The following is a 56,593-nucleotide window of genomic DNA, read 5'->3' on the forward strand; positions in this document are numbered from 1 at the left end:
ACTCGGTCGTTGCCGGCCTCGCCGACGACGGCATCCGAGCCTTCTCCGGCACTCACGGTGTCGCTGCCGGGGCCAGCCTTGATGGTGTCATTGCCGTCCCCGGCGTCGATGCGGTCTGCGGATCCGACGGTGGGGCTGTAGTAGTTCTCGTCGCCGTAGATCTCGTCAACACCGGCCTTGCCGAAGATCGAGTCGCTGCCAGCGCCGCCCGTCAGATAGTCGCGCCCGGTGCCGCCCTCGATGAGGTCGTTTCCGGATCCACCGTTGATGTGGTTGGTCTCAGCGGCGCCGTAGATCTTGTCGTCGCCGGCATCGCCATCGGCGCCAAGCGATGTGGAGCCTCCGTAGATCGTGTCATTGCCGTTCCCACCGGAGACGGTGCCACCGATGGCGCCGACTCGGAACGTGTCCTGCCCGTCCTCGCCGTACGCGTCCGAGGACGAGCTGCCGTCGAGAGTGATCGTGTCGTCCCCAGTTCCGCCGAAGACTCGCGCTGCGCCGACTCCGTTGTCGAGGGTGTCGTTCCCCGCGCCGCCGACGATCACGTCGAGGGCGTTGTGGATGCCGCCGGAGATGCGGTCGTTGCCGGCATCGCCGTAGAGCGAGTCGAAGTCCTCACCGTCGGAGCGGCGGTTCCCCAGGATCGTGTCGTCACCGTCGCCGCCATGAACGACATCCTTGCCCGGACCGTCGCTGAGCGTGTCGTTGCCGCCGGAGGCGTCGATCGTGTCGTCACCCTCGGTGCCGGTAATCACGTCGGCGTGGCTGGTGCCGACCACCGACTCGAAGCCGACCATGGTGGCGCCCCAGTTGGATACACCGGAGGCCATGTCGAGCTCGATGCCTGTCCCCGATGGGGTGACGCTGGGGTCAAGGTAGAGCTTGTCCACCGATGTTCCGCTCGAACCGGCATCGATGACATCCCCGGAGGCATCGACGTCGGTCACTGCGATCTGGTCTGCCCCGCCTCCTCCGAGCACAGTGTCGGCGCCCTCGCCACCCCTCAGGATGTCGTCTCCGTCCGCACCGAAGATCCGATCGTCTCCGGCACCACCGTAGGCCTTGTCGTAGCCTGGACCACCGTAGAAGGTGTCAGCACCGCTCTGTCCGTCGAAGGCACCGGCGGTGGATCCCGCGTGGAACGTGTCGTCGCCATCGCCGCCCTTGGCGGTGAAGAACAGAGACTGCATCCCGCCGAAGATGACGTCATGTCCGGCGCCCGCGTCGAGCGTAATGAAGTCGCCGTCGATCGTGTCGTCGCCCTCTCCGGCGTTCACTCGGTTGCTGAACCGGGGGTAGATGGTGTCGTCACCCAGTCCACCGACGATGTCCGCACTGCCCTCCCCCTGGACGCAGATCCAGTCGTTCCCGCCCAGCGCGTCCACGGAGACACCCGCCGGGACGGCGATCACATCGTCGCCCTCGGTCGGGACCTGGCCCTCGACGCTGAGGTCGACGGTGATGGGCTTGCTACCACACTCACCGTCGGCCGCAGCGGCGGAGCCGGCGAGGAGGCCACCGACACTCAGGGCGACGGCGGGGACGGACAGGAGCCCGAGAAGGGCGTACGCGGACGCGCGAGAGCGCATGAGAGACCTCACAACGACGAGGGACCGAGGGGTGCCGGCGCCGACCCGAATCATGCGCGGAAAGCGGACGATAGCGCTTTCCTCCGGCCACTGCCTCGGCTTTTGTCCAGCCCGTTCATTCACTGTGTGGAAGACGTATCGCGCATACTGACTCACCGTGCTTGACCTTTCGCGCCGTGCCCTGCTGCTCTGGGCGGCTTCGCTGTTCGCTCTGTGCGCTCTGATCGGGATCGCGGGGATCAACGGGTGGCCGCCGGTCTCGACGATCGACGAGCTCGGCCGGGACGCGACGGCGGTGACTGCGGAGCACGGCTGGATGCTCGACTTCTGGCACATCGTCGAGGTGGCCACCGAGTGGTATCTCGCTGTCGGCGTCGCGCTCCTGGTCGCCGCGGGACTGTTCCGGACGTATCTGCGCGCCGCGGTCTACGTGTTCGGCGTCGTGGTGATCACGCTGGTCGTACGCCGCGCGGTGGTGCTGCTCGTCGACCGGGACCGGCCCGCGTGGCAGTTGGCGTCGTGGTTCCACGAGTCACCGGCGTACCCCTCCGGTCATGCGACCGGGATCGCGGTGCTCGCAGGCGTGATCGCGGTGGTCGTGACGATGTTCGTACGCCGTCGCGGCATCCGCCGCCTGGCCTACACCGGCCTCATCGTGCTGGTGGTGCTCGTCGCCGCCGACCGGGTCTTCCTCGGACGCCACTACCCCTCCGACGTGCTCGGCGGGATCCTCTTCGCCGCAGGTGCCGTCTTCCTGGGCATGGCGCTCTACACGCCGCTGCCCGCCTCGCACGCGCTCGGACGTCGGCCGCTGGTCGACTCGGTGCGTGGCAACCGGAGGATCGCGGTCGTCCTCAACCCGATCAAGGTCGAGTCGGTCGAGCACTTCAAGACGATGGTCACCACGATGGCCAAGGAGTCCGGCTGGAAGACGCCGACCTGGCACCTGACCACGGTCGACGACCCGGGCAAGGGGATGGCGCTGGCGGCCCAGGCAGAAGGCGCCGACCTGGTCCTCGTCTGTGGTGGCGACGGCACCGTACGCGAGGTCTGCTCCGCCCTGGCCGGCACCGGCATCGCCGTCGGGATCGTCCCCGGCGGCACCGGCAACCTGCTGGCCCGCAACCTGTCGATCCCGCTCTACATCCGCGCCGCGATCGACGTCGCGCTGACCGGGCAGGACCAGGCGATCGACCTGGTCGAGGTCTCGGGCGACAACCTCGAGGACACCAACTTCCTGGTCATGGCCGGGATGGGCTTCGACGCCGCGATCATGAGCGGCGTCAACGAGGACATCAAGAAGCGGATCGGCTGGATGGCGTACGTCCTCTCCGCCTTCAAGAGCCTGATGTTCCCGGCGATGCGGCTGGAGATCTCCGTCGACGACGGCGAGTTCACCAGGCACCGCGCGCGCACGGTCGTGGTCGGCAACGTCGGCTACCTCCAGGCGAACATGCCGCTGCTGCCGGCTGCCGCGCTCGACGACGGGCTCATCGATGTGGTGCTGCTCTATCCGCAGCGATTCTGGTCCTGGCTCCCGCTCGCGGTCCGGGTGCTGAGCAAGCGGCCGCGCACCGACAATCTGGTCAACCGGATGACCGGTGCCAGCGTCGTGATCCGGACCAACCACGACCAGCCGCGCCAGCTCGACGGCGACACGATCTCCGAGGGTCGCGAGCTCCGCATGCAGTGTCTTCCCGGACGCCTGCTCGTCCGCGTGCCACGCTGACAGCCAGTCCCGATTCGGTCCCGAATCTCACCGACACGCGGCGGGCCCGAAGTCCCGGCAATCAGGGCCTAAAGTCCCTCTTTCTGCGTGTTTTCAGCGCGTTTGGCGTCGATTCTCATGGCAAAACCGGGCCGACGCGCCGACACAGATGTCTTGTTGACAAGTAAATGTTCATAAGGTGTCTGACACGACTCGGCGTGAGCCGAGTCGTCGTCTTCGACCGGGCTCAAGCCTGACTCCGGCCGGCGACGTGGCAAGACCCACACACTGGTCGGAAATCCCCCGCGACCAGTGGTCGACTCCCGGGCCGTCCCACCCGCAGCCCGGGTTTGAAACCGGCACGCTCGGAACGGTTCCCCCGCCACGCCCGAGCGTGCCGGCGTCGTTTTTGGGCCCGGATCAGCCCGGATCAGCTCTTGGGCTTGGCCTGCTGGACGGCCTCGGTCTCCTCGGGCGACATCAGCTGGGACGACTTCCAGGCGCTGATGCTCTTCGCGTACGACCTCGCCTCGGTGCGGCCGTGGATCGAGGTGAGCACGACCCCGTCGCCGTTGTCGTCGAGCAGCGCCAGGCACCAGCTCAGGTGGCCGCCGGCGTCTCCGAAGGCATCGAAGCGCACCACCGCGAGGTGGCGCAGGTTCATCGCCGACTCGGCGCGCAGGGCCGCGACCTCGGCGCGCAGACCGGCGACGTCGGTCGGCAGCGACTCGACGGCAGCAGGGTCGGGGCGACGTACGTCCTTCGTCTTCTGCCAGGCCGCTCCGGCGAGGACCAGGGCGGCGATTGCTGTCAGCAGACTGAGAATTGCAAGAGCGAGCACATCGGGCGAATCTAGACTGTCGCTGTGTCCGAGCCACATCGCATCGCCTATCAGGGCGAACCAGGGTCCAACTCACACATGGTGTGCCAGCGGCACTACCCCGAGCTGGAGTCGGTGCCGTGCGCCTCGTTCGAGGACGTGTTTGCGACCGTCGAGGCGGGTGAGGCGTCGCTGGCGATGATCCCGATCGACAACTCCCTGGCCGGACGGGTGGCCGACATCCACCACTTCCTTCCCGAGTCCAACCTCCACATCATCGCCGAGCACTACCTGCGGATCCGGTTCCACCTGCTCGGCCTTCCGGGCGCCCACCTGGACGACATCCGTACGGTCCACTCCCACGTCCATGCCCTGGGTCAGTGCCGCAACATCATCCGGGAGCACGGCTTCACACCGGTCGTCTCCGGTGACACCGCCGGTGCCGCGCGGGAGGTGATCGAGGCCGGTGACCCGACGATGGCCGCGATCTCCCCGCCGCTGGCCGCCTCGATCTACGGACTGGACGTGCTCGCCACCGACATCGAGGACGCCGACCACAACACCACCCGCTTCGTGGTGCTCTCGCCCGACTTCATCCAGGCTCCCGCCGACGCGGGTCCGGTGGTGACCTCGTTCATCTTCAACGTACGCAACCTCCCGGCGGCCCTCTACAAGGCGCTCGGCGGCTTCGCGACCAACGGCGTCAACATGACCAAGCTGGAGTCCTACATGGTGGATGGGAAGTTCACCGCGACCCAGTTCCTCGCCGAGGTCGACGGTCACCCGGACCAGCCGGGGCTGAAGCGGGCCCTGGAGGAGCTGGCCTTCTTCACGACCGACGTGAAGCTGCTGGGGGTCTACCCCGCCGACCCGGCGCGGTTCTGAGTCATGTCGGACGACGAGCCGACCGCCGACCTCGGGTTCGCCCGCGTCGACCTCGACCGGGAGCGCCGCACCGGTGACCCCGAGGTCGTGTACGCCGACGGCAAGACTCCCGAACAGGTCGTCGCGATCCTTCGCCGACTGCACGAGGCTCATCCCTCGCGCGCCGTCCTGGCCACCCGGGTCTCCGCCGAGGCGGCCGCCCGGGTCGCGGCCGAGCTGCCGACGGCGGTCCACGACGCCGAGGCCCGTGCAGTCACGCTCGGGCCACTGCCGGCCCCGCAGGGCCGGGTGTGCGTCGTCGCGGCCGGGACCTCCGACGGGCCCGTCGCGGCCGAGGCCGCCCTCACCTGCCGGGTCCACGGCGCCGGTGTCGAGCGGATCACCGACGTCGGCGTCGCCGGGATCCACCGCCTGATGGCCGTACGCGACCGGCTCGACGACGCCGACTGCCTGATCGTCGTCGCGGGCATGGAAGGTGCCCTGCCCTCCGTGGTCGGCGGGCTGGTGGGGGTGCCGATGATCGGGGTGCCGACGTCCGTGGGCTACGGCGCCTCCTTCGGCGGGCTGGCCGCGCTGCTGGCGATGCTCAACTCGTGTGCTCCCGGCGTGACCGTGGTCAACATCGACAACGGCTACGGCGCCGGGGTCGCGGCGGCCCGGATCGCGCGGCGGGCTCGGTGAGCGTCGTCTGGGTCGACGCGTCCTCCGGAGCCTCGGGGGACATGCTGCTCGGGGCGCTCGTCGACGCCGGCGTGCCCCTCTCGGCGATCGCCTCGGCCGTGGATGCGGTCGCCCCCGAGCCGGTGGATCTCGCCGCTTCGCCGGTGACCCGTGGCGCGCTGGCCGCGACCCGGTGTCATGTCTCGATCGCCGACTCGGTCCACCATCGGACCTGGACCGACGTCCGGGCGCTGCTGACCGGCGCCGCTCTGGACGACGCGGTGCGTGACCTGGCGCTGCGGGTTTTCGAGCGGCTGGCCGAGGCCGAAGGCGCCGTGCACGGGATCTCTCCCGAGTCGGTCCACTTCCACGAGGTCGGAGCGCTGGACGCGATCGCCGACGTCGTCGGGGTCTGCGCGGGCTTCGTGCACCTCCGGCCCGACGAGGTCGTGGTCTCCCCGGTCGCGGTCGGATCGGGATCGGTCCGGGCCGCCCACGGCACCCTCCCGGTGCCGCCGCCGGCCGTGGCGCGGCTGCTCACCGGCGTACCTTCTTACGCGGGGTCGCCCGGACATCCGGCGATGGAGATGTGCACGCCGACCGGCGCCGCGCTCCTCACCACCCTCGCGACGAAGTGGGGGGCTCAGCCGCCGATGACGACCACGGCGATCGGTGTCGGCGCGGGCGGCAGGGATCCGGAGGGCTGGTCGAACACACTCCGCATACTGGTCGGCGAGGTTGTCGGCGCGGGGGCAGAATCCCGCCATGGCGGGGAAGTGCGGGCGGATCCTGCGGCAGAGGCAGGCATTTCCCCACCAAGGCGGGAAAATGCTCCCGCCCCGGAGACCGAGCTCGTCATCGAAGCGAACATCGACGATCTCGAGCCGCGACTGATCCCCGGGGCTCTCGACGCGCTTCTGGCGGCCGGAGCGCAGGACGCCTGGGTCACGCCGATCCTGATGAAGAAGGGCCGACCGGCCTATACGCTCCATGCTCTCACCCGTCCCGACGCCGCCGAGGCGGTCCGGCGGGCGTTCTTCCGGGAGACCTCGACCATCGGCGTACGCGAGCACGAGGTCGCCAAGCACGCCCTGCCCCGCGAGATGCTGACCGTGAGCGTCGACGGGCACCCGATCGCGGTCAAGGCCGCCCGCCTCGACGACGAGGTCGTCAACCTGCAGCCGGAGTGGGACGACGTCGCCCGCGTCGCCGCAGCACTCGATCGCCCGGCGATCGAGGTACTCGCCGAGGCCAAGGCCGCCGCCCTCGCCCGACCGCTGGTCGAGCCGGGGTGCGACGATGAGGGCCGGACGTAAAGAACTGGAACGGAAACCCTGATGGACATCACCGTCGTCGCGCTGGCCTTCGCCGCGATCTTCGTCGTCGAGCTCCCGGACAAGACGTTCCTGGCGACGCTGGTGCTGTCGACGAAGTACCGGCCGATCTTCGTGTGGCTCGGCGTGGGTGCGGCGTTCGCGGTCCAGACGCTCATCGCGGTGGCGATCGGCGGGGTGGCGACACTCCTCCCGACCGACCTGATCCACATCGTCGCGGCGCTGCTCTTCCTGGGTGGCGCGGTGTTCCTGTTCATCGAGGGGCGCCGTCACCACGGCACCGCGTCCGAGGACGACGGCAGCGAGTTCGCCGAGAAGGCCAAGGACGTACGCGGGTTCCGCCAGGTCCTGGCCAGCTTCATGGTCCTCTTCGCGGCCGAGTGGGGAGACCTCTCCCAGCTGCTGAGCGTCTCGCTGGTGGCCCGCTACCACGACCCGGTCTCGGTCTTCATCGGCTCCTGGGCCGCGTTGCTGGCGGTCTCGGGGCTCGCGGTGCTGCTGGGACGTACGTTGCTCCGGTTCATCAAGCTGCACGTCCTGCACTACGTCGGAGCCGTCGTCTGCCTCGTCCTGGGCATCCTGACGCTGGTCGAGGTGTTCGCCTGACCGGCTTGATCTAGGCTCTGCGCCATGGTGAGACTTGGCGCCGACAGCGAGGTCGGACGACTGCGTACGGTTATGCTCCATCGGCCCGGCCGGGAGCTCACCCGGCTGACGCCGCGCAACAACGACAAGCTGCTCTTCGACGGCATCCCGTGGGTGAAGCGGGCACAGGACGAGCACGACGCCTTTGCGGCCGCGCTGCGGGATCGCGACGTCGAGGTGCTCTACCTGACCGACCTGCTCACCGAGACCCTCGAGGTGCCCGAGGCGCGGAAGCTCGCGCTCGAGAACGTGCTGGGCTCGCTCACCCTCGGCGACACCCTGCGCGACTACCTGAGCGGTGCCCTCGCCGACGCCGGACCGGCCGAGCTGACCGACCACCTGACCGCCGGCGTCCGCAACGACGAGGTACGCGGCGGCCACGGCCTGGTCACCAGCCTCCTCGCCCACGACGACTTCCTGATCGACCCGCTCCCCAACTTGCTCTTCACCCGCGACTCGTCGGTGTGGATCCGCGACCGGGCCACGGTCACCTCGCTGGCGATGCCGGCTCGCAAGCGCGAGACCGCGCTCACCGAGCTGATCTACCAGTTCCACCCGCGCTTCCGGGCCAGCCCGCGGCTGCACGGAGCCCACCTGGAGCACGTCGAGGGCGGGGACGTACTCCTCCTCGCTCCCGGTGTCGTCGCGGTCGGGGTCGGCGAGCGCACCACCCCCGCCGGGGCCGAGCGGCTCGCCCGCCAGGTCTTCGCCGAGGAGCTCGCCCACACCGTGCTCGCGGTGCCGATCGCGCAGGAGCGCGCGACGATGCACCTGGACACCATCGCCACGCTGGTGAACACCGACAAGATGGTGATCTACCCGAACGCGGTCGACTCGCTGGTCGCGTACGCCGTGACCCCCGTGGGCGACGACGGCCAGCTGAACATCGCGGCCCCGCGCCCGTTCCTCGAGGTCGCGGCCGAGGCGATGGGGATCGACAAGCTCCACCACGTCGACACCGGGCTCGACCCGGTCGCCGCCGAGCGCGAGCAGTGGGACGACGGCAACAACACCCTGGCACTGGCGCCGGGCGTGGTCGTGGCGTACGAGCGCAACACACAGACCAATGGAGCCCTGGAGACTGCCGGTATCGAGGTCATCGCGATCGCGGGCTCCGAGCTGGGCTCCGGCCGCGGCGGACCGCGATGCATGAGCTGCCCGATCGCCCGCGACCCGCTGCCCGCATAGCCAACTTCACTCGCGGGTAACCCCTGTAGACGAACATCGTTGATCTCTGTAACTGCCGTCACATAGCGGCAGCCACCCCACAGCCGACCCCGAAGGAAACCCTCGTGACCGAGTCGTTCTTCTCCATGTTCACGCCCAAGGAGATCGCGCACATCAGCGCCACCGGCACCCGCGTGCACCTGCCGGAGGGCTGGTCGCCGATCTGGGAGGACACCCCGCCGGACAAGGCCTACATCATCCTCGACGGCACCGTCTCGGTCCGCCGGGACAAGGAGGAGATCGCCCAGTGCGGTCCCGGTGACATCATCGGCGAGGCGGCGATCATGAGGGGCTCGCTGCGCACGGCCTCCATCGTCGCCCTCACCCCGCTCGACCTGATCCACCTCAGCGCCGACAAGCTGCAGCAGCTGTCCGTCGAGATGCCGACGTTCGCGAGGGCGTTGGAGAAGGTCGCCAAGGACAGGTTCGGCTCCTGACGCTCGACGAACAGGCTGACGAGGGCCTCGGTCAGGGCCGTGGCCGTGAGGCAGACATCGAGCTGGCCGAGGCTCTCGCCGTGGTCGAGTCCTTCGTCCTCGGCCAGACGCCCACGCTGACCCGCGCCGAGGTCGCGGGTGCGGTCGGCGTGCCCATGGAGGTCGCCGAGGACCTGTGGCACCACCTCGGCTTCCCGCACGCGGGCGAGGACGAGATCGCCTTCACCGAGGCCGATGTCGAGGCGTTGCGGATGACGCAGGAGCTCGTACGCCTCGGGGTGCTCAGCGAGGACCGCCAGGCCGCGCTCGTGCGGACCTGGGGACGGTCCTACGCGCGCCTGGCCGAGTGGCAGACGTCGCTGCTGGCCGAGGTCGCCCGGGAGCGGGGTGGCGACGAGGTCGAGGACCTGGTCGCCCTGACCGGGCAGGTGCTGCCGCTGGTCGAGTCGCTGCAGGACTATGTCTGGCGCCGCCATCTGGTCAGCGCGGCGCGGCGGATGCTCACCGTCGCGGACGCCTCCGCGGTGCCCCTGGCGGTCGGCTTCCTCGACATCGTCGGCTACACCGCGCGGTCCAAACGGCTCAGCGACAAGGAGCTGGTCGACTGGGTCGAGGAGTTCGAGGACACCTGCTCCGACGTCGTCGTCGAGCACGGCGGACGGGTGATCAAGTATCTCGGCGACGGGGTGTTCTTCACGTTCGAGGACGTCGCCGCCGCGGCCCGGACCGCCCTGGACCTGGCCGCCCTCGGGGAGGATCGCGACAGCGCGTTTCCGCACGTCAGAGCCGGGATATCCTACGGCGACGTGGTGCTCCGGCTCGGCGACGTCTTCGGCCCGACGGTCAACATCGCCGCCCGTCTCACGACCGTCGCCCGGCCCTCGTCGGTGGTCGTCGACGAGAACGCCGCCGCCGCGCTCGAGGACGTCGACGGCTTCCAGGTCGAGAAGATGCGGCGTACGAGCGTGAAGGGCTACTCCCGCCTGCAGGCGTTCCGGCTGCGTTCGCGGTCCGACTGAACCTGATCGAACCGGGCCAGGATAGTCGGGCGCCGGAGGTTGCTCCCAGGCGAGGCTTGCTGGCGAAAGGAGGACCACATGATCGGAACGCTCAACACCCTGGTCGACCTGGTCGAGGCAGATCTCACCGGCGAGGTGGACGTGGCTCGGGTCGCTCGCGACCACGGCACCACCGAGTACCACCTGCGCCGGATGTTCTCGGCGCTGGCCGGGATGCCCCTGTCCGACTACGTACGCCGCCGCCGGATGACCCTGGCTGCGGCCGACCTGGTGGCCGGCGCCCCTGACCTCCTGGAGGTCGCGGTCCGCTACGGCTACGGCTCGACCGAGGCATTCGGGCGCGCGTTCCGTGCCGTGCACGGAACGGCTCCGGCCGACGTGCGCCGATCCGGTGGTCCGCTACGCACGCAACCCACGCTCAGGTTCCGCCTGAGCGTCGAAGGGAGCACCCCGATGGACGTCACCATCAACGACATGCCCGAGCTCCGGCTCGTCGGCCACGCCACCAAAGTCCCGCTGATCTATGAGGGCGTGAACCCGCACATCCAGGCACACATCGCCTCGCTCGCACCCGAGGAGCATGTCCGCCTCAAGGAGCTCAACGACACCGACCCGCGCGGCATCCTCGCCGTCACCGAGTCCGCGTCGCCCGATGCACCGGAGGGATCGATGATCACCTACCTGCACGGGGTCGCGGTCACGCCGTCGGCCGAGGTTCCGGACGGGCTCGACAGCATCACCGTGCCGGCCGGCTCCTGGGCGGTCTTCGCCTCCAGCGGCCCGCACCCGGAGACGCTGCAGCGGCTCTGGGCGGCGACCGCCACCGACTGGTTCCCGTCGAACCCGTGGCGGCTCCGCCCCGGCCCGTCGATCCTGCGCTACCTCGAGCTCACCGAGACGTACGCCTCGTGCGAGCTCTGGTTGCCGGTGGAGCAGTAACGACGCCGGTCGAGCCGGATTCGTGAGGTACGAACGAATCCGTGTCGAGACCAACACGGTCCTCATCGAGCGCCGAGGGGACTGTGTTGGTCTCGACACGCCTCCGCCTAGCGGCTCCGAGGTCTGAACGAAGTGGCCTTCGACCAGCGAGGGTCAGCGGATGGTGACCTGTCGGTTGGCGAGCCCGGCGCGAGCCGAGCGGACCTCAGGGGTGATCTCGGAGTCGTCGGCGAGGGCCTCGTCGAGCAGCTTCTTGAACGCCACCGCCGGCTCCTCGAGCGCCTCGGCGCCGGTGCCGACCGGCAGGTCCCAGACGGGAGCGAGCAGACCGTGGGCACGGAACATGCCGACGAAACGAGCGTCGGGGATGATCACGTCCTCGCCGGTCACGTGCAGGCGCGCGAGCGCGGTCAGCAGGGCGTCCTCGGGCTCGGGCATCACCCAGCGCAGGTGCTCCTTGGAGCCGACCGAGGTCCAGTACGCAGCCTCGACCGACGCCAGTCGCAGCGTCGGGAGCACCGACTCGTTGGCGTGCTCGAGCGCGTGCTCGAAGTCGCCCTTGTCCTCGACGTCGGCGAGCCACCAGTCGAAGCCCTCGTGGACGGTGACGTCGAGCGAGGAGTTGGTGATCAGGTCCTGCAGCCGTGGCCCGTCGCCGGGTGCGGTGGTCAGGCCGAAGATCCCGGACTCACCCGACGCCCGCGCCTCGAGCGCCTGGAGCAGCGCCGCAGCCACATCGCGCGACACGTCGCCGTAGTTGTGCTGCACCTGCAGCCCGGCCCAGACCTCGCCCGAGTCGCGCGACATCGCCGGCGCGGCGCCGGGCAGCAGGGTGCCCAGCGTGACCGGCGTCGACTCGAAGCCCTTCACCGTCAGCGACACCGTCGCCGAGGGCACCAGCTCACGCAGCGCGACCAGGTCGCACTCGCCTGGCAGGCCCTCGAACGGGCGCCCCACGAACGCGCCGCCGGCGGCACCGTGGCACGCCTTGTAGCGCTTGCCGGACCCGCACGGGCACGCCGCACGCGGGTTGGGACCGTCCGTCGGGGCCGCAGCCGCCTGACGGTTCTTGACTCGGGACTTCTTGGCCACGGCCAAACCCTAACCTGCCGGGCCCGCGCACCCTGTAACACGTCGTTCGTAGCACTACTCGCCCTATCAGAACGACCGGATAGTGGGTGTAACAGCGTGTTACAGCTGGCTCAGCGGCCGAGCAGCTCCAGCATGAACCCCGGCCGGTCGGTGATGACCGCATTGACCCCGAGGTCGAGGCAGAGCTTGAGCTGCTCCTCGGTGTTGACGGTGTAGACGTGGAGGTTGCGGCCCTTCGACGCCAGCCGACGCCCGAGCTTTGGGTGGGCGGTGAGCATCTCGATGCTGGCCCCGAGCCACCAGTCCGGGCCGATCGCGTGCCGCAGGAGCGACCAGTTGGCGGCGCGGTCGACGAGCTGGACCAGAGGTACGCCCGGCGCCAGCCGCTCCACCCGCTGCAGCGCCGTGAAGGAGAAGCTCATCACCCGCACCGGGCTGCCCGGACCCGCCCAGCCGAAGTCGTTGAGCACGTCGACCAGACGCCCCTCGGTCAGCCCGCCGTAGCGCGTCGGGTGCTTGGTCTCGATCGCCATCTCGACGTGCCGGCCGTAGTCCCGCACGACCCGCAGCAGCCGGTGCAGCGTGAGTACGCCCCGCATGTCCCGGTCGGGCTGCTCGTCCTCCCCCTCCCAGAACCCGTTCTTCCAGGCCGCGAAGTCGATCGCCTGCAGCTCGGCGAGGGTCATCTCCGAGACCAGCCCCCGCGCGCCGATACGGCGCAGGTGACGGTCGTGGACACAGACGAGATGCCCGTCCATGGTCAGACGTACGTCGCACTCCAAGGCGTCCGCGCCCGCATCCAGGGCTGCGACGTACGCAGCGAGGGTGTGCTCCGCGATCTCATGACTGGCGCCGCGATGCGCGACGACCTGGGGCCTCATGAGGAGATTGTTGTCCATCGGACGACCGCGTGGGGGCACGACACGACGTCGAAAGTGTTACCTCGCTGTGTACGCCGCGGTCCTGGTCCGGGCATCACCGCCCTCCGGTCACCCGCAGCGTCGTCGCAGTGACGTACCCGGCCTTCTCGCTCATCAGCCAGGCGACGGCCTCGGCGACCTCGTCGGGTGAGCCCGCTCGGCCGATCGGGATCTGGGGTGCCATCCGCGCGATCCGGCCGGGGTCACCGGTGTTGGCGTGCATGTCGGTCTCGGTGAGCCCCGGGGCGACCGCGACGACCCGGATACCGAGCGGGGCGACCTCGAGCCCGAGGCCCTTGGTGAGCGCGTCGATGCCGGCCTTCGCGGCGGCGTAGTGGACGTACTCCCCCGGTGATCCCAGCGTGGCGGCACCCGAGGAGATGTTGACGATCACTCCGCCCTCGGCGAGCGCCGACACGGCCGCGCGGGCGACCAGCGTGGGGCCGACCAGGTTGACCGCGTACGTCCTCCGGATCTCGTCGGCCGGAGTGTCGACGAGGGGCGCGTAGCGGTACGTCGCGCCGGCGTTGTTGACCACGCCGGTGACCGGCCCGGCAGCCTCGAAGAGGGCGGCGATCCCGGCGTCGGTGGTGATGTCCGCGGCCACGATCTCGCAGGAGACCCCGAGCGCCCTGACCTCGTCGCGCGTCGCGACGGCAGCAGCTTCGTCGGACAGGTACCCGAGCACGAGCGAGTGGCCGTCAGCGGCAAGCCGACGAGCGACAGCGGCGCCGATCCCGCGGGTGCCGCCGGTGATGAGAGTTCTGTCTTTCACACCCGAAGGGTGTCACGCAGCCTCCACGCAACCATCGCCAGTGCCAGGACGCCGGCGAGCGCCCATCCGGCGGGGTAGTGCACCGCGGGTTCGTTCCAGCGCTCGTGGAAGTAGACCAGGTGCGAGGAGAGCAGCCCGGCGTCGACCGAACGTCCCTCCTGGATGAGTACGCCGATGGCCACCAGCACCGTCAGCAGCGTCTGCATCGCCCAGCCCAGGATCCAGGCGGGCACCCACGCGACGACATCGACGGCGCGGCGTACGGACGTCACGAGCACGGTCACCAGGGCAGCCGCCAGCAGCGCGTCGATGACCGACGACGGCAGCTCGCCGGGGAGCATCCCGTCGAGCCAGAGGGGTACGCAGACGGCCGGCGCGGCCAGCATCGGCGCCCGCAGCACGCACGGCCCGAGGCTCGCGGCGATCCCGGCGGCGAGACCGGCGACCGTCGTGATCGCGGCGATGGCGATCAGATGGGTCAGCATCGACGGGTTGGTCGCCGCCGGCCCGGCCGCGAACATCAGCCCGAGGAGGGCCGCGGCGACGACACCGGTGCCGGCGAGCACGGCACTGAGCAGCCGGCGGTCCGGACGCAGCCCCGCAGCGAGCCCACCGAGCGCGGCGGCGAGCAACGTGAACGAGACCAGCTCGGCGACCATCGGGGCGAGCAGGAGCGGCTGCGGCTGGACGAGCTGGGGCAGGAAACCGACGCCCCAACCCGCGGCCGCGACCAGCGGAACCATCCACAGACGAGTCCGTTCAGTCATGTCGTCCACGGTGTCAGGCGCAAGGTGAGACCAGGCGGCGTACCGGGGAACACCAGCCCAACGTCAGGTGGCCCGACCGTTGCCGTTCATCACCAAGGTGGGGGGATTTCTAATTGCAGGGCGCGGAAATGGAATACCTGGGTAGGCTCATGGGACGGACACGTACCCCACGCGTGGAAGAGGTGAGACCGGCATGACCAAAGAACCCCGAAAATTCTGGGCCAGAAGCATCAGTACAGCGGCGCTGACCAGCATCGGGCCTCGGGCCGTTGCCGCCGTCGCGCTGACCGCTGCCTTCGCGGTTCTGGCCCCGAACGAGGCACGCCTCGACACCGGTCATCAGCAGCCTGAGCTGCCCGATCCGGGCGCTCTTCAGGACCCCCTCGGCATCTCCAACGGCCTGGGTGGCGTGAAGAACCTGACCCCGACCGACGCAGTGAGGCTGGCCTCCAACGCCGAGGAGCTGTCGATCCCGGCGGTCGCCCTGGCTGCGTACCAGCGCTCGGCCACCGTGCTCAACGACGCCGACGCCTCCTGCCGCATCGACTGGGCGCTGGTCGCCGCGATCGGCATGGTCGAGAGCAACCACGGCCGCTTCGGCGGTAGCGAGCTCAACTCCAACGGCCTCGCCCTCCCCGCGATCATCGGCCCGCAGCTCAACGGCGCGGGCAACTACGCGGCGATCCGCGACACCGACAACGGCCTCTACGACCACGACACGGTGTACGACCACGCTGTCGGCCCGATGCAGTTCATCCCCTCCACCTGGACGGTCGTGGGCACCGACGGTGACGGCGACAACCGCCGCGACCCCCAGGACGTCGACGACGCCGCCGTCGCCACGGCGGCGTTCCTGTGCGCCGGCACCGAGGACGTCAGCACCGACTCCGGCGCCCAGTCCGCGGTCTACCGCTACAACCAGAGCGACACGTACGTCGAGGCCGTGCTGAAGATCGCCGGCCAGTACCGCAACGGGGAGTTCCCCGGCTCACCGAGCGTGGACGGTGGGTCCACCTCCTCGATGAGGACCACCACGTCCCCCCTTCCGCGCACCTCGAACACCGTCACGCCGAAGTCGGAGGTCAAGGCCGCTCCCAACGGCGCCACCAAGACTCCGGTTCCCGCCCCGCCGACGGACTCCGGTGACAACGAGCCCGACCCGTCGACGGACCCGAGCACAGATCCCAGCGACGGTGAGACCAGCGAGCCGACGCCGACCCCGACGCCCACACCGACTCCGACGCCCACTCCGACGCCCACACCGACCCCGACCCCGACGCCCACCGATGCAGCGACGGCGACGACTCTCGCGGAGCCCTGCAGAGTGGCGACGATCGCGGTCTACGGCGAGACCCTCGAGGCGGAAGACAAGGTCACCTACGACGCCGTGATCGCCAACTGCATCGCCACGTTCGAGCCGGGGACGACCATGCCGGAGGGCCTCACGATCAGGGACCACCTGCGCACGCTCTACGGGACGCCAGAGTTCCCGAACCTCAAGGAGCCGACCGCGGAGGCGACTGCTCCGGACGAGACGGTCGTGGAGGCCCCGACCGCCTCGTCGTCGTAGCGAGCCGGGTCAGCTGACCTTGATCACCGTCTTGCCGAAGTTCTGACCGCGAAGCATCCGGTTGAACGCGGCGGGCGCGTTCTCGAGGCCCTCGGTGATGTCCTCGCGGTAGCGGAGCCTGCCCTCGGCCAGCCAGCCGGTCGCCTCGGCGAGGAACGTCTGCTCGTGGTCGCGGACGAACTCGGTCTGGATGAAACCCCTGATCAGCAGGGACTTGTTGAGCACCTGCCGCATCAGCCCCGGCGCCCGGTCGGGACCCTCGGGAGCGGAGGTGTCGTTGTAGTGCGCGACGATCCCGCAGACCGGCACCCGGGCGAACTTGTTGAGCCGCGGCAGCACCGCATTCCACACATGTCCGCCGACGTTCTCGAAGTAGACGTCGATCCCGTCGGGGACCGCCGCCTTCAGCTGCTCCTTGAAGTCGGGTGCGCGGTGGTCGAGGGCGGCATCGAAACCGAGCTCGGTCAGATGCGCGACCTTCTCCGGTCCGCCCGCGATGCCGACGGCACGGCAGCCGAGGATCTTCGCGATCTGTCCGACCGTGGCGCCGACGGGACCGGTCGCGGCCGCGACCACGACGGTCTCGCCGGGCTTCGGCTGGCCGATCTGGGTCAACCCCGCGTACGCCGTGAACCCCGGCATCCCCAGCACGCCAAGCGCGGTGGAGACGGGTGCGACGGACGGGTCGAGGCGGCGGGTGTGCTGGGCCGGTGCGACGGAGAACGCCTGCCAGCCGCCGTACGCCAGCACCACGTCGCCCACCTGCCGCGACGGATCCCGCGACTCCACCACCTCGGCGACCGTGGCACCGGGCAGCACGTCGCCCAGGGCGGTCGGGGCGGCGTACGAGGGCGCATCGCTCATCCGCCCGCGCATGTAGGGGTCGAGCGAGAGGAACTTCGTACGCAGCAGCACCTCGCCCTCCGCGGGCGCCGGCACCTCGGAGGCAACGATCGAGAAGTCCTCGGCGGTAGGCTCACCGACCGGGCGAGCGCGGAGCAGGATCTGGGTGTTCGTGTCGGTCATCCCGCCATGGTGCCTCACCGGCGGGTAGGCTTGCTTAATTACAACTAAACCTATTGACTTAGCGCATGAAGCGCCGGGTCGACGTCCACCAGCACCTGTGGCCGCCCGCACTGGTCGAGGAGCTGCGCCGCCGGCGGCAGCCTCCGTACCTCGATGGCTGGGTGCTCCACCTCGACGGGGAGCCGCCCTACTCCGTCGACCCGGCAGATCATGACCTCACCCGCCGCGCGGCGCAGGAGGACGGCCTCGTCCTGCTGTCGCTCTCCAGCCCACTGGGGATCGAGTCGCTCGCCCCGGGCGAGGCGCGCGGACTGCTCGACGCCTGGCACGGCTTCGCCGACGACCTGCCCGCCGACTACGGGCTGTGGGCCGCACCGGCGCTCGTCGAACCGGACCTCGACGGCCTCGCCAAGATCCTGGCGCACGACCGCGTCCACGGCCTCCAGGTCCCGGCGACGGCGCTGACGACGCCGTCCGCGCTCGAGACCCTGGCTCCCGTCCTGGCCACGGCCCAGCAGACCGACCTGCCCGTCCTCGTGCACCCAGGACCCGCCGACCCAGGCCCGGCGAGCGAGCTGCCCGGCTGGTGGCCCGCACTCACCTCGTACGTCGCCCAGCAGAGCGCCGCATGGCACTCCTGGCACGTCGCGGGGCGGTCGCTGCTGCCGACCCTGCGGATCGCCTTCGTGGGGCTGGCCGGCCTCGCGCCGCTGCACCACGAGCGCCTCGCGCAGCGCGGCGGGGAGCTCGGTGCGATCGACCGGCACGTCTACTACGAGACCTCGTCATACGGCACCCAGGCGATCGACGCGATGTCGCGCGTGGTCGGGGTGGACCCGCTGGTGAACGGCTCGGACCGGCCGTACGCCGAGCCGACCGATCCCGACCTCGGCGAGGCCCTGAGCCGGGCGATCTTCGTCGCCAACCCGCACCATCTGCTCACCGGAGGAGACCGATGACCATCACCGAACCGACCGTGACCGAGCCGGCCGCCGACACCGTCCTGAGCGGCGCGGACCTGCCCGAGCTGCCGGGACGTACGCTCGCTCCCGGCGAGCTGCGCGCCTGGGTCGACGAGCTCGCGGCGCACCCCGAGCGGTGGGAGCACCTGGTGCGCCACGACACCGGCGGGCGCCACTACGTCTCGCTCTACCGGGACAAGGACATCGACGTCTGGCTGCTGTGCTGGAACACCGTCGACGACACCGGCTGGCACGACCACGACATCTCCTCGGGCGCGGTAGCCGTGACCCACGGAGCGGTCTTCGAGCAGCAGCCGAGGTTCGGCGGCGATCCCGTGCAACGGCAGGTCGGCGCGGGCCGCAGCTTCGGCTTCGGACCCGACCACATCCACCGGATGAGCGGTGCGGTCGACGGCGCGGTCTCGATCCACGCCTACTCGCCGCCACTGTGGCGGATGGGGCAGTACGCGATCAGCGACGACGGCGTGATGCGCCGCGTCTCGGTCTCCTATGCCGACGAGCTGCGCCCGCTGGAGGACTGAACGACCTACGCCGCGCCGAGTCGGCATCTCGGGCATCGAGTCCCGGGATGTGGCAGATTTCAAGCATCGAGGAGCCAGGCTCGGACGGCGAACCCGACGTCCCTGTCCGTTTAACATCTTCGGTTCCTTCCCCGGATCTGGCAGGCTGAGGATCTTGTGCAACGGCGTCCGCAGGTGAAGAACAACAGACAGGAGCGGTGGCTGTGATCGAGTTCGAGGGCGTGACCAAGCGCTATCCGGACGGCACCGTTGCCGTGGAAGACCTCTCCCTGACGGTCGACACCGGGAAGATCACCGTGTTCGTCGGACCGTCCGGGTGCGGCAAGACGACCGCGCTGCGGATGATCAACCGGATGATCGAGCCGAGCTCCGGCCGGATCCTGATCGACGGTGACGACGTCACCAGCCGCCCGGAGGCACAGCTGCGGCGCGAGATCGGCTACGTGATCCAGGGCGCCGGGCTCTTCCCGCACCGCACGGTCCTCGACAACGTCGCGACCGTCCCGATCCTGCAGGGCATCTCCCGCCGGGAAGCCCGCACGAGCGCCCTGGACCTGCTCGAGCGCGTCGGGCTCGCCGCCAACCTCGGCGAGCGCTACCCGGCCCAGCTCTCCGGGGGACAGCAGCAGCGCGTCGGCGTCGCCCGGGCGCTCGCGGCCGACCCGCCGGTGCTGCTCATGGACGAGCCGTTCTCGGCCGTCGACCCGGTCGTACGCGACGACCTCCAGCAGGAGCTGCTCCGGCTCCATGGCGAGCTCGGCAAGACGATCGTCCTGGTCACCCACGACATCGACGAGGCGATCCGCCTCGGCGACAAGGTCGCCGTCTTCGCCCAGGGCGCCCGCTTGGCCCAGTTCGCCCCGCCCGCCGACCTTCTCGCCGCACCGGCCGACGACTTCGTCGCCTCACTCGTCGGTCGCGACCGCGGCTTCCGGGGCCTCGGCTTCGCCGACGGGAGCTCGGTCCCGCTCAAGCCTATCGACCACGGCGTCGACGGCCTCACCCTCGAGGTCGACCACGACGGCCGACCGCTGGGCTGGCGCGGTTCCGACGGGCTCCTCCCGACCGAGGGCACCTTCAGCGACGGTGCCAACCTGCGTACGGTCACCGACCTGGTCATCCTCTCGCCCGCCGGCGCGGCGATCCGGGTCGACGCCGAGGGTCGAGCCGACGGGCTGGTCCTGCTCGAGGACCTGGCCGGCAGCGTACGTTCGCAGCAGCGGGAGCGGCTGACAGCACTGGCCACCTCGGAGGATGCCGGGTGAGCGAGATCTGGCGCTATCTCGAGACCAACGCGGACGACGTCCTCACCGCGCTCGTCCAGCACATCTGGCTCGCTCTGATCCCGGTGGCGATCGCCTTCGTCCTCGCCCTGCCGCTGGGCGCCCTGGTCCATCGCTACGTCCCGGCGCGCCACATCGCGCTCACCGCGGGCAGCGTGATCTACACCGTCCCGTCGCTGGCGCTGCTCCTGCTGCTCCCGGGCATCCTCGGCACCAGCGTCCTCGACCCGGTCAACGTGGTCATCGCGCTCACCCTGTACTCGCTCGCCCTGCTCGTCCGCACGACGGCCGACGGTCTCGACGCGGTCGACACCACCGTCCTGCAGGCCGCGACCGCGATGGGCTATCGACCCGTACGCCGCTGGTTCACGGTCCAGCTGCCGCTGGCCATGCCGGTGATCCTGACCGGTCTGCGGGTGGCGACCGTGGCCAACGTGAGCATGGTCAGCATCGCGGCCCTGATCGGCATCGGCGGCCTCGGGCAGCTCTTCACCCGCGGGTTCCAGCTCGGCTTCTACCTGCCGCCGATCATCATCGGGCTGGTCCTCTCGGTCACCCTCGCGGTCATCGCCGATGTCCTCATCGTCGCCGTCCAGCGCGGGCTCACCCCGTGGGCGAGAGCGGGGGCGCGATGAGCCTCGACTACCTGCTCGACGCCGCCAACTGGTCGCTGACCAGCCCCGACGGCTTCCCCCAGCGCATCCTCGAGCACCTCGGCTACACCGTCCTCGCCCTGGCGATCGCGGCCGCGATCGCATTCCCGATCGGTCTGCTGATCGGTCACACCGGCCGCGGCGCCCTGATCGCCATCAACCTCGGCAACGCCGGCCGCGCGCTGCCGACTCTCGGCGTACTCATGCTCGCGCTCGGCCTGGTCGGGATCGGTCTGGTCCCGGTCACGATCGCCCTGGTCGTGCTCGCCATCCCGCCCATCCTCGCCACGACGTACGCCGGCATCCAGTCCGTCGCCGACGAGACCGTCGACGCGGCGCGAGGCGTCGGCATGACCGAGACCCAGATCGCCTGGCGCGTCGAGGTCCCGATCGCCCTGCCGATCATCATCGGCGGCCTGCGCAATGCGTCGCTCCAGGTGGTCTCGACCGCGACCATCGCCGCGTACGCCGGTCTAGGCGGCCTCGGCCGCTATCTCTTCGACGGGCTGGCGACGCTCCAGTACGACCAGGTGGTCGCCGGCGCGATCGTGCTCGCCGTGCTCGCGGTCGCGATCGACCTGGCGCTCGCGGGCGTACAGCGACTCCTCGTCTCGCCCGGTGTCGACGGCCGCGAGGCCGGCAACCGCCCGACCACCCTCCGCCCCGCCGGCCAACCCGCTGGCACACCCGCCGGCTGACCAACCCAGCAACCCGAGAGGTATCTCAATGTCCCGCCGAATCCGCACCACCGCGTACCTGTTCGCGACGCTCGCCGTGGCAGGCACCCTGACCGCCTGCGGCGGTGACCCGCTCGACTCGGGATCGGACTCCGACTCGGGCGGCGGCACGATCGTCGTCGGCTCGGCCAACTTCCCCGAGAGCGAGTTGCTCATGGAGATGTACGCCCAGGCTCTCGAGGCCGAGGGCGTCAAGGTCGAGACCAAGCCCAACATCGGGTCCCGCGAGGTCTACATGGAGGCCTTCAAGAGCGGCGACATCGACCTGCTGCCGGAGTACAACGGAGGCCTGCTGTCCTACCTGACGGACGGCAACCTGCCGGAGAACGTCTCCGCCCCCGAGGACGTCTACGACGCGCTCCAGGACGTGCTCCCGGAGGGCAGCCAGACGCTGCCGCAGTCGGCCGCCGAGGACAAGGACTCGCTGACGGTGACCAAGGAGACCGCCGAGAAGTACTCCCTGACCAGCATCGAGGACCTCGCCCCGGTGGCCAAGGATCTCACCCTCGGCGCCAGCCCGGAGTTCAAGACGCGTGCCCAGGGGGTCCCGGGCCTGGCTGAGGTCTACGGGGTCACCTTCAAGGAGATCACGCCGACCGACCCCGGCGGCCCGCTGACCGTCGCGGCCCTGAAGAAGGGCTCCGTCGACGTGGCCAACGTGTTCACGACCGACTCCGCGATCCCGACGAACGACTGGGTCGTCCTGGAGGACCCGAAGAACCTCTTCCTCGCCCAGAACATCGTCCCGCTGATCCGCTCCGAGGCGCTCAGCAGCGACGCCGAGACCGCGCTCAACGCGGTCTCCGAGGCGCTGACCACCGCCAACCTGACCGAGGCTCTCGCCAAGGTCCAGGTCGACAAGGCCGACCCGGCCACCGTCGCCAAGGAGTTCCTCGCCGACAACGGCGTCAGCTGAGCGCTGACCCCAGGCCGCTCCGGTAGGTCAGAAGTCCTTCGAGCCCTCGTAGGAACGTCTCTCCGACCGGGGCGGGATCGGTCAGACAGCCGGCCGCCATCGCACCGTCTCGCAGCATGACGAAGTGGCGGCCGGCAAACTCCGAATCAGGCTTCCCCGTCGCCGCGAAGAGCTCGGTCATCGTGGCCAGGAACCACTCCCGGTGCTTCAGCACCGCCTGATGGACCACGTGCTCCGGGTCCGGGTATTCGGCGGCGGCGTTGAGGAACGCGCACCCTCGGAACCCCTCGCCCTGGATGTCCGCGGCGATCGACCGGCCGACGGCCCGGATGAGCTCGTCGGGGTCGTCGACCTCTGCCCGGGCGGCATCCAGGCGCGCCCGGATCGCCTCGTCGGCGTGCGTCAGGTACGCCACGACGAGCTCATCCTTGCTCCGGAAGTGCCGATAGAGCGTCGCCCGCGTGACCTGCGCCTCGGCGATCACGCGATCCACCCCGACCGAGTGCAGACCCTCGGCGTAGAAGAGTCGACTCGCCGTGCTGAGCAGTCGGTCCCGGGCCTCAGACATCCGTCATCCCTCTCGTTCTCGTGGTCTCAACGGTAGCAGACAGAACGATCGGTCTTGCATTTTCCGGAAAGCTGCGACAGACTCTGGATTCAGGTAGAACGATCGTTCTGTCTCCCAGCTTGATCCACGAAAGGGATCTGATGTCCACCTCCGTCGAGACCGGTCAATCCGGCACACTGAACGCCCCGACCAGCGCGCTGCCGAAGCTCTACTTCGCCCGCTTCGGGTTCGCGATCGTCTGGGCCGTACTCGTTGCCCTCACCGCCACGGCGCTCAACGCGGCGAGCATCGCGCTGCTGGTCATCTACCCGCTGTTCGACGTAGCGGCCGCCGTGGTCGACCACCGCACCTCGGGCGCCAAGGGCCCGCGTGTACTGCTGTACGTCAACATGGCACTCAGCCTGCTCACCGCTGTCGGCGTCGCTGTCGCGGCCACCTCCGGGATCCCGGACATCCTGCGGGTGTGGGGCGCCTGGGCGATCACCGCCGGCCTGGTCCAGCTGTTCGTCGCGATACGCCGCTACCGACTCGGTGGTCAGTGGGCGATGATCCTCAGCGGTGGGATCTCGACCTTCGCCGGAACCGGATTCATCCTGATGGCCGCCGGCCCGAAGGCGTCACTCACCGGCCTCGCGGGCTACGCGACGCTGGGCGGCATCTTCTTCCTGATTTCTGCCCTCCGACTGCGCCAGCGCGCGGGTAAGGTCAACTGACATGACGAGCACCAGCCAAGATCTGACCGTCGACGTCATCGTCATCGGCGCCGGCCCGACCGGCGAGAACGTCGCAGACCGCGTCGTGCAGGGCGGCCTGACCGCAGCGATCGTCGAGCGCGAGCTCGTCGGCGGGGAGTGCTCCTACTGGGCGTGCATGCCGACGAAGGCCCTTCTGCGGGACGCGGCAGCCCTGCGCGCCGCCCGCGCGCTTCCCGCCGCAGGTCAGGCGGTCACGGGCACGCTGGATGCCGCCGCCGTGTTCGCCCGGCGCGACGGGTTCACCTCCAACTGGAAGGACACCGGTCAGGTCGAGTGGCTGACCGGGGCCGGGATCACCCTGGTCCGCGGGCACGGGCGCATCACCGACACCCGCGCGGTCACCGTCACCGCCGACGACGGCACGACCACAAACCTTCAGGCACGCCACGCCGTGGTCGTCTCCACCGGCAGCTCCTCCCTCATCCCGCCGATCCCGGGACTCGAGGAAGTCGGTCCCTGGACCAACCGCGAGGCCGCCGGCGCCCAGTCCGTTCCCGATCGCCTGGCAATCATCGGCGGCGGGGTGGTCGGCGCCGAGATGGCGACCGCCTTCAGCGCCCTCGGGTCTCAGGTGACGCTGATCTCCCGCACCCGGCTCCTGCCGGGGGTCGAGAAGTTCGCCGGTGAGCAGGTGGCCGAGGCGCTCCGGACGTACGGGGTCACGCTTCATCTGGACGCCGGCGCGACCGAGGCCCGGCGTGATGATGGCGGTGAGGTGCGGGTGACTCTCTCCGACGGCACCGAGGTGACCGCGGACGAGGTCCTGGTGGCCACCGGTCGGGTGCCCAACACGAAGGACCTCGGTCTGGAGCACGTCGGTCTCGAGCCCGGCAGCTGGCTGAAGGTCGACGACGCCCTGGCCGTGGTCGACGACAGCGGGCAGCTCGAGGAAGGCTGGCTCTACGCCGCAGGTGACGTCAACCATCGAGCGCTGCTGACCCACCACGGGAAGTACCAGGCTCGCGGGCTGGGCGATCTGATCGCGGCACGCGCTCGCGGCGAGAAGCCCGACCTGAGCGCCTGGGGGCGTCACGCCGCCACCGCCGACGAGCGGGCCACCACCCAGGTGATCTTCACCGACCCCGAGGTCGTCGCGGTCGGACACTCCGCCGAATCGGCCGAGGCGGCCGGCATCGAGGTCGGCGTCGTCGACTACGACCTCGGCTCGATCGCCGGAGCGTCGCTCCACGCGGACGGCTACCGGGGTCAGGCGCGGATGGTCATCGACGAGCAGCGCAAGGTCCTGGTCGGCTTCACCGCGGTCGGCCCGGACATCTCCGAGCTCCTGCACTCGGCCACGATCGCGATCGTCGGCGAGGTCCCGCTGGACCGCCTCTGGCACGCGGTTCCCGCCTACCCGACGATCAGCGAGATCTGGCTGCGCCTGCTCGAGACTGCTGGACGCGATCGCTAGAAGAGCTGGCGGAGGTTGGCCTTGCTGAGGTCGATCAGCTCGTCACCCCGACCCGACATGACGGACCGAAGGGCGTAGAGGGTGAAGCCCTTGAGCTGCTCGGCGGTGATGTTGGGCGGGATGGAAAGCTCCTGGCGCTCGGTGACGACGTCGAGGAGGGCGGGGCCGTCGTGACCGAGGACGTCGGCGACCGCGTCCGGGAGATCCGCGGAGTGCTCGACGCGGCGGGCGTAGATGCCCATCGCGTTGGCGACGTCGGCGAAGTTCGGGTTCACCAGGTCGGTGCCGTACGTGACGAAGCCGGCGGCCTTCATCTCGAGCTCGACGAAGTTCAACGAGGAGTTGTTGAAGACGACGAGCTTGACCGGGAGCCGGTTCTGGATGAGGGTGACCAGCTCGCCGAGCAGCATGGTGAGTCCACCGTCACCGGCGAGCGCGACGATCTGCCGGCCCGGGTGGGCGACCTGGGCGCCGACCGCCTGCGACAGTGCGTTGGCCATCGAACCGTGGGCGAAGGAGCCGATCAGCCGGCGGCGACCGTTCATGGTCAGATAGCGCGCCGCCCACACCACCGGCGATCCGACGTCGGGGATGAAGACCGCGTCGTCGGAGGCGGTCTGGTCGATCAGCCGAGCGAGGTACTGCGGGTGGATCGGCGCCTTCGACCGGGACGGTGTGGCCAGCTCGTCGAGCTTGGTCCGGGTGCGGCGGTAGTGGTCCAGAGAGTCGTCCAGATGCCGCCGGTCATCACTCCGGTCGAGCAGCGGCAGCAACGCGGTGGCAGTGTCCTTGACCGTTCCGACCAACCCGAGCTCGATCGGGTGGCGACGGCCGAGCTGCTCGCCACGTACGTCGACCTGGATGCTCTTGGCGCGCTTCGGGAAGAACTGCCGGTAGGGGAAGTCGGTGCCGAGCATCAGCAAGGTGTCGGCCCGCTCCATCGCTCGATAGCCGGAGGCGAAACCCAACAGGCCGGTCATCCCCACGTCGTAGGGGTTGTCGTACTCCAGGAACTCCTTGCCGCGGAGCGCGTGCACCACGGGAGCGCCGAGCGTCTCAGCCAGGGCCACCACCTCGTCGTGCGCACCTGCGCAGCCGGCACCGGCGAGGATGGTGACCCGCTCGCCGGCGTTGAGCAGGTCTGCCGCCCGCCTGATGGCGTCCTCGTCGGGGATGACCCGCGAGCGCGTCGGGCGGATCTCAACGGTCCGCTCGACCACGGACTCGGCCAGCGCGACGTCGCCGGGGATCACCAGCACCGCCACGCCCTGCTTCTCGACCGCCGTACGCATCGCGATCTCGAGCACGTGCGGCATCTGGCTCGGCTGGGCGACGTACTCGGTGTAGACCGAGCACTCCCGGAACAGCTCCTGCGGGTGCGTCTCCTGGAAGTAGCCGGTGCCGATCTCGGCGGTCGGGATGTGGGCGGCGATCGCGAGCACCGGAACCCGTGAGCGGTTGGCGTCGAAGAGGCCGTTGATCAGGTGGAGGTTGCCTGGACCGCAGCTCCCGGCAACCACCGCGAGCTCACCGGTGGTGGCCGCGTCGGCAGCCGCCGCGAACGCGGCAGCCTCCTCGTGACGTACGTGGATCCAGCTGATGTCTCCGTTCTTCCGGAGTGCGTCGGTGAACCCGTTGAGAGAGTCTCCCGGGATCCCGTAGACGCGGCGGACACCGCTGGCGGACAGGGTGGACACGATCTGTTCGGCGATGGTCGACATGCAGTCTCCTTCTCGGCGCGTACGTCGTCCACCGTAGAACAGCGGCGGGCTGCGGCTGTCCATCGACAGCCGCAGCCCGCTCGTTGGGTGCCGGGATCAGCCGCCCGGCTGGGTGACCCCGTCGACCGTCAGGGTGTAGCGCGCCGGGTCGGACACGCTCTCCGTCGGGTCGTCGAACATCACGACCGCCGCCACGGTCTCGGCGGTGTCACCGATCGCGGCGTCGAGCGCAGCACCACTGAGGGTGCCGTCGAACGACTCGTCCAGCGCGAGCGTGTGCACCCACGCGGGCGAGCCCGCCGGGCCGTACGCCACCAGCTGGACCGTCCAGCCCTCGACCGGGGTCGGGTTGACCTGCGACATCGACTGCCAGCCGACCAGGGTGTCGCTGGGCAGCGCGGTGCCGCCCACGGCGATGTCACGCACCCAGAAACCGGACTCGTCGACCCCGGAGTCGGTGATGTAGCGGAACGCCACCAGCACGTTCTGCCCGCCGTACGCCGACAGATCCGCACTCTGCGGCCGCCAGCCTCCGGAGTCGCCGGAGAAGCCGGGCAGGTTGTCGACCACGGTCGGGATGGCACCCGGGTCGTGCTCGCTGGTGGTGTCGGCGGTGGCCAGGCTCTGCCAGGTCTCACCACCGTCGGTGGAGACCTGGACGTAGCCGAAGTCCCAGCCGACCTCGGCGTCCCAGAGGGCGTCGAAGGTCAGCGAGGCTCCGCCGGCGGGCACGTCGACCGCTCGCACGACCGACCGGTCGAGGTTCGGCCCACAGCCGGCGTAGAGCGCTGCGGCCCCGGTGCCGTCGGCGGGCGGCGAACCACAGCTGCTGTCGGCCGCCGTGGCGTCCGGCGGGGTCGCGTCGACCGTCCACTCGACCGGCTTGGGCTCCAACGCCGACGCCCCGTCGAAGCTGAGCGAATCGATCTCGCCCGCGGAGAGGTAGGCCCCGGCGCCGTCACGCAGGCGTACGTAGTCCGAGCCGTTCGGCGGTGCGCCGCTCTCGTTCCACGACTCCGGGTTGTCCCAGTTGACCTTCGCGGAGAGCGAGTCGGCCTGGAACGTCGCCGCGTCACCGCCGTTCAGGTTGCCGCCGTTGGCGTCCAGTGCCGCGTCGAGAGCCACCATGGCGGCCCAGTCGTGGATCGTCTGCTGAGCGGAGACCCCGGCATCGAACTGGTCCAGCACCACCTGGAGCCCCTCGAGACCCCCGGCATCCTCACGGTGCAGGGCACTGAGGAAGTCGGGTCCGTAGTGGCTGGCCAGATACTCCATGAAGGAGTAGACCGCGCCGTAGTCGCACAGCGTCTCCGGCCCACCCTGGTCGCCCCAGGCGGTCAGCGAGTTCTCCGAACCACCGAACGCCGGATCGAGATAGCCCATGAAGCACGCCAGGTGCGAGTCCGCGCCCGGATCGTCAGGTGGGGTGCTGGGGTCGACGTAGCCGACCAGGGTCTGGGCGTAGTCGGAGAGGCCCTCGTTGACCCAGGAGACCTCGTCGGCGTCCTCGTAGTACTCGAGCAGGTGCTGGTACTCGTGCGCGAAGGTGCCCTCGTACAGCAGTGGCCGAGACGCTCCGACCAGCCGTCCGGGAGCGCTGTTCAGCTCCTCGTTGCAGGCGACGTACGCCGGATCGGTGCTGTCGTCGGGCGGGTTGGTGCCGGTGCGGTGCAGCCAGTCGAAGACATCGATGCTCATCACGTTGCGGTCGAAGTACTCGTTGAAGACCGAGTAGAAGAAGCCTGCGATGTAGGTCTGCCCGTCAGGAGTGGCGGGCTCGTAGAAGTTGGCGTCCCGGACGTTGTCGACCAGGACCACGATGTTGTCGCCGTCGCCCTTGTACTCCGAGGACGGCAGGTTGGGGATCAGCCCCGGCAGGGTGGCCTGCTTGCCGTCCCGGTCGGGCGGGACCGAGAACTCCTCCGACTCGATCGGGTAGATGGTGTTGTCGAACTCCGAGATGAAGTTCGAGACCTGGGCGTCGGTGACCTCGGTCAGGCCGAGGGCGTTGCGGCAGTCACCGTCCGGGAACGCCCGGTCCTCGGCGACCCACACCTCGATGTTGTCGCCGACGCCTCGCAGTGTGTAGTCCTTGAGGTAGATGCTTCCCTGGGCGTCGTCGAGGCCCAACCAGGTGCGGCTCTGGCCGACCTTCGCGGGTCCCTTCGGTGCCTGCTTGCCGGCCAGATCGCCCCGGTGCCGCTCGACCCCGAGACGCTTGCCGTTGTTGTAGTCGGACCCGGTCTCCTTGAGCTCCTTGGCGGCCCGGCCACGATCGTCGTCCGACGGTGGCGCGCTGCCGGCGGGTGCGCCGGGCAACGTCAGACCGAGGACGAGCGCTCCTGCGGCTCCGATGGTGAGGAGCCCCATTCTTTTCCCGTACAGCCTTTTCCAACCCCGCATGCGTGGTTCTCCCTCCACTCGCTTCATGCTGCGCCCGAGCTCGCTGCGGGAATGCGGCCGATGTGATGTACGTCACTGGCCACCGCCAAAGTCAAGCACCGTGCCTACGCGGAGGGAAGAGGGAATTACGCCCTGTTTGCGGAGCTGACGCCGAATTACCCCTGTTGGCGTAGGTAACGACCGAAGTGAGGGACAGTGAACGCGATCCGGCCGCGTTCGCCGGAGTAGATCAGCCCCTTCTTCATCAGCGCGTCGCGGGCAGGGGAGAGCGACTGCGGCTTCTTGTTGAGGAAGGCGGCGACGTCAGCGGTGGCGACGGTGCCGATGTCGTCGGCACCGAGCTCGACGGCGGCGTCGGCCATCGCTCGTAGGTAGTCCCGCTCCGCGGGGGTGGCGCGCTCGTAGCGCGAGCCGAAGAAGCCGACCGCCAGCTCGCGCTCGGCCTCGGGGGCGGCGACCTTCACGTCCTCGACGGTGATCGGGGAGCGGGGCGCCTGGTCCCACACGGTCTTGCCGTAGGCCTGGATGAAGTAGGGGTAGCCGCCGGTGGCGGCGTACATCTCCGCGAGGGCGTCGGGCTCGAACTCGGCCTCCTCCTCGCCGGCGGGAGCGGCGAGGGCGCGATCGGCGGCCTCCCGCTCGAGGCGGTCGATGCGCTGGTAGGAGAAGAGCCGCTCGGAGTAGGACTTGCTCGCCGAGAGCACGGCCGGCAGGTGCGGCAGGCCGGCGCCGACGACGATCACCGGCAGCCCCGACTGGCTGATCTCGTGGCAGGCCGCGCACATCGCGGAGACGTCGTCGGGGCCGAGGTCCTGCATCTCGTCGATGAAGACGCCGACGCCCTTGCCGACATCGGCGGCGAGCCCGCCGACGTCGGTGAGCAGCTCGACCAGGTCGATCTCTACGTCGCCGGAGTCGGCCCGGCCCCGCACCGCCGGCGCCTCGATGCCGGGGGACCACTGCTCTCGCAGCTTGGCGTTGGGACCGGCCTCCCGCTGGGCGAAGGAGCGGATCACGCCGAGCACGTGGTCGACGTCGTCAGAGCTCGGATGACCCAGCTCACGCACCGCCTGGTGCAGGGCGCTCGACAGCGGCCGGCGCAGCGACTGGTCAGGGCGAGCCTCCATCTTCCCGGTGCCCCAGCCCTTGCGGACCGCAGCGGACCGCAGCGTGTTGAGCAGGACCGTCTTGCCGACGCCGCGGAGCCCGGTGAGCACCAGCGACCGCTCCGGGCGACCGCGCGCCACGCGCTCCAGCACCACGTCGAACTGCCCGAGCTGCTCGTTACGACCAGCGAGCTCAGGGGGCCGCTGACCGGCGCCAGGAGCGTACGGATTGCGGATGGGGTCCATGATCAGACGATATCCACATCTCTAGGACGCGTCTTAGATTTGGCTAGCGAGCCACATCTTTCACGAGCGTAGGCCTCTATTCGCCTTTCTAGGATGAACCTTAGAAAGGCGCAGACTCTCACATCGACCGCTATCGTCGAACGCGTGTTCGACTGTAGCGGGATTTCCTCCCCTTGCGCAAGCCTGACGATCTAGACTCGCGGCATGCCGGAACTCCCCGAGGTGGAAGCGCTCGCCGAGGACCTGCGCGGGCGCCTCGACGGCCGCGCGATCACGAAGGTGCACGTCGCGCAGTTCAGCGCACTGAAGACGTACGATCCGCCGCTGACCGCGGTCGAGGGCACGCTCATCGACAACGTGACCCGCCACGGCAAGTTCATCGACATCGAGGCGAGCGGCGTCCATCTCGTGCTGCACCTGGCCCGCGGCGGTTGGATCAGGTGGCGTGACGAGATCCCGGCGGCACCGCCCCGGCCAGGGTCGAAGTCGGGGCTGGCGATCCGGGTCGTGCTCGACGACGACACCGGGCTGGACATCACCGAGGGCGGCACCAAGAAGCGCCTGGCGCTCTACGTCGTCCACGATCCGCAGGACGTCCCGGGCGTCGCCTCGCTAGGCCCCGACCCGCTGGCCGACGACTTCACGCTGGCTCGTTTCCGCGAGATCCTCGCAGGTCAGGGCCGCAAGCAGATCAAGGGCGTGCTGCGGATGCAGTCGATCATCGCGGGCATCGGCAACGCCTACTCCGACGAGATCCTGTGGGCGGCGAAGATGTCGCCGTTCAAGCCCGCCGAAATGACCGAGGAGGAGTCGGAGAGCCTCTACAACGCGCTGCGGACGACCCTGCAGGAGGCCGTCGAGCGCGACTCCGGCCTGGCGATGAGCGAACTGAAGGGCGAGAAGAAGTCCAACCTCGCCGTGCACGGCAAGGCCGGCAAGAAGTGCCCGGCCTGTGGTTCCACGATCCTCGAGGTCAGTTTCGCCGACTCGAGCCTGCAGTACTGTCCCACCTGTCAGACCGGCGGGAAGCCGCTCGCCGATCGCCGGATGTCCCGGCTCCTCAAGTAGGATTGACGGGTGACCATCCCCACCGTCGAGATCGCTGGCGTGCCCGATCCCCTGCCCGTGGCCGTCCTGGACGTCCGTGAGCACGACGAGTGGGCAGCGGGCCACATCGAGGGCGCGACCCACATCCCGCTCCAGGAGCTCCCGGCGCGCCTCGGTGAGCTTCCCGAGGGCCAGACCCTGGTGGTCTGCAAGGTCGGCGGACGCAGCGCCCAGGCGGTCAACTACCTCGCCCAGCAGGGCTTCGAGGTCGTCAACCTCGCCGGCGGGATGCTCGACTGGGCCGCCGCCGGGCGGCCGATGGTCAGCGAGACCGGCGCCGAGGCGTACGTCCTCTAGGACTCCCGCTAGGACTCGGCCGGAGGGCCGCCGAACGCCTCCGGGAGCGGCAGCCTGAGCGCCTTCTCCAGGCGGTCGAGGTAGTCGTTGCGACCCACCTCGACGACGCCGAGCGAGGCCAGATGGTCGGTGCGCCACTGCACGTCCAGGATCCGCTGGTCGATCGACCCCGCCTCGCGCAGCGCCGAGACGAGCCCGACCAGGGCGACCTTGGACGCGTCTCGGACACGGTGGAACATCGACTCTCCTGCGAAGAGACCGCCGATCGCGACCCCGTAGAGCCCGCCGACCAGGCGATCGTCCTGCCACGCCTCGACCGAGTGCGCCCAGCCCAGCTCGTGCAGGTCGCCGTAGGCCCGGCGGATCCGCTTGTCGATCCAGCCGTGGGGCCGGCGCGGGTCGGCGCACGAGGCCACCACCTGGTCGAAGCTGGTGTCGATCCTGATCTCGAAGTCCCGCACGGACCTGCGCAGGGACCGCGAGACGACGAGCCCGTCCAGCGGAAGTACGCCGCGCCTGACCGGCGAGAACCACATCATCGGATCACGCGGGGACTCCCCGGGCATCGGGAAGATCCCGTGCCGGTACGCAGCCAGGAGTGTCCCGGGCGCGACGTCCGCACCCATCCCCACCAGATCGTCCAGATCGGCCCCGCCATGGCCCTCACCTGGGTCCCGGAGGTCGGCGAAGGCCCACGGCGAGGGCTCGGGTTCGATCGGTCCCCGAAGATTCGCCACGGCGAAACGTTATCGCCCCGTACGGCGCCAACCACCACACACTTAAGATTTGCCTCATGATCGGTCCCAAGGCAGTGCTCACCAGTGCGGCTGGCCGGCTCGCACCCAAGGTCATCCAGTCCGCTCCTGGCGTGACCACCACCGTGGTCCGGCAGGCGCTGCACCACGCGATCGTCGGGGTCGGCCCGCTCCCGGCAGCGGCCGCGGCCGCCGAGAAGCACCTCAAGGACCACGACAACGACGTCGAGCTCGCGGTCAAGCACGTCATCGACAACCACGTGCGGCTGGCCGGTGTCGGTGGCTTCGCGACCAACATCGGCGGTCTCGTCACCCAGGCGATCACGCTCCCGGCCAACATCACCGGGATGGCCATCATCCAGTGCCGCATGGTGGCCGCGATCGCGCATCTCCGTGGTTACGACCTGACCGATCCTCGCGTGCGCAACGCCATCCTGCTCACCCTCCTGAGCGAGGAGAAGGTCGGCAAGTGGATCCAGGAGAAGAGGATCCCCGCCCCGCCGATGGCCATCGCGACCGCTCCGACCTACGACCGCGCGATCGATGCCATCGTCGCCTCGGAGGTGGCCCAGGAGCTGCTCAGCCGGGTCACCGGCAGAGGCATGATCTCCATGGCCGCCAAGCGGATCCCGCTGGTCGGCGGTGTCGTCGGTGGAGGGGCTGATGGGTGGATGACCTACCAGATCGGTCGCTACGCCTCGCGCGAGCTGCTGCCGCGTCACCCCGACGCCGGCTGAGCCCGGCTCACAGGAACTTCACAGGTCCGTCCAACGTTCCTCTGAGCACGGAACTCCACACTGTTGGTGTCCGCTTGGGAGGAGCACAGATGACCGTCGACACGACGTGCGCCCCGATCAGCCCGGCCCGCGCTGCCGGGGTCGAGGTGAGACCTCACCTGCTCCTCCTGGGCGGCGTACCCGGCGCCGGCAAGAGCACGCTGATCCGCGACGTGGCCGCCCGGCGTCCCGACGTACGCGCCCTCGACCCGGAGACCCCGGGGCGCTGGCTCGCGGCACGGATGCCGGAGGTGCCCTACCGCCTGTACCGGCCGCTGGTGCACCTGTGGCACGCGATCGCGACCCTGATCCTGGTCCTGCTCGGCCCGACCCCCGGTCGCCCCACGCTCCTCGTCCACGATCCGGCCACCCGGCCCGGCCGGCGCGAGCTGCTCGGGCGGATCGCCCACGCCCGCGGCTGGCGTACGTCGTTGGTCATGATCGATGTGCCGCGCGTCGCGGCGATCGACGGCCAGCACGAGCGCGGCCGGATGGTCCGTACGGAGTCCTTCGAGCGCCACTGGCACCGCTGGACCGACGACCAGCCCCGGCTCCTGACCGCGGCGACCTTCGGTGACGCCGACGGCTCCTGGGACCGGGTGCACGTCTTCGACCGTGCCCGGGCCGCGGGACGGCTCGAGGCGATCCTCTAGCGGCGGATGAGGCGGTAGACCTTCAGGATCGCGCGACCCCACCAGCGCCGCTCGAGACCCTCGCGGGCGCGCTGCTTCGGCACCAGCGACCGGGTGTGCTCCAGCTCGGCGCGCAGCTCACCGACCTCGTCCTCCAGCCGGGCCTCGGACTTGCGCAGCCGGATGGCCTCCTGGAGCAGCGCGTCGATGGTCGCGACGCCGGCGTCGAGGACCTCGCGCGAGGAGATGGTGTCCGGGTCGATGAACGGCTTGTCCGCCAGGTCAGCAGGGACCAGCAGCTCCTCCAGCCCACCGACGACGTCGTAGCCGCGTCCCGACAGCGCCTTGACCCAGCTCTCGGAGAGCGACTCGACCCACGGCAGGATCGAGGGTGAGAGCGCAAGGCGGGCGGAATCGCGGCGCTTGGCCAGCGTGCGGTGGGCCAGGAACTCGCGTACGAAAGGCCGGTAGTCGGCCGGCTCGAGCACCGGCACGACCGCCAGGTTGATCTCGCGGAGCAGCGCCGCCTCGGGCACACCGAGGGACGGGTTGCCTCGGTCGATCCCCTCGAAGTCGATGGTCAGGTCGTCGAGGCCGAAGGCGGTCGAGAACCGCTCCCACAGCAGCGACGAGGACGACCCCGGCGGCGGGACGGTGATCAGGTGGACGCGCTCGGGCGCGATGCCCTGGGTCCACCGGTCGAGGATGTCGGGCAGCTCCTGGACGCCCCAGAACCACGATCCGATCCGGCCCTCGCGGGCGGGGTCGCGGATCTCGTCGAGGAACTCGGCGTAGGTCACGACCGAGCGGTGCTTGACGTTCTCCTGCCACTCGGCCGGGATCTGCCGGGCCAGGTCGCGCGCGGAGAGCATGATGTGGATCTCGGAGTCGCCCAGCGAGTCCAGCGCGTGCTTGGCCTGCTGCCAGGACGCGCTCGCCAGGATCTCGTGGGAGATGATCACGGTGCCGTTCTCGACCGAGCGCACCTTCTCCGCGAGTGCGTCCCAGGCGCCGGTCGCCTCCTCCTCGATGCCGCCCCAGGGCAGGTCCATCAGGTCGAGGGCCGCCAGGAAGTGGGCGTCGAAGCGGTCGGCGAAGTAGTGGACTCCCTGCTCGGCGAGGGACTCCCGGTTGTGGAAGAGGACGTCTTGAAGATAGGACGTGCCCGTCTTCGGGGTGCCGACATGAAGCAGCACGCGCCGCCCAGTCTCCAACGTTCTACTCCTCTAGGAACGCCCCGCCAGCAATGACAACGCGAGCGCCAGCGCCCGGCGCTCGTCGGGACCCTGCGTCGCCGCCCCCGAGGGGAGCAGCCGGTCAGGGTCTCCGTGGAGAGCGTATCCGGCTTGGACCAATGCATCACGTTGGGCCCGCGCCTGTGTTTCGAGCCAAGGCAAACTTTCCGCGGGAACGCCGACCTCCCGGGCATCCGGAACGAGTGGTTCGAGCTTTTCCAACCGCGGTCGCAGCCGGTCGACCAGCAGCTTTCGCTGGGTCTCGAGATCGGTTCGTACGCTGAGCACCTGCCCGATCACGCGAGCGACCTCATTGCCCTCGGCCGAGATCGGCCAGGGGCCGGGCAGGCTGTCCACGCCGAGCAGGCCGGGCAGCAGGGCGGGATCGGTGACGATCTCGACGCGGTCCTTCCCGACCCGCCGGGCCCACCAGCGGGCGATCCTGGGCAGATCGGCACGGGGGCCGAGCCAGCCGCGCCACTGCGCGTCACGGATCCAGATGTGCCAGGGGTTGACCCGGTTGGTGAAGGTGCGGAACTTCCACGCACCAGCGGCGACCTCGTCCAGCGGGCCGCCGAGGACATAGACGGTGTAGCCATCGGCGCCGGGCAGCCTTCCCTGCCGCTCCAGCTCCTCGCGGATGGGCAGCGTGAGCCACGGCGAACCGACCAGGCGATAGGGGAGCTTCTCCTGCGCAGGCTCCGATCTCTTGGGCCGGCGCGACCACCTTCGCGGACGCCGCACGGGCGCCGTCTCCACGGTGGCGAGCAGGTCCTCGGCGAGCAGCACGCTCGCCGCTCTCAGCAGCTCCCGCGCCGACAGCGTCGCCGGATCAACCGGCAGCGGGCCGTACGTCCTCGTCTCGGTGTCCCCGTGCAGCGGAAGGTCGCGGCGGCCTCTGCCGGGCGGGCTCGTACGCAGCAGGGCATCGACCCGATCAGGCTCGGACGGGCCTGTCTCGTTGAGCCGCCGCAACAGCTCGAGCATCTCGGCACCCGGCAGGTGGTCGGTCGTGAAGGGCGTGGCGGGCTCGGACCAGGCTGCCCACGGAGTCGTACCGCCCTCGCGCAGGTGCGCGGCCCAACCCCAACCCCTGGTGGGTGCAGCTGGCATCAGGAGCGTCGCCCCTTGACCCGCCGCATCAGGCTGGCGGCGCGGGAGGCGACAGGGCGCTGGGGCGGGTCGGTGCGCGCGGCCTCGACGACGACCGCGACCAGCGCGTCGATCGCCGCGTCGGCGACGTCCTTGGTGCGCGGCGCGTCCGGGTCGATCCACTCGACGTCGGCGTCGGGTCGCTGCGGGCGGAGGTCTTCGAGGTCACCGGCGATGTCGACCTTGGCGAGCTCGGCCCACTCGATCCACGAGTCGGCGACCTGGTCGGCCCAGTCGAAGGCGGTCGGCGGCATGGTGACCCGTTCGCGACCGTCGCGGTGGGCGAGGGTGCGCTTGGCGATCACCTCGGTGACCATGTGGCGGTAGTCCTCGCGGGGGAGCTCCTGCGACTCGAGCCGCGCGTTGAGCCGGCGCAGCAGCGTCGCCTCGGCGCGGCCGAGCGACTGGTTGTGGCGGTCGCTGTCGATCGGGGTCCAGGACTCCTCGATCCCGACCACCTCGCAGAACCGGCGCCAGAGCACCTCGCTCGGCGCCCCGTCGTGCGGCACGGTGACCAGGTGCACGCGCTCGGGCGGCAGGTTGCGCCCCCATCGGCTGAGCACGTCGGGCAGGCCGTGCGTACGCCAGAACCAGGCGGCCGAGCGCGACTGCTTCGCCGTCTGCATCCGCTCGAGGTAGCGCGCGAAGGTGACCTTGCGCTCGCGCTGCACCTGGTCCTGCCACTCCGCCGCCAGCACGCGCGCGATGTCGCGGGCGGTGTAGACGATGTGCACCTCGGTGCGTCCGCCCTCGCCGAGGTCGGTCATCGCCTTCTCGACCCGGTCGGGCCGGGCCCCGGCGAAGAGGTGGTGACTGATCAGGATCGTCTCGGACTCGTCACGGCGCACCCGTTTGACCAGCGTGTCCCACTCGCCGTGGACGGTCTTCCTCATCCCGCCCCACGGACGGTCGATCAGGTCGAGCGCCGGCCGGAAGAAGTCGGGCTGGCCGCCGACCGGGTAGAAGACGCCATGCTTCTCCAGGGACACCCGGTTGTGGAACAACCTGTCCTGGAGGTACGTCGTGCCCGTCTTCGGAGCGCCGACGTGGAGGAAGACTTTGCGCGCCATGATCCCGCTATTCTGCACCAAGTTAGTAGAGATTGTCGCGGCGGTCCGTCTTTTGTCACCCGGCCGTCACTCTTGGATGCAGTCTAGGGCGTGCCTCCAGCTAGGACCGCAAGGCACGTACGACGGCCGAGGGACTCGGCCTGCCGAGGTGTCCGGCGAGCCAGCTGCTCGTGTCGGCGACCTTGTCGAGATCGACACCGTGCTCGATCCCCAGGCCGTCGAGCATCCAGAGCAGGTCCTCGGTGGCCAGGTTGCCCGTGGCTGACTTGGCATAGGGGCAGCCGCCCAGGCCGCCCGCGCTGGCGTCGTAGGTCGTCACCCCGGACTGGAGGCCGGCGAGGGTGTTGGCCAGGGCCTGGCCGTACGTGTCGTGGAAGTGCAGCGCGAGCCGGTCGGTCGTGACGCCTTCTTCCTTGAACGCTCCGATCAATGCCTTCACGTGCCCGGCGGTCGCGACGCCGATCGTGTCCCCGAGGCTGAGCTCGTCGGCGCCGAGATCCAGGAGCCGCTTGCCCGCCTCGACCACCTTCGCGATCTCGACCTGGCCCTCCCAGGGGTCACCGAAGCACATGCTGAGGTAGCCGCGGACGGTCATGCCCTCGGCCCTCGCGCGGCTCATCGTCGGCTCGAACATCGCCCACTGGCCGTCGAAGGTCTGGTTGAGGTTCTTGTTGGCGAACGTCTCCGTCGCGCTGCCGAAGATCGCGATGTGCTTTAGCCCGAGCTCGAGGGCACGGTCGAGGCCCTTCTCGTTGGGGACCAGCACCGGAAGCTCTCTGGCCCTGTCCCCGAGCCGGTCGACCAGCTCTTCCATCAGCTGTTTCGCGTCCGCCAGCTGCGGCACCCACTTCGGGTGCACGAAGCTCGTCGCCTCCACCGGACTCAGCCCGGCATCGAGCAGCCGGGTGATCAGGTCGGCCTTGACGCCGGTGTCGATCGCCGTCTTCTCGTTCTGGAGGCCGTCACGCGCACCGACCTCGTAGATCGTGACCCTGCTGGGCAGGTTGTCGTGGCGTACGACTGCGGGGAGATCAGTCATCGGCCGACTCCACCACGAACAGCTCGGAGCCGAGGGGGACCTGGGATCCCGCTGACGCACCGACGACGGTGACCGTGCCGGCGAACGGGGCCTTGAGGGAGACCTCCATCTTCATCGCCTCCATGACTCCGAGGACCTGGCCCTCCTCGACCTGGTCGCCGGCCTGGACGCGTACGTCGATGACGGTGCCGGGCATCTTGGCCTCGACGGCACCGTCGCTGTGGTGGGCGGCGGCGCCGGCGACGCGGTCGGGCGGGGAGAAGTCGAAGCGGTGTCCTTGGTGGACGATCTCGGCGAGGCCGGGCTGGACGTTGATGGCCGCCCAGTGGCGTACGCCGTCGACGATGGCCACGAGGACGTGGTCGGCCGCGCTGATCTGCCGGACGAGGTGGGTGTCCACGCGGCCGGAGGGGCGGTCGACGGTGACGCTGCGGTCGAGGTCGACGATGGTCGGCGCCGGTGAGCCGGCGAGGCGCCAGCCGTCGGCGCGGAACGGCGTCGTGGTGTCCGACGCCGCCGACAGCATCGCGCTGACCCAGGCGACGAGAGCGCGCGGGACCTCGGGGTCGGGAGCGGGCACCTCGTTGCGGTCGAGCCAGGCGGTGTCGATCTCCGCGTCGCGGAAGGCGTCGGAGGCGGCCAGTACGCGCAGGAAGCCGGTGTTGGTGGTCAGGCCGAGGACTGCCGTCGCGTCGAGGGCCTTGACCATCGCCGTACGGGCCTCCTCGCGGTCGGCGCCGCGCACGATGACCTTGGCGAGCATCGGGTCGTAGGCGGTGCTGACCACCTGCTCGCTCTCCAGGGCGTGCTCCACTCGAGCGCTCTCGGGCCAGCGCACGATCGAGGTCCGGCCGGCTTGCGGGAGGAAGCCCTCGAAGGCGTCCTCCGCGTAGACCCGGACCTCGATGGCGTGACCGTCGATGCGTACGTCGTCCTGGGCGATGCCCAGCGGCTCACCCGCAGCGACCCGGAGCTGGAGCGCGACGAGATCGGCGGCGGCCCCGTTGATGCGGACCGCCTCCTCGGTGACCGGGTGCTCGACCTGGAGACGGGTGTTCATCTCCAGGAAGTACGCCTCGCCTGACGCCTCATCGAGGAGGAACTCGACCGTCCCGGCACCGGTGTAGTCGACCTGGCGAGCGAGCGCGACGGCGCTGGTCAGGACCAGATTCCGTTGCTCGTCGGTGAGCGTCGGGGCGGGCGCCTCCTCGATCACCTTCTGGTGGCGGCGCTGGACCGAGCAGTCGCGCTCGAAGAGGTGGATGACGTTGCCGTGGGTGTCGCCGAAGACCTGCACCTCGATGTGGCGGCCCCGCTCGACGTACTTCTCGATCAGCAGGGTCTCGTCGCCGAACGCGCTCAGCGCCTCGCGGGCGGCCGCGGCGCGAGCCTCGTCCAGCTCCTCGGGCGAGCGGACGATCCGCATGCCCTTGCCGCCACCACCCGCCGCGGCCTTGACCAGCAGCGGGTAGGGGCTGTCCTCGCCCCGCGGAACCACAGGTACGCCGGCGGCGACCGCGATCTCCCGGGCCGCGTCCTTGCGGCCCATCTGCTCGATCACCTCGGGCGTCGGGCCGACCCAGGTCAGCCCCGCCTTCGCCACCGCGCGTGCGAACTCCGCCCGCTCGGAGAGGAAGCCGTAGCCCGGATGGATCGCCGCGGCGTCCGCCGAGACAGCGGCCGCGACCACCGCGTCGGCGTCGAGATAGGACGCGACCTCGACGGCCTCGTCGGCGTCGCGTACGTGGGGCGCGTCCGCGTCGAGGGCGGTGTAGATCGCGACCGTGCGGATCCCCAGCTCACGACACGTGCGGAAGACGCGTCGCGCGATCTCGCCGCGGTTGGCGACCAGAACACTCTCGAACATCCCAGACTCAAACATCCCAGTCACATCCTGAAGATTCCGTAGCGGGGCTCGGGGGTCGGCGCGTTCGCCGCCACCGCGAGACCCATCGCCAGCACCCGTCGGGTGTCGGCGGGGTCGATGATGCCGTCATCCCACAGGCGCGCGGTGGCGTAGTAGGGAGAGCCCTGGGTCTCGTACTGGTCCCGGATCGGCGCCTTGAACTCCTCGTCGTCCGGCTTGCCGGCGACCGTCGCGAGCACCGATGCGGCCTGCTCGCCGCCCATGACCGAGATCCGCGCGTTGGGCCACATCCACAGGAATCTCGGGTCGTACGCACGCCCGCACATGCCGTAGTTGCCGGCGCCGTAGGACCCGCCGATGACGACGGTGAACTTCGGGACCACGGAGCAGGCGACCGCGGTGACGAGCTTGGCGCCGTCGCGGGCGATGCCCTTGTTCTCGTACTCCTTGCCGACCATGAACCCGGTGATGTTCTGCAGGAACACCAGCGGGATGCCGCGCTGGTTGCACAGCTCCACGAAGTGGGCACCCTTCAGCGCCGACTCGGAGAAGAGGATGCCGTTGTTGGCCACGATGCCGACCGGCTGCCCCTCGATGTGGGCGAAGCCGCAGACCAGCGTCTCGCCGTAGAGCGCCTTGAACTCCTGCAGCTTGGACCCGTCGACGATGCGGCGGATCACCTCGCGTACGTCATAGGGGGTCTTCGTGTCGGCGGGCACCACGTCGGCGAGGGTCTCGGGGGACTCGACCGGCTCGTCGTACGTCGTCGTCCGCGTCTCCTGCTCAGGCAGGGTCGAGACGATCCCGCGGACGATCTCGAGCGCGTGCTTGTCGTCGTCGGCCAGGTGGTCGACGACACCCGACTTGGTCGCGTGGACTAGCCCGCCGCCGAGCTCCTCCGCGGTGACCTCCTCACCCGTGGCCGCCTTCACCAGCGGCGGCCCGCCGAGGAAGATCGTGCCCTGGTCGCGGACGATCACGGTCTCGTCGCTCATCGCCGGCACGTAGGCGCCCCCGGCGGTGCACGAGCCCATCACGGAGGCGATCTGCGGGATCCCGCGCGCGGACATGTTGGCCTGGTTGAAGAAGATCCGCCCGAAGTGCTCGCGGTCGGGGAAGACCTCGTCTTGCTTGGGCAGGAACGCGCCGCCGGAGTCGACGAGGTAGATGCACGGGAGGTTGTTCTCGGCCGCGATCGTCTGCGCTCGCAGGTGCTTCTTGACCGTCAGCGGGTAGTACGTGCCACCCTTCACGGTCGCGTCGTTGGCCACGATCATGCACTTGCGGCCGGCGACGAGGCCGATCCCGGCGACCACCCCCGCCGACGGCACCGCCCACTCGTCGCCGTCGTCGTACATCCCGTACGCCGCCAGCGGACTCACCTCCAGGAACGGTGACCCGGGGTCGAGGAGACCGTCCACCCGGTCGCGCGGGAGCAGCTTCCCGCGGTCGGTGTGCCGTTGCCGGGAGCGTTCGCTCCCCCCTTGCCGTACGCGCTCGAGCCGCTCTCGCAGCTCGAGCGTCAGCTCGCGCAGATTCGACGCCATGGGACCGAGGTTAACGTTCATTAACCTCGGGTGACAAGCCCCACACCGAAGTCACCCGCGCCGGGACGACTCGACGGCTACTCCGCGAGGGCTCCGCGGGCCATCTTGGTAAGCACGGCGCGGGTCGCTTCCTCGGGGAGAACCCGGTTGTGAGGGGTGGAGTTGATGAGGCCGAAGACGGCGTGGGCCATCGCCCGGGCACTGTCGAGGGCCAGCGCCGGGTTGCGGTCGCGGAGCTGGTCGGCCCAGAGGTCGACGTACTTCCGCTGCAGGGTGCGCACCTGCTCGCGCGCCTCGTGCGGGAGCGACTCCCAGTCGCGCTCCTGGACGACGATCAGGGCCCGGTCGCGCAGTGCGAAGTCGACGTGCCAGTCGATCAGCGCCTCGATGGCCTCATCGGTGCTCGACGCGCCCTTCACCCGGACGCGTCCTTCGCGGAGCAGCTCCTGGGAGATCGAGACGAGCATCTCGGCGAGCATCGCGTCCTTGCTCGGGAAGTGCTTGTAGAGCGCCGGGCCGGAGATGCCGCAGGCGGCGCCGAGCTCGGAGACGGAGACTCCGTGGAAGCCGCGGGCCGCGAAGAGCTCGGCCGCGGTGTCCAGGATCTGCTCGCGCCTGGTCTTCGTCGGGGCCGAGGTCATTGCACGAGGTTATCGCGTGAGCTCCGGAGGCATCTCACTCCTCGAGCAGGTGGCGTGCTCGGAGCACCGCGTCGAGCGCGATCTCGACGTCGTCGACCTGGTCGCGGGTCGACTCGCCGGGCGCAGCGACGTCGACCGCCGCCGGCCCTGCCAGCCGCTCCTGACGCAGCCGCTGTCGCAGGCTCGCCAGCAGCTCGTCGCGCTCCGCCCCACGCAGATGAAGCAGCGTGGACGCGTCGCGATCGACGATCCAGCAGAGCTGGTGCAGCACCGCGAGCGAGTGGCCGCACACCGCGTGCCAGTGCCCGCAGGTGCAGGTCACCGCGAGCTCCTCCCCATAGGGAACCAGCTCGACCCCGGCCTCCTCGGCGTGCTCGGCCACGTCCAGCGGCAGCTCGCCGGCCAGCAGCGCCTCGGCCCGCGCGGACGCGGCGCCGAGGACCTCCAAGAGCGCGGCGACGGACTCTGCGCCCAGCACCGGCACCATGCCGGTCACGGTCCACAGTCCGCGCTCGTCGTCGACCGCGGCGGCAAACCGGCCGGGCTCGACGACCAGGCCACCGATCCGCCCCGAGCGGGCGAGCGACCGAGCACCGGAGAGCTGGTTGTCGTCGTACGCCAGCTCCTCGATCGCCCGCAGGAACGCCCGGCCCCACCACGACTCGACCCGCACCATCCCGCGCCGGTGCGGCTCACGGGCGAAGGTCAGGACCTTGCTCATGACGCGATCCGGCGACGTCTTCGGCGCTTCTGGGGACCGAGCTTGACCAGCTCACGGAGCTCGGCGTTGGACAGCTCGGTGAAGGCCGCCTCGCCACCTCCGAGGACCGCGTCGGCGAGGACCCGTTTGCGCTGGAGCAGCTCCGCGACGCGCTCCTCGACGGTGCCTTGGGTGATGAGCCGGTGCACCTGGACCGTGCGCGTCTGGCCGATGCGGTGAGCCCGGTCGGTGGCCTGGTCCTCGACCGCGGGGTTCCACCAGCGGTCGACGTGGATCACGTGGTCGGCGCGGGTCAGGTTGAGCCCGACCCCGCCGGCCTTGAGCGAGAGCAGGAAGACCGGCACCTCGCCGTCCTGGAAGCGCGAGACCATCCGCGAACGCTCCGCCACCGGAGTGCCGCCGTGCAGGAACTGGTGGGCCACACCGGCGGAGGCCCAGTGGGCCTCGAGGAGACGGGCCATCGCGACGTACTGCGTGAAGATCAGGACCGCTCCCTCCTCGGCGAGCACGGTCGAGACCAGCTCGTCGAGGAGGTCGATCTTCTGCGACCGCCCCGCGATCCGCCCGCCTTCCTGCTTCAAGAACTGAGCCGGGTGGTTGCAGATCTGCTTGAGCCCGGTGAGCAGGCTGAGCACGAGCCCGCGACGCTGCGGGTCATCGGCGTCGAGCCGCTCGATCCGCGCCATCGCGTCGCGCACGTAGGCCTCGTAGAGCACCGTCTGCTCCCGCGTCAGCGACAGCAGGTGATCCGTCTCGGTCTTGGGCGGGAGCTCGGGAGCGACCCCGGGGTCCGACTTGCGGCGGCGCAGCATGAAGGGTCCGACCAGCGAGGCGAACTCCTTCGCCTTCCCGACATCGGCACCGGCCTCGATCTGGCTCGCCCAGGCGCGGCGGAAGGCCAGCCGACTCCCCAGCAGACCTGGCACGCACCAGTCGAGCAGCGCCCACAGCTCGGTCAGGTTGTTCTCCACCGGAGTTCCGGTCAGCGCGACCCGGGCGTGCGACGGGATCTCGCGGAGCGCCTTCGCGGTCGCGGAGGCAGCGTTCTTCACGTGCTGCGCCTCATCGGCGACGACGAGCCCCCAGGACACCGCCGAGAGCAGCTCGGTGTCGCGCCGCATCGTGCCGTACGTCGTCAGCACCACCCCGCTCGCACCCTCGACGTCGCGCTCGGCGCCATGGTGGCGGCGCACCTCCACCTCGGGAGCGAACCGGGCGAGCTCGGCCTCCCAGTTGCCCAGCAGGCTCGCCGGGCAGACCACCAGGGTCGGCCCCGAATTCTCCTTCTGACGGTGGAGGTGGAGCGCGATCGTCATCAGGGTCTTCCCGAGCCCCATGTCGTCGGCCAGACAGCCACCGAGCCCGAGCGAGGTGATCCCGGCCAACCAGGTCAGCCCCTCGACCTGGTAGCCACGCATGGTGGCCTGCAGCTCGGCCGGCACGTCGACAGCAGGCCCCGAGGTCGCCGCGATCACCTCGTCGCGAAGGCGCGCGATCGAGGCCCCGATGATCACCTGCTCGCCCGGTGCCGCCTCGGCGACCTCCTTCGGCACCTGACCGGTCAGGGCGACGGCCAGCGCCTCCCCGCCGCTGATCCGCTTGAGCAGCCGCTTGCGCGCACGTCGGAGAACCGAAGGATGGACGACCGCCCATGCCCCTCTCAGGCGCAGCACCGGACCCGCGGCCGCGGCCAGGGAGTCCATCTCGGCGGCATCGAGCGGCTCGCCGCCGAGTGCCAGCTGCCACTGGAAGGCGAAGAGGCCCTTCTCCCCGAGCGGCGACTCGCGCATCAGGTCCTCGCGCGCGTCGGTCGATGAGGAGGCCACCCGGTCCACCGCCACCGACGTCGTCAGGTCCCGTGACAGCGAGCGCGGCCAGAGCACATCGACACCGCGCTCCTTGAGCCACTCGACCCCGTCCTCGAGCAGGCCGACGACCTCATCGCTGGCCAGGGTCAGGGACGAGGGCACCGGCAGGTCGAGCAGCCTGTCGAGCACGGGCCACGCCTCCGCGGCGCCGCGGAGAGCGACCTGCGCATGCGTACGCGCCCGGGGGCCGAACCCGTGGTCGTCGGCCTCGTCCCACAGCCGAGCGGCATCGGCCACGTGCAGCGGGTCGGCCTCGTCGTGCACCTGCGGCACCAACGTCAGCGACCCGATGAGCAGGTCCTCCTCCGGCGCCTCGACCCGGAACGAGAGCCGCACCAACGACGGCAACGAGGCCGTCACCGGCCCCTCGTCGGTCCGATAGCGCGACAACCGGGTCTGCAGCGACTCCCGGAACGCATTCGACCCGGACGCCTTCGGCGCCGAGGTCGGTACCGCGTCCGCGACCGCGGCCACGATCTCTCGCACCAGCAGCTCGGCCGCCTCGTCGTCCAGATCCTCGTAGGCGCGCGACGAGGCCAGCAGCCGCACCCGCTCCTCGTCCTCCGGTGTGTAGCGGACCGCCCACGAACCATCGGCCGGCTCCAGCTGCCCCGCCGCCACGAACCTGAGCCCGAGATGGGCCGCCGACGCGACCAGAGCGACCGAGGGATGCAGGTCAGCGGCTGCGTACGCCTTCTTCAGGACCGGCAGCGCGGCCCGCATCGGCAACGACACCGACCGCCGGGAGTCCACGAACTCCACGGCCGAGTCCCGCGGCGGCTGCGCCGGGCGGAAGACCGCGCGACCGGTGACGGGTACGAAGGACATGGACTCGACCGTAGCCGCCACCACGGACAACACCACTCATGCCGAAACCGAAGCGATGATCAGAAATCGCGCGGTGAACCCAGGATCAGTGCATCAGGGTCATTCGCCGAGTGCGGTGCGCAGGGTGGTCACCATCAGCTCGATGGCCTCTTTGGCCGCTGGCACCGGGCCGGTGTGGGTGAAGTAGTGGTCGACGCCCTCGAAGACGCGGTGGGTGACCGTGACGCCCGCGGCGTCCAGGGCCTTGGCGTAGGCGTCGCCCTCGTCGCGCAGGCGGTCGTTCTCCGCGGTGATGACCAGGGCGGGAGGGAGTCCGGCGAGGTCGTCGGCCAGTCCCGGCGAGACGAGGGGATCCGCGCGGTCGACCGGATCGGGGACGTACGCGTCGGTGAAGATCCGCATGAGCTGAGGGCTGAGCAGCGGCTTGTCGATGAGGGACTGCTTGGTGGCAGGGTCGGCGACCTGGTCGAGCGGGGCAGAGTCGATGATCTGGAGGCGGGGCGTGAACGTGCCGCGATCCCGGGCCAGGCGGCAGACCGCGGCGGTCAGGTTGGCGCCGGCGCTGTGTCCGCCCACGGCGAGCCGTGAACCGTCCCAGTCGTTCGCCGGCCCGTTGTCGGCGATCCAGGCGGTGACGTCGTATGCCTGGGTGACGGGTACGGGGTATGGCCTCTGCGGTGCGACGGCGTAATCCACATTGATCACGACACAGTCGGCCGTAGCGGCGATGTAGCGGCAGATGTGGTCGTCCTGCTCCGGGCGGCCAACCACGAAACCGCCCCCGTGGAAGTTGACGTACACGGGCGCGAGCGCCGCGGTCGTGGCCGGGGCCGGCGGGCGGTAGACGGTGCACGTGACCGGTCCGGCACCGGTCTCCACCCGCAGGGCTTCAGTGCGCTTCGGGACGTCGGCGAAGCGCAGGTCCTTGTGTACGCGCGCCATGACGCGACCGAGCAGCAGCTGGATGCCTCTGGCCTGGATTCTTGAGCTGAAGGGCATGACGTCGCCTCGTGTCTACGAAGTACAAATAACAGGAATCCTGATAATGAACCATCCTGCCCTACCGCACAAGGCTCTGGCGCTCGGGCGTTTCTCATCCTCGAGGATGAGGTAGTCGCTCCCCAAGGTTGAGGTGCACCATGCCGGAGCCCTGCCACGGTGGCTGACATGACCAAGACCCCCCACCCGCCCGCCGCTCTCCCGCCCGGACAGCGGCAGATCGACTTCTTCCCACGCTTCGGCCGACGTACCGACCAGCCCCCACCGACCGTGTCCGCACATCCGACAGTCGTCTTCGGCGGCGCGCTCACGACGCCGATCGAGATCGCCGTGGACGAGCTCGTCGGTGCGGATCGTCGCGAGCTCCACGCCGACTTCCACTGCGTCGCCGGCTGGTCGGTGACCGGCCTCGTCTGGGAAGGCGCCGCCTTCGCCAGCGTCTATCAGCGGTACGTCGCACCGGCCCTCGTACCGGGCACGGTCGTGACGCACGTCCTCGTCCGCGGCCTCGACGGCGAACACTTCGTGGCCGAGCTGGAGGATCTCCTGGCCGAGGACGTCCTGCTCGCCGATCGGCTCGGTGGCCGGCCGCTCGACGGCGATCACGGCGCCCCGCTGCGTCTGGTCAACCCGGCGCAGTACGGGTACGCCAACATCAAGCACGTGTGCCGCATCGACGTGCTCACCAGCGCGCCACGGCCGGGCTCACCGGCGCTCGTCGACCGGCTGCTGCAGTCCCATCCGCGGGCGCGGGTCTGGGAGGAGGAGCGCCACGGCACGGTGCCCGGATGGCTGATCCGCCCGGTCTACCGAGCGATCAAGACCGTCATGCTCGCCTCCGCTCGCCGGCGCTCGCCGCGGCGAGAACGCGGGTGAGCCAGGTCACTAGTCAAAAGTAAATAATGGCTAGGGGACCTATCAACCCACACGTAGGCTGTCAACCCGTGACAGACATTTCTGCCAAGCCTGAGAAGGCGCCCGACGACCACCTCGACAAGAGCGTGCTCATCGTCGCAGGCGTCGTCGTACTCGGATCGATCATGTCGATCCTCGACATCACCGTTGTCTCCGTCGCACTGGAGACCTTCCAGCGCGAGTTCGACGCCACCTCTGCCGAGGTCGCCTGGACGATGACCGGCTACACCCTCGCCCTGGCGACGGTGATCCCGCTGACCGGTTGGGCCGCCGACCGGTTCGGCACCAAACGCCTCTACATGACCGCGATCGTGCTCTTCGCGCTCGGCTCGGCGCTCTGCGCGCTGGCCACGACGCTGCCGATGCTGGTGGGCTTCCGCGTACTCCAGGGCCTCGGCGGCGGCATGCTGATGCCGCTCGGCATGACGATCCTGACCCGCGCCGCCGGCCCCGAGCGGGTCGGTCGCGTAATGGCGATCCTGGGCGTACCCATGCTTCTCGGCCCGATCCTCGGCCCCATCATCGGTGGCGCGCTGATCGACTCGGCCTCGTGGCACTGGATCTTCCTGATCAACATCCCGATCGGCGTCGTCGCCCTGGTGTACGCCTGGCGGGCGCTGCCCAAGGACCACGTCGAGCCGTCGCAGTCCTTCGACTTCCTCGGCATGGTGCTGCTGTCTCCGGGTCTGGCACTGTTCCTCTACGGCGTCTCCTCGATCCCCGAGGCCGGCACGCTGCTGGACACCAAGGTCCTCTCGTTCATGGTCGTGGGTCTGGTGCTCATCGCCGCGTTCATCCCGTGGGCGCTGTCATCCCGTAACGATCACCCGCTGATCGACGTACGCCTCTTCGGCAACAAGGAGCTCACCGTCGCGGTGATCACCCTGTCGATCTTCGCGATGGCGTTCTTCGGCGCCTCGCTGCTCTTCCCGCTCTACTACCAGCAGGTACGCGGCGAGGACGCCCTCCACGCCGGCCTGCTGCTGGCTCCGCAGGGTCTGGGCGCGATGGTCACGATGCCGATCGCCGGCATGCTCGCGGACCGCACCGGTCCGGGCAAGATCGTCCTCAGCGGTCTCACCACGATCGCGGTGGGCATGTTCATGTTCTCGCGGCTCGACGAGGCCACGCCGTACTGGTACCTCCTCCTGTCGCTGTTCATCATGGGCCTCGGCATGGGCGCGACGATGATGCCGACCTTCGCCGCCGCCCAGGCGACGCTGCGCGAGCACACCATCGCCCGAGGTACGACTCTGGTGAACATCGTCCAGCAGGTCGCTGCCTCCGCCGGCACCGCGCTCTTCTCGGTGCTGCTCACGAACGCCCTGGCCGGCAAGGAGTCGATCTCCGCCGCGGACGACCTCGCCGACAAGCTCGGTGTCCCGACCGGCGGTCTGGAGAAGTTCATGGCCGACCCGGCCAACCAGCAGCAGGTCGGTGAGGCTGCCGCTTCGCTGGGTCTCGACCCCGCCAAGCTGCCCGAGGTCTTCCAGGCCATCCCGGCCGAGATGGCCGAGGCGTTCTCGACCACCTTCGTGATCGCCGCGATCCTGGTGCTGGTCACGCTCATCCCCGCGTGGTTCCTGCCCAAGAGCAAGGCCGAGCACGGAGCCGCCGCTCCGACGGTCCTCCACTGATCCGCTCATTCATGCGGGGCCGGGCTGCCACTGGCGGCCCGGCCTTCGCTGCTCTTGTCGGCCTGTTCGCCCTGGCAGGCTGCGGCTCCCCCTCGGTCTCACTCCCACCGACCAAGGGCGTCCTCGACTATCAGCTCGGCGCTCCTGCCGATCGGCTGACCGACGGCACGCCTCTCGACGTGGTCGTACGCGATGCCACCGCCGCCCCGCTCGAGAACGCCTACAACGTCTGCTACGTCAACGGCTTCCAGACCCAGCCCGGCGCCGACTGGTCCGATCGCCCGTCCGCGCTCCTGCGCGACGCCTCCGGCGATCCCGTACGCGACCCCGACTGGCCCGACGAGATCATCCTCGACCCCTCCACCGCCTCTGCTCGCGCCTCGATCCTCGAAGTCGTCGGCCCAGTCATCGAGGGCTGCGCGGACGACGGCTTCGACGCCGTCGAGATCGACAACCTCGACACCTGGACGCGCTTCGACGCGATCTCGAAGGACGGCGCCCTAGCCCTGGCCTCGGCATATGTCACGGCCGCCCACAACCTAGGTCTGGCGATCGCCCAGAAGAACGCCGCCGAAGCCGCCCGAGTCGCCCACGACGACCTCGGCTTCGACTTCGCCGTCGTCGTCGTCGAGGAGTGTGGCGCGTACGCCGAGTGTGCCGCCTACACCGACGTCTACGGCTCGCGCGTGCTCCAGATCGAATACCCCGACTCGCTAGCCGAAACCGACCTCACGTTCGCCGGCGTCTGCGCCGACCCCGCTCGCGCACCGCTCACCCTCCTCCGCGACCGCGACCTCGTCGCGCAGTCCGACGATGCTTACGTCCAACAGGCCTGCTGACGAATCAGGTTGAGAGACGTGGCCGCACGACTCTCGGAGATGCTCCCTCAGATTGTGACGTTGAACGTCCCCGACCAGCCCTTACAAGCCCGCACCTGATCCGGGATCACTAGTCCTCAGTCAGGCTCACGAGTTGCGCGCTCATGATCTTGCGTGTGTCGCCCGTGAGGTCGCTGCCGTCTGCCCGCTCCATCCAGACGGTAACCAAGTAGCCGTCCTGTTGGTCGTTGTCGGAGACCCCGTCCTCGTGGGTTGGTGTCCAGGTGTACGTGCGCTCGATCTGGACGTTCGGTTTCTTCCCGGTGAACCAATAACGGAAACCACCGGATGGCTGGTTGTCGACACTCGCAACGTCGAGGCTGTAACCCTTCTCGCTTCCCGCTTCTGCGCACGCGGCACGTTTCTCGGCGAACGAGTCCAGTTGGGCGTCCGCAGCGTCTCGCGTCGCCTTCCAAACTCCGATGGCGACCGTCTCTTCGTGGCCATCAACCACCCGAGTCCACGCACGGAACCTGCTCGCAGGAACTTCGTCGAGTAGCCCGGATTCCATGTCACAGGGTGGCCCCGGGCTCGGGTCGAAGTCTGATATCGGAGTGAGTTTGTCGTCGATCTCGCTGGCATCGATCAACTGGGGCTCATGATCCGTGTTTGAACATCCAACGTGGAACACGACGACTATGGCTGCGATCCCAGTAGCCACGCGACCTCGCCGCATCAGAATTGCTCCTCTTCGTCCAGCGCTATTCGGTACTCGGCGCCGAGGCCAAACGAGTTCGACCCTTAGGGCTTCAACGCTGCAGCAGGTGCCATCGCATAGCTCTCCGCGACCTTGACAGCTTGCTCACTCGCCGGTTCACGGATGCGATCCCACTGAGGCCCTTCGTACGCAATTACGACCTTGACCACCCCTTCCGCACCGGCGGGGAGCAGATCAATGGCAGTCGCAGAGCCGGAATCACGTGGGGCAAGACTACCGACACAACCCGATCCCGATTTATCGAAGTCGGTCGACCATCGCTCGAGGTCTGAGCACTCCGACTCCGCAAGATCTTCCGTGGCCTGACGTTGCTCCTCTGGCCGTGCAGCCTCGTCGCGCGAACGGAACGTTGGACTAGTCAGTGTCACTGAGATGGTCACTGGCTCTTCCTGGATGACGCCCTTCATCGAACAGGACGCCCTTGCTGACACCCTGTCGACGTCATGGCTCTCATCCCGTTGAGAAAGGTGGAGGTCATCCACCAACGACTCAGGCAAGATGGCGCAAGGCGTGGCCGTGAACGCAGCGGGACGGACCAGAGTTGGCTCTGACCGGCACGCGATCGCACCGCATCCGACCGCCCCGACGACCGCAGCCGCGAGCATCGAGCGCAAAACTGCTCGTGTACCGCAGTCTGACATTCTCAGCATCAGTAGCTCTCCAACTTGTGCTTGGCTTCGTTAAGACTGGCGGAGTGATCAGACCGCATGGTCGACAGCTCGGTGTCGAGCTTTCGACCCCAGTCGTTGTCCTGTAGCCACCTGGCATAGATATCTGCCTGACCCGGCGTCAGATTGCTGAGATTCGTGGAGGGTCCGATCTTCTCGCCGTTCTCGTCGGGCGGAGGGAACGCGTCAGGAGGCAAGTTATGCCAGTACGCATCTCTGACGAGGCTCTCCACCGTCTCCGAGGAGGAGTCGTAAAGGTTGGCGGCCTCGCGGTTCGTTGCACCAGTGTGGTCTTGGTGGAGACCCTCTTTTACCTGGCCCAGGGCCTGGTCCAGCAGGAATCCGCTACCCGGGACCTTGCCCACCGATGTCTCCCCAAGGATTGCTCCGACGACACCGACGCCGAGGTCAACCCGTTTGTTGTGTGCTCCGTCGGCTTCGACCTGCCCCATGTAGATCTCGGTGCTGGCGCCGAAATCGATCGCCCCCAGAGCCGCATAATTGGCCTTCACCTCAGGCGTGATGTCGTCACGGAGCTTGCCGGGATCATCGATGCCGTGAAGTTCGCGCGTGACCTGGTCGGTCATCCAGAGATTGCTCCCGGCACGCAGTTGGTTCGCCGCGTCGGGGTCCTTGCCGAGTTCAGCGAGCCAGAAGCGCGCAGCTTGATCGGGGCTGTCGAACCGTGCGTTGTCGAACAGATAGTCCTTGGTTGCGTCACCGACACCGGTGTCGGTGCCGAAAGCGGTATGCATCGAGCCCATGTACTTGCTGGTGATGCCGGCAAACTCCTCCCGCAACTCGGCGGGGACGTAATTGGTGCTGGAGAACTTCGAGTCCGCGTCGGCGTAGCGGTCGTAGCTGCTGTTGACGAGGTCTTCGACGATGCGGACGGACCGCTCGTCAGCGCCGTCGCCAATGGTGGCGGCTTCGAGCGCGCCGCCGAGACTGTCAATGCCGGTGAGTGGTGAGTTGTGGCTGGGGTGCTCCCCGTCAGGAATCCAGCGATTCTCGTCTTCTCGTTCATAGAGGAGGTAGTCGAGGTTGGTGCCCTTGCCGTCCTTGTCGGTGGCCGAGTCGGAGAAGAACTGACGCGAGGCCTCCGGGTTGTCCTCCAGGCCGCGCAGCAGGCCGGTAATCGGGTCGCGTCCGAGGGTGTCCTTGGGGCCCCAGCCGTCGGTGTAGTCCAAGCGCGCGGTGCTGCCGAAACCTCCGGACCGCCACGGACCGTCGCGATCTTCCTCCCAGTCCCAGTTCCGCTCGTAATCGAGCATCGCCTCACCCGTTGAGGACAGGAACTCCGGGTCGTACGCCTTCCCCTCCGAGAGCAGGGGGGCGAGTGCTTGGAAGCCGCGGATGGTGGCGCCGTCGCCGAGCTCGATCTCCTTCTTGCCCGCGGTCAGAAGGTCTTGCTGCCAGTCATCGGAGACATGGCTCAGGCTGCCCGGGTCGTGGTTGCCGATATTGTGGGTGCCTGCAGCCAGGGTCGCGCCGAGTCCCTGCTGCAGGTCACGCATGGCGGTCGCGTACGCCTCGTCGCCCTCGCCATCACCTTCGAGGGCTGCCCGTGCGTTGAGTTCGAGCAGGCCCTTCGGGCCGACCTCGTTGAGGAAGCCGGTCGAGACCTCCGAGTCCTCTCCGTAGGCCTCCAGCAGGGTGGTGAAGTCTTCGATCTGGTCGGTCTCGATCCCGTCGGTGTCGTTGCGGATATCGTTGCCGCGCTCGCCGATCGCATGCCCGAGAGCGGCCTGCTGCTCCGGGGTGAGAGCGTTGACATAGCCGTCGTACGTCTTCGGATTGGCCACCATCTTCTGCACGATCTCCTCATCGGAGAGGCCGCGGAGCTCGGGCGGAAGTCCGGCCTGCTGGATAGAGCCGGTGCCGCCGTCGAACTGGTTCTTGGTTGCCGAGGTCAACACGGCGGTCAGGTCCGCGTCCGCACCTTCTGCCTTCTGCAACGCATCGAGGAGATCACGTTGGAACTCCTCGACCTGACGTTTGATCGACTCGACCTCCTCCTTGGAGACGTCCTCATCGGTCTCGGGCGGTGGGGAGGTCGCTACCGTCGCACTGGTCGCCACCTCGACCTTGTAGCCCTTGCCTGTGATCGCCTCGTAGGCCGACTTCGCGGCCGCCTTCGCCGACTTCACCTGTGGCGCGACCTGGTCCAGGATGTTGATGACCTCCGCGACTGGGGCAGCCATGTCGTTGAGGCCCTCGGTCAGCTTGTCATGGCGCATCCTCGCGGCCTCCGCAGAGAGACCCTCCCACGTCCCGGGGGGTTTACCAGCGTCCATCTCGTCTTGCTGGTCAACGAGCTTCTTACGAACCGCCGCGTTCAGCTCTTCAGCAGCAGCCTCCAGGTCACCGGGCTTCCAGGACTGCAGTTGCTCGTACGTGATCGCCATCAGAGCGGCCCACCCATCCGCCGCGCCATGTGAGCCGGCGTGTTGTGCCCGAACGCGTTCGTCTGTGCCGATCCCTGACGGGCGATGGTGTCGTCTGTCTCCACGATCCGGTTGGCATCATCCAGGGTGCGGTCGTGGTGACCGTGGGCAGCCTTGACCCACTTGTCCTGATCACCCTTCCACTCGCCCTTGAGCCCGTTGGCAGCCCCGGGAGAGGCTCCGCCGGTCATGGCGCCAACGATCTTCGCCAACGGCGAACCGAAGTCGATCTTCGCCACCTGATCAGCGGCCGACTTGATAGACCTAGCCGATCTCCCCACATCGGATCTGATGATCTGTACGTTCATGCGGCACCCCCGAGAGTTTTCGCGTGTGTTCTCATGAGACTCTTACCCCGAACTCGGCGCCTTAAACACGCTAATTCGCAAGACCTCCCGCGCCGCACACTCGTGCAGGTGCCCTCAGCGTTTATCGCCGGAGTCGTTGCCCTGCGGAGCGTTCGGGGCCCAGCCGCGGGATGCGTTGGGATCCAGGACGTCGCTGGCGGTCTCGGTCCAATCGTCGGTGTAGTCGGCTTCCCACTCTTGGTTCTGGTTGCCGTTCTGGTCCCGCTTCTTGGCACCGCGGCCACCGGCTGCACCGGCTCCGGCGCGGCCGCCAGCACCGCCCCGGCCGGCGCCACGCCCGCCGGCACCAGTGCCGCGCGCGCCGGCTCCTGCGCCACGCGCACCAGCACCACGAGCACCTGCACCAGCACCACCAGCTCCCGCGCGGGCACCGGCGGTGCTGGCCCTGGCGGCTGCGGACCGGGTAGCGGCTGACCTCGACGCCGCACCAGCAGTTGCTGCCTTCGCGGAAGCTCCGGCGCCAAACTTGCTGGCGATCGCCTTGGCGACTCCGGCGCCTAGCAGGGCGCCGCCAGCGCCCACAGCAAGCGCAGTGGCACCGCCCGCGCCGCCACTCAGCGGAGCCAAGCCATCGGCCGTCTCGACCATCGCGTACGACGTTGCCGGGGCCGGCGAACCGTCAGCACTGATCCACTGGCCGTTCTCGTTGTCCCACTCCGGGACGTTCTCGGCCTGGTGCTGCTTGATGCTCTCGTTCTCGGCCTCGATCTTCTCCCAGCCCCAACCATCGGGGTAGGTGGCGTTGGCGTTGATCGTCGCCTTCCGAGCCTGTGCTGCCGCGATGGCGCTGTAGGAGCCCGGGATCGAGGTCGGGGAACCCGACGGGCGCTCCTGTCGGGAGTCTTCGGGGTCGACAAGCGCACGAACCTTCGGGTCCGCGTCGATCACGGCGGCATCTACCGCCTGCACCTTCGCGGCCGCCTTACGCTCAGCCTCGGCGATCGCCGCCTCACGCGCAGCGTAGTCCGCTCGGGCATCCGCCAGCGCCGCCTCGTTCTTCTCGGCCTGTAGCTTTCCGACTTGCTTCGCGTCCGTCGGGAACTCTGCCGCGCTTACGCTCGGATGCGAGGCCGGAAGGGAGCTGTCGATCTCCGCCTTGGCAATCATCGCTTCGTGGATCCGGTTCCGCACGACGGCGAGCGCATCCTCCGCATCCCGGATCTTGTCTCGCTTCTCGTGCGCAAACTTCGAAGAGTCGACCATGCTGCTCTTGATCGCGGCCCCAGACGCCGACGTCTCCGAGAACCCGTCGCTCGCCTTGTTCGCGTTGTTGCCCATGGCGTCGCCTGCGTTGCTGAACGCCCGCCGACCACCGTCCCAGCCTTCGGTCATCGCCACGATCGCGTCAGGGTTAGCTCCCCGGACGTAGTCATCGAGCCGAAGCGCCCAGAAACCCTTGACAGACACGAACCCTCCCGGAATCGATAGGGGACCCGGTCGACCCCACCTGAGTAAAGTACACAGCATCGCGCCGGGACTAACCAGAGTCGTGTCACAGTTTTGCTCTACCCTCGACCCATGACGACCTCTCGGCCCTTCGCGCTCGCGACCCTAGCCCTCGCGGTGACCTTGACGGTGTCGGCATGTTCATCCAACGAGAAGCCGACGGCAGACCCGACTAACGCGTCAGAAACTCCGTCCCCGGTCGCTGAGTCCAGCGCTGCAACTGTTCCCTCGGGCTGGCAGACCGTGGACCTCGACGGTGTGGC

At 69.2% G+C, this 56,593-nt stretch carries 52 protein-coding genes (2 of these 52 cut by a window edge); 26 read left to right on the forward strand and 26 right to left on the reverse strand.

Annotated features, from left to right (window positions below; genetic code table 11):
* On the reverse strand, nt 1–1,589 hold the 5' portion of the coding sequence (locus ACIO3S_RS26945; RefSeq protein WP_400469212.1) for a calcium-binding protein. It extends 742 nt beyond the left edge of the window; 1,589 of the gene's 2,331 nt are visible here — the first part of the coding sequence; the start codon lies at nt 1,587–1,589; the stop codon falls past the left edge of the window.
* 157 nt (nt 1,590–1,746) lie between these two features.
* Here ACIO3S_RS26945 and ACIO3S_RS26950 point away from each other — a divergent pair, with 157 nt between their 5' ends.
* The gene (locus ACIO3S_RS26950; RefSeq protein WP_400469215.1) at nt 1,747–3,318 is read left to right on the forward strand and encodes a YegS/Rv2252/BmrU family lipid kinase; all 1,572 of its coding nucleotides are present in this window, start codon (nt 1,747–1,749) and stop codon (nt 3,316–3,318) included.
* Between the two features lie 409 nt (nt 3,319–3,727).
* Here ACIO3S_RS26950 and ACIO3S_RS26955 read toward each other — a convergent pair whose 3' ends face one another.
* Nucleotides 3,728–4,138 (reverse strand): DUF4446 family protein, encoded by a 411-nt coding sequence (locus tag ACIO3S_RS26955; protein ID WP_400469218.1) that lies wholly within the window; start codon nt 4,136–4,138, stop codon nt 3,728–3,730.
* 24 nt (nt 4,139–4,162) lie between these two features.
* Here ACIO3S_RS26955 and ACIO3S_RS26960 point away from each other — a divergent pair, with 24 nt between their 5' ends.
* The 8 genes from ACIO3S_RS26960 to ACIO3S_RS26995 all read left to right on the forward strand — a co-directional run bounded on the left by ACIO3S_RS26960 (nt 4,163) and on the right by ACIO3S_RS26995 (nt 11,263).
* Complete coding sequence (locus tag ACIO3S_RS26960) at nt 4,163–5,002, forward strand: prephenate dehydratase (RefSeq protein WP_160025936.1); 840 nt, start codon at nt 4,163–4,165, stop codon at nt 5,000–5,002.
* A 3-nt stretch (nt 5,003–5,005) separates the two neighbouring features.
* Nucleotides 5,006–5,683, forward strand: coding sequence for a nickel pincer cofactor biosynthesis protein LarB (gene larB, locus ACIO3S_RS26965; protein ID WP_400469221.1), 678 nt, complete (start codon nt 5,006–5,008; stop codon nt 5,681–5,683).
* Entirely contained in the window at nt 5,680–6,978 is a 1,299-nt protein-coding gene (larC, locus tag ACIO3S_RS26970; RefSeq protein ID WP_400469224.1) for a nickel pincer cofactor biosynthesis protein LarC, read from the forward strand. Before larB ends, larC begins: the two co-directional genes overlap by 4 nt.
* 21 nt (nt 6,979–6,999) lie before the next feature.
* Nucleotides 7,000–7,602 carry a TMEM165/GDT1 family protein gene (locus ACIO3S_RS26975; protein WP_355018704.1) on the forward strand — a complete coding sequence of 201 codons (603 nt, stop codon included), beginning with the start codon at nt 7,000–7,002 and terminating at the stop codon, nt 7,600–7,602.
* Nucleotides 7,603–7,626: 24 nt separating this feature from the next.
* Complete coding sequence (locus ACIO3S_RS26980; RefSeq protein WP_400469228.1) at nt 7,627–8,829, forward strand: arginine deiminase; 1,203 nt, start codon at nt 7,627–7,629, stop codon at nt 8,827–8,829.
* 104 nt (nt 8,830–8,933) lie between these two features.
* On the forward strand, nt 8,934–9,305 hold the full coding sequence (locus ACIO3S_RS26985) for a cyclic nucleotide-binding domain-containing protein (RefSeq protein WP_160025941.1): 372 nt from the start codon (nt 8,934–8,936) through the stop codon (nt 9,303–9,305).
* A gap of 80 nt (nt 9,306–9,385) precedes the next feature.
* Nucleotides 9,386–10,324 carry an adenylate/guanylate cyclase domain-containing protein gene (locus ACIO3S_RS26990; protein ID WP_160025942.1) on the forward strand — a complete coding sequence of 313 codons (939 nt, stop codon included), beginning with the start codon at nt 9,386–9,388 and terminating at the stop codon, nt 10,322–10,324.
* A gap of 78 nt (nt 10,325–10,402) precedes the next feature.
* On the forward strand, nt 10,403–11,263 hold the full coding sequence (locus tag ACIO3S_RS26995; RefSeq protein WP_400469231.1) for a GyrI-like domain-containing protein: 861 nt from the start codon (nt 10,403–10,405) through the stop codon (nt 11,261–11,263).
* A 153-nt stretch (nt 11,264–11,416) separates the two neighbouring features.
* On the opposite strand, the gene ACIO3S_RS27000 is transcribed toward ACIO3S_RS26995, so the two are convergent.
* From ACIO3S_RS27000 to ACIO3S_RS27015, 4 genes are all read right to left on the reverse strand, one after another.
* On the reverse strand, nt 11,417–12,355 hold the full coding sequence (locus ACIO3S_RS27000) for an SEC-C domain-containing protein (protein ID WP_160025944.1): 939 nt from the start codon (nt 12,353–12,355) through the stop codon (nt 11,417–11,419).
* Nucleotides 12,356–12,465: 110 nt separating this feature from the next.
* Complete coding sequence (locus ACIO3S_RS27005) at nt 12,466–13,236, reverse strand: glycerophosphodiester phosphodiesterase family protein (protein WP_400469235.1); 771 nt, start codon at nt 13,234–13,236, stop codon at nt 12,466–12,468.
* A 94-nt stretch (nt 13,237–13,330) separates the two neighbouring features.
* Nucleotides 13,331–14,050: an SDR family NAD(P)-dependent oxidoreductase gene (locus ACIO3S_RS27010; RefSeq protein WP_400469238.1), complete on the reverse strand. Its 720-nt coding sequence runs from the start codon at nt 14,048–14,050 to the stop codon at nt 13,331–13,333.
* Nucleotides 14,047–14,817: a hypothetical protein gene (locus ACIO3S_RS27015; RefSeq protein WP_400469241.1), complete on the reverse strand. Its 771-nt coding sequence runs from the start codon at nt 14,815–14,817 to the stop codon at nt 14,047–14,049. Before ACIO3S_RS27015 ends, ACIO3S_RS27010 begins: the two co-directional genes overlap by 4 nt.
* 193 nt (nt 14,818–15,010) lie before the next feature.
* On the opposite strand from ACIO3S_RS27015, the gene ACIO3S_RS27020 reads away from it, so the two are divergent.
* Nucleotides 15,011–16,387, forward strand: coding sequence for a lytic murein transglycosylase (locus ACIO3S_RS27020; RefSeq protein WP_400469244.1), 1,377 nt, complete (start codon nt 15,011–15,013; stop codon nt 16,385–16,387).
* A 9-nt stretch (nt 16,388–16,396) separates the two neighbouring features.
* Here the strand turns inward: ACIO3S_RS27020 and ACIO3S_RS27025 are convergent, their stop codons facing one another.
* Entirely contained in the window at nt 16,397–17,413 is a 1,017-nt protein-coding gene (locus tag ACIO3S_RS27025; RefSeq protein ID WP_400469247.1) for an NADP-dependent oxidoreductase, read from the reverse strand.
* A gap of 65 nt (nt 17,414–17,478) precedes the next feature.
* On the opposite strand from ACIO3S_RS27025, the gene ACIO3S_RS27030 reads away from it, so the two are divergent.
* The 6 genes from ACIO3S_RS27030 (at nt 17,479) to ACIO3S_RS27055 (ending at nt 22,506) form a co-directional block, all read left to right on the forward strand.
* On the forward strand, nt 17,479–18,372 hold the full coding sequence (locus tag ACIO3S_RS27030) for an amidohydrolase (RefSeq protein WP_400469249.1): 894 nt from the start codon (nt 17,479–17,481) through the stop codon (nt 18,370–18,372).
* Nucleotides 18,369–18,917, forward strand: coding sequence for a cysteine dioxygenase (locus ACIO3S_RS27035; RefSeq protein ID WP_400469252.1), 549 nt, complete (start codon nt 18,369–18,371; stop codon nt 18,915–18,917). Before ACIO3S_RS27030 ends, ACIO3S_RS27035 begins: the two co-directional genes overlap by 4 nt.
* Before the next feature lie 203 nt (nt 18,918–19,120).
* Nucleotides 19,121–20,182, forward strand: a complete 1,062-nt coding sequence (locus ACIO3S_RS27040) for an ABC transporter ATP-binding protein (protein WP_400469407.1) — start codon at nt 19,121–19,123, stop codon at nt 20,180–20,182.
* Nucleotides 20,179–20,835, forward strand: a complete 657-nt coding sequence (locus ACIO3S_RS27045; protein WP_400469255.1) for an ABC transporter permease — start codon at nt 20,179–20,181, stop codon at nt 20,833–20,835. The genes ACIO3S_RS27040 and ACIO3S_RS27045 overlap by 4 nt, the downstream gene beginning before the upstream one ends.
* Nucleotides 20,832–21,551, forward strand: coding sequence for an ABC transporter permease (locus ACIO3S_RS27050; protein WP_400469258.1), 720 nt, complete (start codon nt 20,832–20,834; stop codon nt 21,549–21,551). The genes ACIO3S_RS27045 and ACIO3S_RS27050 overlap by 4 nt, the downstream gene beginning before the upstream one ends.
* Nucleotides 21,552–21,579: 28 nt before the next feature.
* Nucleotides 21,580–22,506 (forward strand): ABC transporter substrate-binding protein, encoded by a 927-nt coding sequence (locus tag ACIO3S_RS27055; protein ID WP_160025955.1) that lies wholly within the window; start codon nt 21,580–21,582, stop codon nt 22,504–22,506.
* Here the strand turns inward: ACIO3S_RS27055 and ACIO3S_RS27060 are convergent.
* A complete protein-coding gene (locus ACIO3S_RS27060; RefSeq protein ID WP_400469262.1) occupies nt 22,499–23,074 on the reverse strand; it encodes a TetR/AcrR family transcriptional regulator in 576 nt (191 codons plus the stop codon). The two genes, ACIO3S_RS27055 and ACIO3S_RS27060, sit on opposite strands and share 8 nt — an antisense overlap.
* Before the next feature lie 140 nt (nt 23,075–23,214).
* Here ACIO3S_RS27060 and ACIO3S_RS27065 point away from each other — a divergent pair, with 140 nt between their 5' ends.
* Nucleotides 23,215–23,787: a hypothetical protein gene (locus tag ACIO3S_RS27065; RefSeq protein WP_400469265.1), complete on the forward strand. Its 573-nt coding sequence runs from the start codon at nt 23,215–23,217 to the stop codon at nt 23,785–23,787.
* Nucleotide 23,788: 1 nt separating this feature from the next.
* On the forward strand, nt 23,789–25,243 hold the full coding sequence (locus ACIO3S_RS27070) for a dihydrolipoyl dehydrogenase family protein (protein WP_400469268.1): 1,455 nt from the start codon (nt 23,789–23,791) through the stop codon (nt 25,241–25,243).
* Here the strand turns inward: ACIO3S_RS27070 and poxB are convergent.
* The 3 genes from poxB to ACIO3S_RS27085 form a co-directional block, all read right to left on the reverse strand.
* Nucleotides 25,240–26,964 (reverse strand): ubiquinone-dependent pyruvate dehydrogenase, encoded by a 1,725-nt coding sequence (gene poxB, locus ACIO3S_RS27075; RefSeq protein WP_400469271.1) that lies wholly within the window; start codon nt 26,962–26,964, stop codon nt 25,240–25,242. The genes ACIO3S_RS27070 and poxB overlap by 4 nt on opposite strands.
* A 96-nt stretch (nt 26,965–27,060) precedes the next feature.
* Nucleotides 27,061–29,334 (reverse strand): choice-of-anchor J domain-containing protein, encoded by a 2,274-nt coding sequence (locus ACIO3S_RS27080; protein WP_400469274.1) that lies wholly within the window; start codon nt 29,332–29,334, stop codon nt 27,061–27,063.
* Between the two features lie 188 nt (nt 29,335–29,522).
* On the reverse strand, nt 29,523–30,719 hold the full coding sequence (locus ACIO3S_RS27085; RefSeq protein WP_400469277.1) for an AAA family ATPase: 1,197 nt from the start codon (nt 30,717–30,719) through the stop codon (nt 29,523–29,525).
* A 204-nt stretch (nt 30,720–30,923) separates the two neighbouring features.
* Between ACIO3S_RS27085 and ACIO3S_RS27090 the strand changes: the two genes are divergently transcribed.
* Together ACIO3S_RS27090 and ACIO3S_RS27095 are read left to right on the forward strand one after the other, a co-directional pair.
* Nucleotides 30,924–31,787 (forward strand): Fpg/Nei family DNA glycosylase, encoded by an 864-nt coding sequence (locus ACIO3S_RS27090; protein WP_400469280.1) that lies wholly within the window; start codon nt 30,924–30,926, stop codon nt 31,785–31,787.
* Between the two features lie 9 nt (nt 31,788–31,796).
* Nucleotides 31,797–32,123, forward strand: coding sequence for a rhodanese-like domain-containing protein (locus ACIO3S_RS27095; RefSeq protein ID WP_160025962.1), 327 nt, complete (start codon nt 31,797–31,799; stop codon nt 32,121–32,123).
* Between the two features lie 8 nt (nt 32,124–32,131).
* Here the strand turns inward: ACIO3S_RS27095 and aat are convergent, their stop codons facing one another.
* On the reverse strand, nt 32,132–32,860 hold the full coding sequence (gene aat / locus ACIO3S_RS27100) for a leucyl/phenylalanyl-tRNA--protein transferase (protein ID WP_400469283.1): 729 nt from the start codon (nt 32,858–32,860) through the stop codon (nt 32,132–32,134).
* 56 nt (nt 32,861–32,916) lie between these two features.
* On the opposite strand from aat, the gene ACIO3S_RS27105 reads away from it, so the two are divergent.
* Nucleotides 32,917–33,615, forward strand: a complete 699-nt coding sequence (locus ACIO3S_RS27105) for an EcsC family protein (protein ID WP_400469286.1) — start codon at nt 32,917–32,919, stop codon at nt 33,613–33,615.
* Nucleotides 33,616–33,704: 89 nt separating this feature from the next.
* On the forward strand, nt 33,705–34,307 hold the full coding sequence (locus ACIO3S_RS27110) for an AAA family ATPase (RefSeq protein WP_400469289.1): 603 nt from the start codon (nt 33,705–33,707) through the stop codon (nt 34,305–34,307).
* Here the strand turns inward: ACIO3S_RS27110 and ACIO3S_RS27115 are convergent.
* The 10 genes from ACIO3S_RS27115 to ACIO3S_RS27160 form a co-directional block, all read right to left on the reverse strand.
* Complete coding sequence (locus tag ACIO3S_RS27115; protein ID WP_400469292.1) at nt 34,304–35,500, reverse strand: hypothetical protein; 1,197 nt, start codon at nt 35,498–35,500, stop codon at nt 34,304–34,306. The genes ACIO3S_RS27110 and ACIO3S_RS27115 overlap by 4 nt on opposite strands.
* Before the next feature lie 12 nt (nt 35,501–35,512).
* Nucleotides 35,513–36,634, reverse strand: a complete 1,122-nt coding sequence (locus tag ACIO3S_RS27120) for a hypothetical protein (protein WP_400469295.1) — start codon at nt 36,632–36,634, stop codon at nt 35,513–35,515.
* Entirely contained in the window at nt 36,634–37,743 is a 1,110-nt protein-coding gene (locus tag ACIO3S_RS27125) for a hypothetical protein (RefSeq protein WP_400469298.1), read from the reverse strand. The genes ACIO3S_RS27120 and ACIO3S_RS27125 overlap by 1 nt, the downstream gene beginning before the upstream one ends.
* 100 nt (nt 37,744–37,843) lie before the next feature.
* Nucleotides 37,844–38,782 (reverse strand): hydroxymethylglutaryl-CoA lyase, encoded by a 939-nt coding sequence (locus ACIO3S_RS27130; protein ID WP_400469301.1) that lies wholly within the window; start codon nt 38,780–38,782, stop codon nt 37,844–37,846.
* Nucleotides 38,775–40,649 (reverse strand): acetyl/propionyl/methylcrotonyl-CoA carboxylase subunit alpha, encoded by a 1,875-nt coding sequence (locus tag ACIO3S_RS27135; protein WP_400469304.1) that lies wholly within the window; start codon nt 40,647–40,649, stop codon nt 38,775–38,777. The genes ACIO3S_RS27130 and ACIO3S_RS27135 overlap by 8 nt, the downstream gene beginning before the upstream one ends.
* Nucleotides 40,650–40,669: 20 nt before the next feature.
* Nucleotides 40,670–42,196 (reverse strand): carboxyl transferase domain-containing protein, encoded by a 1,527-nt coding sequence (locus ACIO3S_RS27140; RefSeq protein ID WP_160025970.1) that lies wholly within the window; start codon nt 42,194–42,196, stop codon nt 40,670–40,672.
* A 77-nt stretch (nt 42,197–42,273) separates the two neighbouring features.
* A complete protein-coding gene (locus tag ACIO3S_RS27145; RefSeq protein WP_400469308.1) occupies nt 42,274–42,837 on the reverse strand; it encodes a TetR/AcrR family transcriptional regulator in 564 nt (187 codons plus the stop codon).
* A gap of 34 nt (nt 42,838–42,871) precedes the next feature.
* Complete coding sequence (locus ACIO3S_RS27150; RefSeq protein WP_400469311.1) at nt 42,872–43,558, reverse strand: hypothetical protein; 687 nt, start codon at nt 43,556–43,558, stop codon at nt 42,872–42,874.
* On the reverse strand, nt 43,555–46,254 hold the full coding sequence (locus ACIO3S_RS27155) for a DEAD/DEAH box helicase (RefSeq protein ID WP_400469314.1): 2,700 nt from the start codon (nt 46,252–46,254) through the stop codon (nt 43,555–43,557). Before ACIO3S_RS27155 ends, ACIO3S_RS27150 begins: the two co-directional genes overlap by 4 nt.
* 99 nt (nt 46,255–46,353) lie before the next feature.
* Nucleotides 46,354–47,253, reverse strand: a complete 900-nt coding sequence (locus tag ACIO3S_RS27160) for an alpha/beta hydrolase (protein WP_400469317.1) — start codon at nt 47,251–47,253, stop codon at nt 46,354–46,356.
* A gap of 168 nt (nt 47,254–47,421) precedes the next feature.
* Here ACIO3S_RS27160 and ACIO3S_RS27165 point away from each other — a divergent pair, with 168 nt between their 5' ends.
* The 3 genes from ACIO3S_RS27165 (at nt 47,422) to ACIO3S_RS27175 (ending at nt 50,644) form a co-directional block, all read left to right on the forward strand.
* Entirely contained in the window at nt 47,422–48,129 is a 708-nt protein-coding gene (locus ACIO3S_RS27165; protein ID WP_400469319.1) for a molybdopterin-dependent oxidoreductase, read from the forward strand.
* 68 nt (nt 48,130–48,197) lie between these two features.
* On the forward strand, nt 48,198–49,805 hold the full coding sequence (locus ACIO3S_RS27170; RefSeq protein WP_400469322.1) for a DHA2 family efflux MFS transporter permease subunit: 1,608 nt from the start codon (nt 48,198–48,200) through the stop codon (nt 49,803–49,805).
* A gap of 11 nt (nt 49,806–49,816) precedes the next feature.
* Nucleotides 49,817–50,644, forward strand: coding sequence for an endo alpha-1,4 polygalactosaminidase (locus tag ACIO3S_RS27175; protein ID WP_400469325.1), 828 nt, complete (start codon nt 49,817–49,819; stop codon nt 50,642–50,644).
* Between the two features lie 109 nt (nt 50,645–50,753).
* On the opposite strand, the gene ACIO3S_RS27180 is transcribed toward ACIO3S_RS27175, so the two are convergent.
* The 4 genes from ACIO3S_RS27180 to ACIO3S_RS27195 form a co-directional block, all read right to left on the reverse strand.
* Nucleotides 50,754–51,272 (reverse strand): hypothetical protein, encoded by a 519-nt coding sequence (locus ACIO3S_RS27180; protein WP_400469328.1) that lies wholly within the window; start codon nt 51,270–51,272, stop codon nt 50,754–50,756.
* Between the two features lie 778 nt (nt 51,273–52,050).
* Nucleotides 52,051–54,477 carry a hypothetical protein gene (locus ACIO3S_RS27185; protein WP_400469331.1) on the reverse strand — a complete coding sequence of 809 codons (2,427 nt, stop codon included), beginning with the start codon at nt 54,475–54,477 and terminating at the stop codon, nt 52,051–52,053.
* Complete coding sequence (locus ACIO3S_RS27190) at nt 54,477–54,755, reverse strand: hypothetical protein (RefSeq protein WP_400469334.1); 279 nt, start codon at nt 54,753–54,755, stop codon at nt 54,477–54,479. Before ACIO3S_RS27190 ends, ACIO3S_RS27185 begins: the two co-directional genes overlap by 1 nt.
* 183 nt (nt 54,756–54,938) lie before the next feature.
* A complete protein-coding gene (locus tag ACIO3S_RS27195) occupies nt 54,939–56,291 on the reverse strand; it encodes a hypothetical protein (protein WP_400469337.1) in 1,353 nt (450 codons plus the stop codon).
* A gap of 111 nt (nt 56,292–56,402) precedes the next feature.
* Here ACIO3S_RS27195 and ACIO3S_RS27200 point away from each other — a divergent pair, with 111 nt between their 5' ends.
* On the forward strand, nt 56,403–56,593 hold the 5' end (the start) of the coding sequence (locus tag ACIO3S_RS27200; protein WP_400469340.1) for a hypothetical protein. The gene runs 412 nt beyond the window's last position; 191 of the gene's 603 nt are visible here — the first part of the coding sequence; the start codon lies at nt 56,403–56,405; its stop codon lies beyond the right edge, outside the window.

Origin of the sequence: Nocardioides sp. NPDC087217 (assembly GCF_044744805.1) — a bacterium.
Classification (GTDB): Bacteria; Actinomycetota; Actinomycetes; order Propionibacteriales; family Nocardioidaceae; genus Nocardioides.

What these genes read in the sequence shown, in the direction of transcription:
- ACIO3S_RS27020 (WP_400469244.1), top strand. Translation starts at nt 15,011, where the DNA reads ATGACCAAAGAACCCCGAAAATTCTGGGCCAGAAGCATCAGTACAGCG.
- ACIO3S_RS27050 (WP_400469258.1), top strand. Translation starts at nt 20,832, where the DNA reads ATGAGCCTCGACTACCTGCTCGACGCCGCCAACTGGTCGCTGACCAGC.
- ACIO3S_RS27120 (WP_400469295.1), bottom strand. Translation starts at nt 36,634, where the DNA reads ATGCCAGCTGCACCCACCAGGGGTTGGGGTTGGGCCGCGCACCTGCGC.
- ACIO3S_RS27090 (WP_400469280.1), top strand. Translation starts at nt 30,924, where the DNA reads ATGCCGGAACTCCCCGAGGTGGAAGCGCTCGCCGAGGACCTGCGCGGG.
- ACIO3S_RS27185 (WP_400469331.1), bottom strand. Translation starts at nt 54,477, where the DNA reads ATGGCGATCACGTACGAGCAACTGCAGTCCTGGAAGCCCGGTGACCTG.
- ACIO3S_RS27060 (WP_400469262.1), bottom strand. Translation starts at nt 23,074, where the DNA reads ATGTCTGAGGCCCGGGACCGACTGCTCAGCACGGCGAGTCGACTCTTC.
- ACIO3S_RS27085 (WP_400469277.1), bottom strand. Translation starts at nt 30,719, where the DNA reads ATGGACCCCATCCGCAATCCGTACGCTCCTGGCGCCGGTCAGCGGCCC.
- ACIO3S_RS27145 (WP_400469308.1), bottom strand. Translation starts at nt 42,837, where the DNA reads ATGACCTCGGCCCCGACGAAGACCAGGCGCGAGCAGATCCTGGACACC.
- ACIO3S_RS27015 (WP_400469241.1), bottom strand. Translation starts at nt 14,817, where the DNA reads ATGACTGAACGGACTCGTCTGTGGATGGTTCCGCTGGTCGCGGCCGCG.
- ACIO3S_RS27110 (WP_400469289.1), top strand. Translation starts at nt 33,705, where the DNA reads ATGACCGTCGACACGACGTGCGCCCCGATCAGCCCGGCCCGCGCTGCC.
- ACIO3S_RS27055 (WP_160025955.1), top strand. Translation starts at nt 21,580, where the DNA reads ATGTCCCGCCGAATCCGCACCACCGCGTACCTGTTCGCGACGCTCGCC.
- ACIO3S_RS27165 (WP_400469319.1), top strand. Translation starts at nt 47,422, where the DNA reads ATGACCAAGACCCCCCACCCGCCCGCCGCTCTCCCGCCCGGACAGCGG.
- ACIO3S_RS27070 (WP_400469268.1), top strand. Translation starts at nt 23,789, where the DNA reads ATGACGAGCACCAGCCAAGATCTGACCGTCGACGTCATCGTCATCGGC.
- ACIO3S_RS27130 (WP_400469301.1), bottom strand. Translation starts at nt 38,782, where the DNA reads ATGACTGATCTCCCCGCAGTCGTACGCCACGACAACCTGCCCAGCAGG.
- ACIO3S_RS26980 (WP_400469228.1), top strand. Translation starts at nt 7,627, where the DNA reads ATGGTGAGACTTGGCGCCGACAGCGAGGTCGGACGACTGCGTACGGTT.
- ACIO3S_RS27150 (WP_400469311.1), bottom strand. Translation starts at nt 43,558, where the DNA reads ATGAGCAAGGTCCTGACCTTCGCCCGTGAGCCGCACCGGCGCGGGATG.
- larB (WP_400469221.1), top strand. Translation starts at nt 5,006, where the DNA reads ATGTCGGACGACGAGCCGACCGCCGACCTCGGGTTCGCCCGCGTCGAC.
- ACIO3S_RS27175 (WP_400469325.1), top strand. Translation starts at nt 49,817, where the DNA reads ATGCGGGGCCGGGCTGCCACTGGCGGCCCGGCCTTCGCTGCTCTTGTC.
- ACIO3S_RS27035 (WP_400469252.1), top strand. Translation starts at nt 18,369, where the DNA reads ATGACCATCACCGAACCGACCGTGACCGAGCCGGCCGCCGACACCGTC.
- ACIO3S_RS27025 (WP_400469247.1), bottom strand. Translation starts at nt 17,413, where the DNA reads ATGACCGACACGAACACCCAGATCCTGCTCCGCGCTCGCCCGGTCGGT.
- ACIO3S_RS26995 (WP_400469231.1), top strand. Translation starts at nt 10,403, where the DNA reads ATGATCGGAACGCTCAACACCCTGGTCGACCTGGTCGAGGCAGATCTC.
- ACIO3S_RS27005 (WP_400469235.1), bottom strand. Translation starts at nt 13,236, where the DNA reads ATGAGGCCCCAGGTCGTCGCGCATCGCGGCGCCAGTCATGAGATCGCG.
- ACIO3S_RS27065 (WP_400469265.1), top strand. Translation starts at nt 23,215, where the DNA reads ATGTCCACCTCCGTCGAGACCGGTCAATCCGGCACACTGAACGCCCCG.
- ACIO3S_RS27105 (WP_400469286.1), top strand. Translation starts at nt 32,917, where the DNA reads ATGATCGGTCCCAAGGCAGTGCTCACCAGTGCGGCTGGCCGGCTCGCA.
- ACIO3S_RS27140 (WP_160025970.1), bottom strand. Translation starts at nt 42,196, where the DNA reads ATGGCGTCGAATCTGCGCGAGCTGACGCTCGAGCTGCGAGAGCGGCTC.
- ACIO3S_RS27160 (WP_400469317.1), bottom strand. Translation starts at nt 47,253, where the DNA reads ATGCCCTTCAGCTCAAGAATCCAGGCCAGAGGCATCCAGCTGCTGCTC.
- ACIO3S_RS27135 (WP_400469304.1), bottom strand. Translation starts at nt 40,649, where the DNA reads ATGTTCGAGAGTGTTCTGGTCGCCAACCGCGGCGAGATCGCGCGACGC.
- ACIO3S_RS27155 (WP_400469314.1), bottom strand. Translation starts at nt 46,254, where the DNA reads ATGTCCTTCGTACCCGTCACCGGTCGCGCGGTCTTCCGCCCGGCGCAG.
- ACIO3S_RS27080 (WP_400469274.1), bottom strand. Translation starts at nt 29,334, where the DNA reads ATGGGGCTCCTCACCATCGGAGCCGCAGGAGCGCTCGTCCTCGGTCTG.
- ACIO3S_RS27030 (WP_400469249.1), top strand. Translation starts at nt 17,479, where the DNA reads ATGAAGCGCCGGGTCGACGTCCACCAGCACCTGTGGCCGCCCGCACTG.
- ACIO3S_RS26975 (WP_355018704.1), top strand. Translation starts at nt 7,000, where the DNA reads ATGGACATCACCGTCGTCGCGCTGGCCTTCGCCGCGATCTTCGTCGTC.
- ACIO3S_RS27125 (WP_400469298.1), bottom strand. Translation starts at nt 37,743, where the DNA reads ATGGCGCGCAAAGTCTTCCTCCACGTCGGCGCTCCGAAGACGGGCACG.
- poxB (WP_400469271.1), bottom strand. Translation starts at nt 26,964, where the DNA reads ATGTCGACCATCGCCGAACAGATCGTGTCCACCCTGTCCGCCAGCGGT.